At 72.4% G+C, this 57671-nt stretch carries 48 protein-coding genes (1 of these 48 running past the window's edge); 12 read left to right on the forward strand and 36 right to left on the reverse strand.

Annotated features, from left to right (window positions below):
* Positions 1-262 precede the first annotated feature (262 nt).
* Positions 263-1708 (forward strand): aldehyde dehydrogenase family protein, encoded by a 1446-nt coding sequence (locus ABTZ99_RS14440; protein WP_499611556.1) that lies wholly within the window; start codon positions 263-265, stop codon positions 1706-1708.
* Here ABTZ99_RS14440 and ABTZ99_RS14445 read toward each other — a convergent pair.
* Positions 1698-2264 carry a TetR/AcrR family transcriptional regulator gene (locus ABTZ99_RS14445; protein ID WP_498783475.1) on the reverse strand — a complete coding sequence of 189 codons (567 nt, stop codon included), beginning with the start codon at positions 2262-2264 and terminating at the stop codon, positions 1698-1700. The genes ABTZ99_RS14440 and ABTZ99_RS14445 overlap by 11 nt on opposite strands.
* A gap of 78 nt (positions 2265-2342) precedes the next feature.
* Between ABTZ99_RS14445 and ABTZ99_RS14450 the strand changes: the two genes are divergently transcribed.
* A complete protein-coding gene (locus ABTZ99_RS14450; protein WP_498783473.1) occupies positions 2343-3134 on the forward strand; it encodes an SDR family NAD(P)-dependent oxidoreductase in 792 nt (263 codons plus the stop codon).
* Positions 3131-4468, forward strand: a complete 1338-nt coding sequence (locus ABTZ99_RS14455) for a cytochrome P450 (protein ID WP_498783471.1) — start codon at positions 3131-3133, stop codon at positions 4466-4468. Before ABTZ99_RS14450 ends, ABTZ99_RS14455 begins: the two co-directional genes overlap by 4 nt.
* On the opposite strand, the gene ABTZ99_RS14460 is transcribed toward ABTZ99_RS14455, so the two are convergent.
* The 5 genes from ABTZ99_RS14460 to guaB all read right to left on the reverse strand — a co-directional run bounded on the left by ABTZ99_RS14460 (position 4449) and on the right by guaB (position 11327).
* A complete protein-coding gene (locus tag ABTZ99_RS14460; protein WP_499611562.1) occupies positions 4449-5738 on the reverse strand; it encodes an FAD-dependent monooxygenase in 1290 nt (429 codons plus the stop codon). The genes ABTZ99_RS14455 and ABTZ99_RS14460 overlap by 20 nt on opposite strands.
* Positions 5739-5793: 55 nt before the next feature.
* Entirely contained in the window at positions 5794-6753 is a 960-nt protein-coding gene (locus tag ABTZ99_RS14465) for an MBL fold metallo-hydrolase (protein ID WP_499611564.1), read from the reverse strand.
* 19 nt (positions 6754-6772) lie between these two features.
* Positions 6773-8491 carry an FAD-dependent oxidoreductase gene (locus ABTZ99_RS14470; RefSeq protein ID WP_499611567.1) on the reverse strand — a complete coding sequence of 573 codons (1719 nt, stop codon included), beginning with the start codon at positions 8489-8491 and terminating at the stop codon, positions 6773-6775.
* A gap of 110 nt (positions 8492-8601) precedes the next feature.
* The gene (locus tag ABTZ99_RS14475; RefSeq protein WP_230572404.1) at positions 8602-9735 is read right to left on the reverse strand and encodes a GuaB3 family IMP dehydrogenase-related protein; all 1134 of its coding nucleotides are present in this window, start codon (positions 9733-9735) and stop codon (positions 8602-8604) included.
* Positions 9736-9815: 80 nt separating this feature from the next.
* The gene (gene guaB / locus ABTZ99_RS14480) at positions 9816-11327 is read right to left on the reverse strand and encodes an IMP dehydrogenase (protein ID WP_498783463.1); all 1512 of its coding nucleotides are present in this window, start codon (positions 11325-11327) and stop codon (positions 9816-9818) included.
* 66 nt (positions 11328-11393) lie between these two features.
* Between guaB and ABTZ99_RS14485 the strand changes: the two genes are divergently transcribed.
* Positions 11394-11843 (forward strand): DUF5319 domain-containing protein, encoded by a 450-nt coding sequence (locus ABTZ99_RS14485; RefSeq protein ID WP_123745329.1) that lies wholly within the window; start codon positions 11394-11396, stop codon positions 11841-11843.
* A 63-nt stretch (positions 11844-11906) separates the two neighbouring features.
* Here ABTZ99_RS14485 and ABTZ99_RS14490 read toward each other — a convergent pair whose 3' ends face one another.
* The 5 genes from ABTZ99_RS14490 to ABTZ99_RS14510 form a co-directional block, all read right to left on the reverse strand.
* Positions 11907-12830: an anti-sigma-D factor RsdA gene (locus ABTZ99_RS14490; RefSeq protein ID WP_498783461.1), complete on the reverse strand. Its 924-nt coding sequence runs from the start codon at positions 12828-12830 to the stop codon at positions 11907-11909.
* A complete protein-coding gene (locus ABTZ99_RS14495; protein ID WP_158844722.1) occupies positions 12831-13403 on the reverse strand; it encodes a sigma-70 family RNA polymerase sigma factor in 573 nt (190 codons plus the stop codon).
* A gap of 451 nt (positions 13404-13854) precedes the next feature.
* Complete coding sequence (locus ABTZ99_RS14500) at positions 13855-14451, reverse strand: response regulator transcription factor (RefSeq protein WP_015805222.1); 597 nt, start codon at positions 14449-14451, stop codon at positions 13855-13857.
* A gap of 80 nt (positions 14452-14531) precedes the next feature.
* Entirely contained in the window at positions 14532-15470 is a 939-nt protein-coding gene (locus ABTZ99_RS14505) for a hypothetical protein (protein ID WP_499611572.1), read from the reverse strand.
* Positions 15471-15739: 269 nt separating this feature from the next.
* Positions 15740-16747 carry a MerR family transcriptional regulator gene (locus ABTZ99_RS14510; protein ID WP_499611692.1) on the reverse strand — a complete coding sequence of 336 codons (1008 nt, stop codon included), beginning with the start codon at positions 16745-16747 and terminating at the stop codon, positions 15740-15742.
* A gap of 189 nt (positions 16748-16936) precedes the next feature.
* Between ABTZ99_RS14510 and ABTZ99_RS14515 the strand changes: the two genes are divergently transcribed.
* Complete coding sequence (locus tag ABTZ99_RS14515) at positions 16937-17233, forward strand: WhiB family transcriptional regulator (protein WP_033428626.1); 297 nt, start codon at positions 16937-16939, stop codon at positions 17231-17233.
* Positions 17234-17311: 78 nt separating this feature from the next.
* Here ABTZ99_RS14515 and groL read toward each other — a convergent pair whose 3' ends face one another.
* Positions 17312-18934: a chaperonin GroEL gene (gene groL, locus ABTZ99_RS14520; protein ID WP_499611575.1), complete on the reverse strand. Its 1623-nt coding sequence runs from the start codon at positions 18932-18934 to the stop codon at positions 17312-17314.
* 81 nt (positions 18935-19015) lie between these two features.
* On the reverse strand, positions 19016-19309 hold the full coding sequence (gene groES / locus ABTZ99_RS14525; protein ID WP_015105192.1) for a co-chaperone GroES: 294 nt from the start codon (positions 19307-19309) through the stop codon (positions 19016-19018).
* A 225-nt stretch (positions 19310-19534) separates the two neighbouring features.
* On the opposite strand from groES, the gene ABTZ99_RS14530 reads away from it, so the two are divergent.
* On the forward strand, positions 19535-21052 hold the full coding sequence (locus ABTZ99_RS14530; protein ID WP_498783455.1) for an alkaline phosphatase D family protein: 1518 nt from the start codon (positions 19535-19537) through the stop codon (positions 21050-21052).
* Here ABTZ99_RS14530 and ABTZ99_RS14535 read toward each other — a convergent pair whose 3' ends face one another.
* Positions 21053-21913 carry an NAD(P)-dependent oxidoreductase gene (locus ABTZ99_RS14535; RefSeq protein WP_498783453.1) on the reverse strand — a complete coding sequence of 287 codons (861 nt, stop codon included), beginning with the start codon at positions 21911-21913 and terminating at the stop codon, positions 21053-21055.
* A gap of 106 nt (positions 21914-22019) precedes the next feature.
* On the opposite strand from ABTZ99_RS14535, the gene ABTZ99_RS14540 reads away from it, so the two are divergent.
* Positions 22020-25004 carry an AfsR/SARP family transcriptional regulator gene (locus ABTZ99_RS14540; RefSeq protein WP_498783451.1) on the forward strand — a complete coding sequence of 995 codons (2985 nt, stop codon included), beginning with the start codon at positions 22020-22022 and terminating at the stop codon, positions 25002-25004.
* A 20-nt stretch (positions 25005-25024) separates the two neighbouring features.
* Here the strand turns inward: ABTZ99_RS14540 and tsaD are convergent, their stop codons facing one another.
* The 3 genes from tsaD to tsaB are packed head-to-tail and all read right to left on the reverse strand — an operon-like array spanning position 25025 to position 27211.
* On the reverse strand, positions 25025-26077 hold the full coding sequence (tsaD, locus tag ABTZ99_RS14545) for a tRNA (adenosine(37)-N6)-threonylcarbamoyltransferase complex transferase subunit TsaD (RefSeq protein WP_499611579.1): 1053 nt from the start codon (positions 26075-26077) through the stop codon (positions 25025-25027).
* A complete protein-coding gene (rimI, locus tag ABTZ99_RS14550) occupies positions 26070-26528 on the reverse strand; it encodes a ribosomal protein S18-alanine N-acetyltransferase (protein ID WP_498783447.1) in 459 nt (152 codons plus the stop codon). The genes tsaD and rimI overlap by 8 nt, the downstream gene beginning before the upstream one ends.
* Positions 26525-27211 (reverse strand): tRNA (adenosine(37)-N6)-threonylcarbamoyltransferase complex dimerization subunit type 1 TsaB, encoded by a 687-nt coding sequence (gene tsaB / locus ABTZ99_RS14555; protein WP_498783445.1) that lies wholly within the window; start codon positions 27209-27211, stop codon positions 26525-26527. The genes rimI and tsaB overlap by 4 nt, the downstream gene beginning before the upstream one ends.
* 71 nt (positions 27212-27282) lie before the next feature.
* Here tsaB and ABTZ99_RS14560 point away from each other — a divergent pair, with 71 nt between their 5' ends.
* The 4 genes from ABTZ99_RS14560 to ABTZ99_RS14575 are packed head-to-tail and all read left to right on the forward strand — an operon-like array spanning position 27283 to position 30590.
* Positions 27283-27654 (forward strand): MerR family transcriptional regulator, encoded by a 372-nt coding sequence (locus ABTZ99_RS14560; RefSeq protein WP_498783443.1) that lies wholly within the window; start codon positions 27283-27285, stop codon positions 27652-27654.
* Positions 27642-27947 carry a thioredoxin family protein gene (locus ABTZ99_RS14565; RefSeq protein ID WP_498783441.1) on the forward strand — a complete coding sequence of 102 codons (306 nt, stop codon included), beginning with the start codon at positions 27642-27644 and terminating at the stop codon, positions 27945-27947. The genes ABTZ99_RS14560 and ABTZ99_RS14565 overlap by 13 nt, the downstream gene beginning before the upstream one ends.
* 34 nt (positions 27948-27981) lie before the next feature.
* Positions 27982-29379, forward strand: a complete 1398-nt coding sequence (locus ABTZ99_RS14570; RefSeq protein ID WP_498783516.1) for an acyl-CoA synthetase — start codon at positions 27982-27984, stop codon at positions 29377-29379.
* Entirely contained in the window at positions 29376-30590 is a 1215-nt protein-coding gene (locus ABTZ99_RS14575) for a carboxyl transferase domain-containing protein (protein WP_498783439.1), read from the forward strand. The genes ABTZ99_RS14570 and ABTZ99_RS14575 overlap by 4 nt, the downstream gene beginning before the upstream one ends.
* A 683-nt stretch (positions 30591-31273) precedes the next feature.
* Here ABTZ99_RS14575 and tsaE read toward each other — a convergent pair.
* From tsaE to glmS, 5 genes are all read right to left on the reverse strand, one after another.
* Positions 31274-31732, reverse strand: a complete 459-nt coding sequence (gene tsaE / locus ABTZ99_RS14580; protein ID WP_498786013.1) for a tRNA (adenosine(37)-N6)-threonylcarbamoyltransferase complex ATPase subunit type 1 TsaE — start codon at positions 31730-31732, stop codon at positions 31274-31276.
* Entirely contained in the window at positions 31729-32832 is a 1104-nt protein-coding gene (locus ABTZ99_RS14585; RefSeq protein ID WP_498786015.1) for an alpha/beta fold hydrolase, read from the reverse strand. The genes tsaE and ABTZ99_RS14585 overlap by 4 nt, the downstream gene beginning before the upstream one ends.
* On the reverse strand, positions 32829-33941 hold the full coding sequence (gene alr, locus ABTZ99_RS14590) for an alanine racemase (RefSeq protein ID WP_499611584.1): 1113 nt from the start codon (positions 33939-33941) through the stop codon (positions 32829-32831). Before alr ends, ABTZ99_RS14585 begins: the two co-directional genes overlap by 4 nt.
* A gap of 165 nt (positions 33942-34106) precedes the next feature.
* Positions 34107-35501, reverse strand: a complete 1395-nt coding sequence (locus ABTZ99_RS14595) for an NAD(P)H-hydrate dehydratase (RefSeq protein WP_498786018.1) — start codon at positions 35499-35501, stop codon at positions 34107-34109.
* A gap of 15 nt (positions 35502-35516) precedes the next feature.
* Entirely contained in the window at positions 35517-37379 is a 1863-nt protein-coding gene (gene glmS, locus ABTZ99_RS14600) for a glutamine--fructose-6-phosphate transaminase (isomerizing) (RefSeq protein WP_498786020.1), read from the reverse strand.
* A gap of 134 nt (positions 37380-37513) precedes the next feature.
* Here glmS and ABTZ99_RS14605 point away from each other — a divergent pair, with 134 nt between their 5' ends.
* A complete protein-coding gene (locus tag ABTZ99_RS14605) occupies positions 37514-38338 on the forward strand; it encodes a dienelactone hydrolase family protein (RefSeq protein WP_499611587.1) in 825 nt (274 codons plus the stop codon).
* Positions 38339-38363: 25 nt separating this feature from the next.
* On the opposite strand, the gene ABTZ99_RS14610 is transcribed toward ABTZ99_RS14605, so the two are convergent.
* The 14 genes from ABTZ99_RS14610 to eccCa form a co-directional block, all read right to left on the reverse strand.
* Positions 38364-38879, reverse strand: a complete 516-nt coding sequence (locus ABTZ99_RS14610; RefSeq protein WP_498786024.1) for a hypothetical protein — start codon at positions 38877-38879, stop codon at positions 38364-38366.
* Between the two features lie 24 nt (positions 38880-38903).
* On the reverse strand, positions 38904-41810 hold the full coding sequence (locus tag ABTZ99_RS14615; protein ID WP_499611590.1) for a hypothetical protein: 2907 nt from the start codon (positions 41808-41810) through the stop codon (positions 38904-38906).
* The gene (locus tag ABTZ99_RS14620) at positions 41810-42118 is read right to left on the reverse strand and encodes a type VII secretion target (RefSeq protein ID WP_230566521.1); all 309 of its coding nucleotides are present in this window, start codon (positions 42116-42118) and stop codon (positions 41810-41812) included. Before ABTZ99_RS14620 ends, ABTZ99_RS14615 begins: the two co-directional genes overlap by 1 nt.
* Positions 42119-42245: 127 nt before the next feature.
* Positions 42246-42737: a hypothetical protein gene (locus ABTZ99_RS14625; protein ID WP_499611592.1), complete on the reverse strand. Its 492-nt coding sequence runs from the start codon at positions 42735-42737 to the stop codon at positions 42246-42248.
* 25 nt (positions 42738-42762) lie between these two features.
* Positions 42763-44097 (reverse strand): phosphoglucosamine mutase, encoded by a 1335-nt coding sequence (gene glmM / locus ABTZ99_RS14630; protein ID WP_498786049.1) that lies wholly within the window; start codon positions 44095-44097, stop codon positions 42763-42765.
* Positions 44098-44212: 115 nt separating this feature from the next.
* Positions 44213-44830 carry a 30S ribosomal protein S9 gene (rpsI, locus tag ABTZ99_RS14635; protein WP_498786031.1) on the reverse strand — a complete coding sequence of 206 codons (618 nt, stop codon included), beginning with the start codon at positions 44828-44830 and terminating at the stop codon, positions 44213-44215.
* On the reverse strand, positions 44827-45270 hold the full coding sequence (gene rplM / locus ABTZ99_RS14640; protein ID WP_033436749.1) for a 50S ribosomal protein L13: 444 nt from the start codon (positions 45268-45270) through the stop codon (positions 44827-44829). Before rplM ends, rpsI begins: the two co-directional genes overlap by 4 nt.
* A gap of 291 nt (positions 45271-45561) precedes the next feature.
* Positions 45562-45858 carry a WXG100 family type VII secretion target gene (locus tag ABTZ99_RS14645; RefSeq protein ID WP_498786033.1) on the reverse strand — a complete coding sequence of 99 codons (297 nt, stop codon included), beginning with the start codon at positions 45856-45858 and terminating at the stop codon, positions 45562-45564.
* Positions 45859-45934: 76 nt separating this feature from the next.
* The gene (locus ABTZ99_RS14650; RefSeq protein ID WP_053718448.1) at positions 45935-46246 is read right to left on the reverse strand and encodes a WXG100 family type VII secretion target; all 312 of its coding nucleotides are present in this window, start codon (positions 46244-46246) and stop codon (positions 45935-45937) included.
* Between the two features lie 146 nt (positions 46247-46392).
* A complete protein-coding gene (locus ABTZ99_RS14655; protein WP_498786035.1) occupies positions 46393-46815 on the reverse strand; it encodes a hypothetical protein in 423 nt (140 codons plus the stop codon).
* 16 nt (positions 46816-46831) lie between these two features.
* A complete protein-coding gene (locus tag ABTZ99_RS14660; RefSeq protein ID WP_498786037.1) occupies positions 46832-48652 on the reverse strand; it encodes a type VII secretion-associated protein in 1821 nt (606 codons plus the stop codon).
* 105 nt (positions 48653-48757) lie between these two features.
* The gene (locus ABTZ99_RS14665; RefSeq protein WP_499611597.1) at positions 48758-51553 is read right to left on the reverse strand and encodes an AfsR/SARP family transcriptional regulator; all 2796 of its coding nucleotides are present in this window, start codon (positions 51551-51553) and stop codon (positions 48758-48760) included.
* A gap of 531 nt (positions 51554-52084) precedes the next feature.
* Positions 52085-54832: an AfsR/SARP family transcriptional regulator gene (locus ABTZ99_RS14670; protein WP_499611599.1), complete on the reverse strand. Its 2748-nt coding sequence runs from the start codon at positions 54830-54832 to the stop codon at positions 52085-52087.
* A 235-nt stretch (positions 54833-55067) separates the two neighbouring features.
* On the reverse strand, positions 55068-57671 hold the 3' portion of the coding sequence (eccCa, locus tag ABTZ99_RS14675) for a type VII secretion protein EccCa (RefSeq protein ID WP_498786043.1). It continues 1401 nt past the right edge of the window; only the last 2604 of its 4005 coding nucleotides appear in the window; its start codon lies beyond the right edge, outside the window; its stop codon occupies positions 55068-55070.

Below are 57671 nucleotides of genomic sequence, written 5' to 3' on the forward strand. Positions count from 1 at the left end.
GTCCGCCAAGCCTGCCCGGCTTCGACCAGCCTATGGCACCCGAACCCATGTCAAATCGGGCCTAGGTGCGGATGTGCGGGTCCGTTGTGGGCGGGTGGGGTCGGGTGGTCTCGGCGCGCCGTCGGGCTGAGCGGTTGGGGGCGGCGGTACCACCGGGGTCCGTCGGGCTCGCCGGAGGCTTCCGGGCCGTCGGGGGTGGCGTCCGGGCGGAGTTCGAAGATCAATAGGTCCAACTGCGCGAGTCGGGCATACGGTGTTCGGCATGGACGCGTTTACGCCGCAGCCACGGCCTTGTTGGATTGCCGGACACGCCGAGCAGGGCGTTTCCGCCCTCACTGTCCATCACCCGTTCGATGGAACAGAGGTGGCCTCGGTCGCGGTGCCGGGGCCGGAGCAGGTGGAGCGGGCCGTTGCCGCCGCGGCGGCGGTGGCGAAGGAGTTCAGGCGGACGCCGGCGCACGTGCGGGCGGCTGCGCTGTTGCAGGTGTCCCGGGCTTTGGAGGAGCGGGCGGAGGAGATCGCGGAGACCATCACGGCGGAGAACGGCAAGCCGTTGAAGTGGGCGAACGTCGAGGTGAAGCGGGCGGTCAACACGTTTCGGTTCGCGGCGGAGGAGGCGAGGCGCTTCACCGGTGACTTGCAGCGGTTGGACACGGATGCCACTGGTGAAGGGCGGTTGGCGGTTGTTCGACGGGTGCCGCGTGGGCCCGTGTTGGCGGTGGCGCCGTTCAACTTCCCGTTGAACCTCGTGGCGCACAAGGTGGCGCCGGCGTTGGCGGTGGGGGCGCCGGTGATCGTGAAGCCGGCTTCGGCGACGCCGTTGTCGGCGTTGTTGTTGGGTGAGTTGTTGGCGGAGACCAGCTTGCCGGAGGGCGCTTTCTCCGTGCTGCCGGTGCGTGGTTCGGACATGAAGGCCTTGGTGACGGACGAGCGGTTGCCCGTCATTTCGTTCACCGGGTCGACGGAGGTCGGGTGGTCGTTGGCGGATTCGGCGCCGCGCAAGCACGTGGTGATGGAGTTGGGGTCGAACTCGGCGGCCATCGTGTGCGCGGATTGGGATGACCTGGAATTCGCGGCCGGGCGGATCGCGACGTTCGGGAACTACCAGGCGGGGCAGTCGTGCATCGCGGTGCAGCGGGTTCTGGTGCACCGGGACGTGGCCGGCGAGTTCGTGCCGAAGTTGGTGGAGGCGGTTCGGGGGTTGAAGACCGGGGATCCGCACGACCCCGAGGTGGAGGTCGGGCCGCTCATCGACGAGGACAACGCCCGGCGGGTCGCGGAGTGGGTCGAGGAGGCCGTGGCGGGTGGCGCGGTGCTGCACGTCGGCGGTGGGCGGTCGGGCACGTCGGTCGAGCCCGCGGTGGTGCAGGACGTGCCCGTGGACGCGAAGTTGTGGCACCAGGAGGTGTTCGGGCCCGTGCTGGCCGTGGCGGTGGTGGACTCGGTGGAGGAGGCGTTCGAGCAGGCCAACGCGACGGAGTACGGGCTCCAGGCCGGTGTGTTCACCAAGGACGTGACGGTGGCGTTCGAGGCGGCGGCGGAGTTGGAGGTCGGCGGGGTGATCATCGGCGACGTGCCGTCCTACCGGGCCGACCAGATGCCGTACGGCGGGGTGAAGGGGTCGGGCACCGGGCGGGAAGGCGTCCGGTCGGCGATGGTGGACTTCACCGAGGAACGCACGATGGTGCTCACCGGCATCACTCTCTGAGCGCGCCCTTGGCGAGCATCAGCAGGCCGTTGACCAGGTCGTCCGTGCCGGAGCCGGTGGCGAGGGCGCGGAGCTTGAGGCCCATCACCATGCCGACGACGGCACTGGCGACCTGGTCGGCGTCCTTCACGCCGATGGACGCCAGGACGGTCTCGGCGAGCTTGTCGTAGGCGGCGAAGCACTCGGCGGCCGCGGCCCGGAGCTCCGGGTCGCGGCCGGCGTGCAGGTAGAGCTCGTACGGGGCGATGCGCTCGCTGTCGGTGCCCGTGGCCTCGGCGACCTGGCCGACGATGTCGACGACCTGGTCGAGGTCGGCGCACTGGGTGTCGTTGCGGGTGGCCAGTTCGCCGAAGCGCCTGGTCTCCTCGGTGACGAAGTGCCGCAGGCTCTCCCGCAGCAGGTCCTGCTGGGTGGCGAAGTGGTAGGTGACGGAGCCGAGCGAGACGCCCGCCTCGTGCGCGATGCGCCGGTTGGTCACGCCGGCGACGCCGTCGTCACCGATGATCCGCAGCACGGCCGCGATGATCCGCTGCCTCGTCTCGGCCGGTCTCGTCATGTCGTTCATTGTCCGCCATGGGACGGATCGGCGGATCCGCGATACTGTTCGTTCGAACGAACAGTATCGGGAGGGCGCATGCGGGTCTCGGGATCGACCGTGTTGTTGACCGGCGCGACGGGTGGGATCGGGCACTCGATCGCCCGTGCGCTGGCCGGTCGTGGCGCGAAGGTGGTCTTGACCGGGCGGAAGGTGGCCGAGCTGGAGCGGCTCGCCGACGAGGTCGGGGGACGCGCGGTGGCGGCCGACCTGACCGAGGAGGGGGCGGTCGAGCGGTTGCTGGCCGAGGCGGGGGCGGTGGACGTGCTCGTCGCCAACGCGGCGCTGCCCGCCGGTGGTGCGCTGGTCGACTTCACGTCCGAGCAGGTGAAGCGGGCGTTGGCGGTGAACCTGGAGGCGCCGATCGCGCTGGCGCACGGGTTGGCGCCGTCGATGGTGGCGGCCGGGCGTGGGCACTTGGTGCTCATCGGGTCGTTGGCGGGCAAGGTGGCGTCGGCGTACGCGTCCCTGTACAACGCGACGAAGTTCGGGCTGCGCGGTTTCGCGCTGGGGCTGCGGGAGGACCTGCGCGGCAGCGGGGTCGGCGTGTCGATCGTGCAGCCCGGGTTCGTGCGGGACGCCGGGATGTTCGCCGACACGGGCGCGAAGCCCCCGGCGGGGATGCGGACGGTGTCGCCGCGACAGGTCGCGGACGCGGTGGTGCGGGCGGTCGAGGAGGACCGGGCGGAGGTGAACGTGGCGCCGGTGGAGCTGCGGGCGGCGAGCCTGCTCGGCGGCGCGTTCCCGGCGTTCTCGGCGGGGTTGCAGAGGCGGATCTCGAACGACGAGGTCATGCGGCGGGTCGGCACGGCCAACCGGGGGAAGCGATGACGGCCGCGGTGATCCCGCACCCGAAGTGGCGGGTGCCGTTCCTGGGTGACGTGCTCGGCACGAACCGGCGGACGCCGGTGCAGGACACCATGCGGATGGGGCGCGAGCTCGGCCCCATCTTCACGCGGCGGTTCCTGGACCAGGAGATCGTGTTCGTGGGCGGGGCGGCGCTGGCGGCGGACCTGGCCGACGAGACGCGGTTCGCCAAGCACCTGGCGCTGGGCGTGGAGGCGTTGCGGGACGTCGGCGGGGACGGGCTGTTCACCGCCTACAACGAGGAGCCGAACTGGAAGGCGGCGCACGAGGTGCTGCTGCCCGCGTTCACGCAGAGCGCCATGCGCGCCTACCACCCGACGATGGTGGACGTGACCGCGCAGCTGGTCGCGAAGTGGGACCGGGGTGGTGCCGTCGACGTTTCCGGCGACATGACGAAGCTGACGTTGGAGACGATCGGGCGGGTCGGGTTCGGGTACTCGTTCGAGTCGTTCTCGCGGTCCGAGACCCACCCGTTCGTGAGGGCGATGATCGGGTCGTTGCGGTACGCGCAGCGCAAGAACTTCGTGGTGCCGTTGCTGCGCCGGGTGTTCGGGCGCGAGGCGGAGGAGCGCTACCAGCGCGATCTCGCCTACCTGGCGCGGGTCGTGGACGAGGTGGTGCGGTCGCGGCGCGGGTCGGGCGGGTCCGACCTGCTCGGGCTGATGCTGTCGTCCGGCGAGCTGGACGAGGTGAACATCCGCAACCAGGTGATCACGTTCCTGATCGCCGGGCACGAGACGACGTCCGGCGCGCTGTCGTTCGCGCTGTACTACCTGTCGCGGCACCCCGAGGTGGTGGAGAAGGCCCGCGCGGAGATCGACGCGGTGTGGGGCTCGGCGGAGGTGCCGGAGTTCGAGCAGGTCACGAAGCTGCGGTACGTGCGGCGGGTGTTGGACGAGGCGTTGCGGCTGTGGCCGACGGCGCCGGGGTTCGCGCGGGAGGCCCGTGCGGACACCGTGCTCGGCGGGCGGTACCCGATGCGGGCGGGCCAGTGGGCGCTCGTGCTGCTGCCGCTGGTGCACCGCGACCCGTCGGTGTGGGCGTCGCCGGAGGCGTTCGACCCGGACCGGTTCGCGCCGGCGGAGGTGAAGGCGCGGCCCGCGCACGCCTACAAGCCGTTCGGGACGGGCGAACGGGCGTGCATCGGGCGGCAGTTCGCGGTGCACGAGGCGACGTTGGCGCTGGCCACGGTGTTGCGGCGGTACGAGCTGGTCACGTCCGCCGACTACGAGCTGCGGGTGGCGGAGATGCTGACGTTGAAGCCGGACGGGTTCACCGTCACGCCTCGGCGGAGGTGAAGCCCTTGGCCCGGCGCAGCGCCCGGTCGAGGTCGGTCCCGGTGGCGGCGGTGTGGCCGTCGGGGCGGATCAGGGCGTCGCCCTCGACGGTGAAGCCGGGGCCGTAGCGGTGGCTGTCCGGGCGGAGCGCGCCGTCGCCGTTGGTGGTGAGGGGCGAGTCGCGGTAGGCGAAGGGCTCGAAGAGCTTGCCGGAGTCGATCTGGTCGGTGAGGGCGTGCTCCAGGACGTGGCGGCGGTGGGCGCGTTCGGCCGGGGTGCGCGGCACGAGGAAGCGCATGGTCGCGCCGGTGACGCGGAGGTTCTCGTCGGCGGCCGCGGCACGTTCCCGGTCGTAGGACTCCAGCAGGTGCGGGCCCGCCTCGCCGGCGCGGTCGAGGGCGATCTTCCAGGCGGCGTTGTCGGCGTCGCAGATCCCGGAGTTGAGGCCGCGCGCGCCGAACGGGCTCATCACGTGCGCGGCGTCGCCCGCGAGGAGGATCCGGCCGACGCGGAGGCGGGCGGCCCGGCGCTGGTGGAAGCGGTAGGTGGACTGCCAGAGGACCTCGTACGGGCGGTCGCCGGTGATCGCCCGGACGTGGTCGGGCGTGAGCTCGAAGCCCTCGGGGACCTGCCAGTCGATGCGGTGGACGCCGTCGGGTTGGGGGTGGACGAGCACCTGGCGGCCGGGGTGCCACGGCGGGTCGAAGTAGAAGCGGCGCTCCGGCTCGGGGTGGCCCAGGTCGACCCGGATGTCGGCGATGACGAACCGGTCGTCGAACGAGTGGCCCTCGAACGGGATGCCGAGCAGGTCGCGGACGGTGGAGTGGGCGCCGTCGGCGGCCACGCAGTGCGTGCCCTCGAAGGTGCGGTCGCCGGTGTGGACGGTGACCGTGCCGGTCTGCCGGACGTGCACGGCTCGCTGCCCGTACTGGAGGTCGATGAGGGGTTCTGCCAGGGCTTTCGCGTGCAGGATGTGCTCGACGGTGGTTTGCGGGGTGTTGACGAACGGCGGGAAGCCTGCGTCGCGCGGCAGTTCGACGGTGAGCACCTCGCGGTCGCGGAAGTAGGTCCGGCCGCGGTACCAGGTGACGCCGGCGTCCACGACGGCCTGGCCCACGCCGACGCGTTCGAGGATGTTCAGCACGTCCCGGTGCACGCAGATGGAGCGGCTGCCGATGGCCTCGCGGCGCGCGGAGGCCTCCAGGACGGTCGTCGGCACGCCGGCTCGGGCCAGCAGCAGCGCGGCGGTCAACCCCACCGGGCCCGCGCCGACCACCAGCACAGGCAGCACCGGCGTCACCTCAGCACCGGCGGCAGATGCCACGGGTGTCACCGCGGGTCCGGGTTCATCGCAGCGCCTCCCACACCTCGCGGTCCCGTTCGGCGGTCCAGATCCGGGGCCAGTCGACGCCGTCGCGCTCGTCCCAGTACCGCTGCACGTTGAACGGCATGCAGTGCTCGAAGATCGGCCACCGGCCGTAGCGCGGCGCCAGGGCGGCGTGCGCGGCCTCGAACGCGTCCTTCACCGTGCCGCCGCTGAGGTGCACGGTCCCGACCGTGCGGCGGAGCTCGTCCAGGAAGTGCCTCGACTGGGCGATGGCCGCGTCGACCTCGGTCCGGTCGCGGGCGGGCGCGCCGCGACCGCCGACGAGTTGCTCGGCGCCCAGCGCGGCGACCCGGTCCAACGTCGACGTGGCCCACTCGTCGTGGAACGCGTCGCCGGTGTAGAGCGCGGCCTGCGACTCGACCAGGTCGCCGGCGAACAGGATGCGCTGGTGCGGCAGCCAGGCCACGACGTCGCCCGCGGTGTGGCCGCGTCCGCAGAAGCGCAGCTCCACCTCGCCCCGGTCGCCGCCGAGCGGGATGGTGAGGCGGTCGGAGAACGTGACGGTGGGCCAGGTGAGGCCGGGGATGGTCTCGGGTTCCTCGAACAGCCGCGGCATCCGGCCGTACTCGCTGAGCCAGTCCTCGCGGCCGCGTTCGGCGATCAACGCCCTGGTGCTCTCGTGCGCGATGATCTCGGCGGCGTCGAACGCGCTCGCGCCGAGCGTGCGGACCGCGTGGTAGTGGGTCAGGACGAGGTGGCGGACGGGTTTGTCGGTGCGCTCGCGGAGCCGGTCGAGCCAGCGCCGGGCGGCCGTCGGCGTGGCCCTGGCCTCGACGCAGACCAGGAAGTCCTCGCCCTCGATCGCGCCGACGTTCGGGTCGCCCTCGGCGGTGAGGGCGTAGACGCCGTCGGCGAGCTCGACGAACCGCTCTTCCTTGGGGGTGAGGTCGGCGCTGGACGCGAACGGCTTCGTTGCCACACAACCCACCATAGGGCGATCAGGTCGACTTGACCTCCACGATCGGCAGCCGCAGCGCACCGGGCGCCCCGGCCGGGACGGCGGGGTTCTTCGGCGCCACCGGGGCGATCCGCCGGTAGCCGGCGGACTGGTCGGGGCGCTGGTCCGGCTCGCCCTTGTTCGGCCACACCGAGAACGCCCGCTCGGCCTGCGCGGTGATGGTCAACGACGGGTTCACGCCCAGGTTCGCCGAGATCGCCGAGCCGTCCACGACCGACAGGCCCGGGTAGCCGTAGACCCGGTGGTAGGGGTCGATGACGCCGCCTGCCGGGTCCGAGCCGATCGGGCAGCCGCCGATGAAGTGCGCGGTCAGGGGGATGTTGAACAGCTCGCCCCACGTGCCGCCCGCGATGCCGTCGATGTGCTCGGCCGCCCTCAGGTTGGCCTCGTGGCCCGCCTTGATGAAGGTCGGGTTCGGCTGCCCGTGCCCCTGCTTCGAGGTGAGCTTGCGGCCGAACAGGCCCTTCTTGGTGAACGTGGTGATGGAGTTGTCGAGGCTCTGCATCACCAGCAGGATCACCGTCCGCTCGCTCCACCGGTGCACCGACATGAGCCGGGCCAGCCGCAGCGGGTGGCGCACCGCCTGGGACAGGAACTGCAGGATGCGCGGGGTGGACTTCGCGCCGTCCGTGGCCAGCGTCTGGAGCAGGCCCATGGCGTTGCTGCCCTTGCCGTAGCGCACCGGCTCGATGTGGGTCTGCTCGTCCGGGTGGATGGAGGACGTGATCGCCACGCCCTGGCTGAAGTTGCGCTTTTCGTCCACCGTGTAGCGGGCCGCGCCGATGATCGACTCGGAGTTCGTCCTGGTCAGCTCGCCGAGCTTGGCCGAGAGCTTCGGCAGCGTCCCCTCGGCCTTCATCCGGTGCAGCAGCTGCTGGGTGCCCCACGTGCCGGCGGCCAGCACGACCTGGCCCGCGGTGATCGTCCGCCTGCCCTTGCGCAGCTTGCCGCCCGTGCGCCGGGTGCCGATCGCCCACGTGCCGTCGGGCGCCTGGCGCAGGTCGGTGACGGTGGTCAGCGGCAGCACCCGCGCGCCGTTGCGCTCGGCCAAGTAGAGGTAGTTCTTGACCAGGGTGTTCTTCGCGCCGACCCGGCAGCCGGACATGCACGCGCCGCACTGCGTGCAGCCGGTCCGGCTCGGGCCCGCGCCGCCGAAGTACGGGTCCTCGGCCGGCTTGCCGGGTTCGCCGAAGAACACGCCGACCGGCGTCGGGTGGTAGGTGTCGGCCACGCCAAGGTCCTCGGCGACCCGCCGCATCACCACGTCCGACGGCGTGGTGGTCGGGTTCTCCACCACGCCCAGCATCCGGCTCGCCTGGTCGTAGAACGGGGCGAGCTCGGCCTCCCAGTCGGTGATGTGCGCCCACTGCCGGTCCGCGTAGAACGGCTTGAGCGGCCGGTACAGGGTGTTGGCGTACACCAGCGACCCGCCGCCGACGCCCGAGCCGGCCAGGATCATCACGCTGCGCAGGGCGTGGATGCGCTGGATGCCGTAGCAGCCCAGCGCGGGCGCCCACAGGTATCGCCGCAGGTCCCACGACGTCTCGGCGAACTCGTCGTCGGCGAACCGGCGGCCGGCCTCGATGACGGCCACCCGGTAGCCCTTCTCGGTGAGCCGGAGCGCGGCGACGCTGCCGCCGAAGCCCGACCCCACCACCACGACGTCGTAGTCGGTGTTGTTACCGGCGAGTTCACCCATGGCTGGGAGATTAGGCGTAACTCGCGGTAACAGGCTAGTGCTCGATCGATCCAGGCACCTCAGGGCGTGAAAAAGCCCCCGCCTGGAGCAGGGGCTTCTTCGAGCTTCTCCTAGCCGCGGATGGTCAGGCCGACCTTCTGGAACTCCTTGAGGTCCGAGTAGCCGGTCTTCGCCATCGCCCGCCGCAGCGAGCCGAACAGGTTCGTCACGCCACGCGGGTCCACCGACGGGCCGAACAGCAGCGTGCGCAGGTCGACGACCTGGTCCACGCCGGTCGACACGTGGCTGCGCGGCACCGAGGGGTGCGCCGACGCGGCCGTCCAGTACAGGCCCTGGCCCGGCGCCTCGGACGCCGCCGCCAGCGGCTCGCCCAGCATCACCGCGTCCGCGCCGCACGCGATCGACTTCGCGATGTCGCCGCTGGTCAGCACGCCACCGTCGGCGATCACGTGCACGTACCGGCCACCGGTCTCGTCCAGGTAGTCCCGGCGGGCCGCGGCGGCGTCGGAGATGGCCGTCGCCATCGGCACGCCGATGCCGAGCACCGAGTCCGTCGTGGTCACGCCCGGCGTGTAGCCGTAGCCGACGATCACGCCGGCCGCGCCCGTGCGCATCAGGTGCATCGCGGTCCGGTAGTCGCCGACGCCGCCCGCGATCACCGGGATGTCGAGGTCCGCGATGAACGACTTCAGGTTCAGCGGCTCACCGTCGCGCGAGACGTGCTCGGCCGAGATGATCGTGCCCTGCACGACCAGGATCTCGACGCCCGCCGCCAGCAGGTCCGGCGTGAGCTCGGCCGCGCGCTGCGGGCTGACCCGCACCGCCACCGTGACGCCCGACTCCCGCACCTGCTTGATCGCCTCGGCGATCAGGTCCATCCGCACGGGCTCGGCGTGCAGCTCTTGGAGCACCCGCACCGGAGCGGCCGGGTCGTCGGTGTCCTCCACCGCCTGCACCAGCCGGAACAGGGCCTCCTCCACGTCACCGTGGCGGGCCCACAGGCCCTCCGCGTTGAGGACGCCCATGCCGCCCAGCTCGCCGATCGCGACCGCCGTGCCCGGCGACACGATCGCGTCGGTCGGGTGGGTGATCAGCGGGATCTCGAACCGGTAGGCGTCGATCTGCCACGCCGTCGAGACGTCCTTCGAGGATCGGGTCCTGCGGGACGGGATGATCTCGAGGTCGTCCAGCTCGTAGGCCCGCCTCGCGGTCCGGCCCATGCCGATCTCGACCAGATCGCGCACCTTTGTCGTCCTTCCGTGGAGCTGATGGTCCCCGGGGGAAGCCGGCGGAACCTGCGAACACTAGCCCAAGGCGATCCGATTCAGCGGGTCGTGTAGTTCGGCGCCTCGACGGTCATGGTGATGTCGTGCGGGTGGCTCTCCTTCAACCCGGCCGCCGTGATCCGCACCAGCTGCTTGCGCTGCAGGTCGGCGACGGTCTTCGAGCCGGTGTAGCCCATGGCCGCGCGCAGGCCGCCCACCAGCTGGTGCACCACCGTGGACAGCGGGCCGCGGAACGGCGTGCGACCCTCGATGCCCTCGGGCACCAGCTTGTCCTCGGACAGCACGTCGTCCTGGAAGTAGCGGTCCTTGGAGTACGACTTGGCCTCGCCGCGGCCCTGGAGCGCGGCCAGCGAGCCCATGCCGCGGTAGGTCTTGAACTGCTTGCCGTTGACCAGCACCAGCTCGCCCGGCGACTCGGCCGTGCCCGCGAGCAGGCTGCCGAGCATGACCGCGCTCGCGCCCGCCGCGATCGCCTTGGCGATGTCGCCGGAGTACTGGATGCCGCCGTCGCCGATCACCGGCACGCCCGCCGGCCCGCACGCCAGGCTCGCCTCGTAGATGGCGGTGATCTGCGGCACACCGACGCCCGCGACCACGCGCGTGGTGCAGATCGAGCCGGGGCCGACGCCGACCTTCACGCCGTCCGCGCCCGCGTCCACCAGCGCCTGGGCGCCCGCGCGGGTGGCGACGTTGCCGCCGACCACGTCGACCTCGTCACCCAGCTCCTTCTTCACCTTGGCGACCATCTCCAGCACGTTGCGCTGGTGGCCGTGCGCGGTGTCGACCATGATCACGTCGACGCCCGCGTCGGCCAGCGCCATCGCCCGCGCGAAGCTGTCGTCGCCGACGCCGATCGCGGCGGCGCACAGCAGCCGGCCGTCCGGGTCCTTCGAGGCGTTGGGGTACTGCTCGGTCTTGACGAAGTCCTTGACCGTGATCAGGCCGCGCAGCTTGCCGTCGCCGTCCACGATCGGCAGCTTCTCGATCTTGTGCCGGCGCAGCAGGCCGAGCGCGGCCTCCGCCGACACGCCCACCTGGGCGGTGACCAGCGGGCCCTTCGTCATCACCTCGCTGACCTTGCGCGAGTGGTCGACCTCGAAGCGCATGTCGCGGTTGGTGATGATGCCGACGAGCTTGCCGTTCTCGTCGGTCACCGGCACGCCGGAGATCCGGTAGCGCGCGCACAGCTCGTCGACGTGGCGGATCGTGTCGTCCGGGGTGCACGTCACCGGGTCGCTGACCATGCCGGCCTCGGACCGCTTCACGGTCTCCACCTGGCGCGCCTGCTCCTCCATGGAGAGGTTGCGGTGCAGCACGCCGATGCCGCCCTGGCGGGCCATCGAGATGGCCATCCGGCCCTCGGTCACGGTGTCCATCGCCGCCGAGGCCAGCGGCACGCGCAACGTGATGTTGCGCGAGAGCTTGGTGCTGGTGTCCACGCCGCTCGGCACGATTTCCGACTCGGCGGGCAGCAGCAGTACGTCGTCGAAGGTCAGTCCCAGCATGGCGAACTTGGGCGGGACTCCGTCAGCGTTGAGCTCGCTGGTCATGGCGGCTGGCTTGCCTTCCGTCGTGCGGCGATCCCGCCGCCGCGGATCGGGTGCCACGCAGCGGCGATGGGTTCAGGTCATGGTATCTGGACGTGGCCGGGGGTCCGCCCGGTACCGTGCGGGGTCGTGCCGCACGACGCGTTGCCACCAGACCCGTTCGCGGGCGACCCGGAGGACCCGGCCCGGGCCCTCGGCGAGCCCGACCACGACCACGACCACCCGCCGATGGACGACGCCGAGCGGGCCGAGCTGGTCGGCGACCTCAGCGACCTCGCGGTGTACCAGGCGCTGCTCGAACCCCGTGGTGTCAGGGGAATCGTGGTCGACTGCGGCGAGTGCCAGGAGCCGCACTACCACGACTGGGCGCTGCTGCGGTCGAGCCTGGAGCAGCTGCTGGCCGACGGCCGGATGCGCCCGCACGAGCCCGCGTACGACCCCGACCCGGCGGCCTACGTCAGCTGGGAGTACTGCCGCGGTTACGCGGACGGGGTCACCGCGACCGAGAGCGCCCGCTGACGATGTGACGAAGCCCGCCCCTCATCCGGGGGCGGGCTTCGTCACACGCGCGTGCTCAGGGGGTCAGTTCCCGGCCGTGGTCTCGCTGTCCGTGCCGCCGGGCGTCTGCGTCTCGCCCCTGGTCTGGCCGTTGGTCGGCTCGCCCGAGGTGGGCGGCGGCGGCTGGGCCGTGCCGTCCGTGGTCGGGACCGTCGCCGTGGTCGTCGTGGGCGCGGTCGTCGTGATCGAATCCGGCGTCGTCGTCAGCGTCGGTGACGGCAGGCTGGGCTGGGTCGTGGGCAGCACCGGCGTCGTGGACGGTCCGACGGTGGTCGGCGTGTTCGGCGACGGCGTGGTGCTGGTCAGCTCCTCCAGCAGCGACTCGTGCTTCTGCGCGAGGTCGTCCTTGCCGTCGTCCGGCGAGACCGACGGCAGGCTCTCGCCCGCCTTGAGCAGCGCGTCGCGGGCCTCGCTGTACCGGCCGTCGCGCAGGGCCGCGCGAGCGGTGTCGAGGTCGGTGCGCACGGCGACGGCGGCTTCCACCGACCGCGCGTGCTCGGAGTACAGGACCCGGGTCAGCCCCCAGAGCGCGTCGCCCGGCTCGGCGTCCCGCGCGACCAGGCTCATCCCGGTGAACGCGATCGCCAGCACGGCGGCGGCCGCGGCGAGGGGGATGAGGAGGCGCTGCCTGGCCCTCGGCTGGGTGCGGGCGGCGGCGATCGTGGCCACCGCCGTGTCGGTGTCGACCAGCTCACCCATGGGTGGGCGGTCGACCTCGCGCCGCCAGGCGAGCAGCAGCGCGTTCAGTTCGTCGTCGACGAGCGAGTCCGGCTGGTCGCCGTCGCGCCCGCCCAGCACGTCGAGCAGCGCGTCATCAGCCCGGATGCCCGCGAGGTCGTCCCCCGGCTCGGCCGCGGTGTCCTCGGTCAGGGTGTCATCAGACTGCGGCGGTCTCTCATCTCGTCCGCGCACGACTTCTCCGTTGCCCTTCTCGTGCTGGTCAGCCACTCAGACCACCTCCTCCGCTGCCAACGTCTTGCGAAGGCGGGCCAGGGCGCGGTGTTGCGCCACCCGAACCGCGCCCGGCGTCGAGCCGACCGCGTCGGCGGTCTCTTCGGCCGACAGGCCGACGACCACGCGAAGCAGCAGGATCTCCCGCTGCTTCTCCGGAAGGACCTTGAGGAGCAGGGCCATCCGCTCCGACAGCTCGCCCTGCATGGCGCGCTGCTCGGGACCGGCCTCCGTCTCGGGGGCGTCGGGCACCTCCGGGACCGGTTCCGACCGGTTCCGGGCTGCGGAGCGATGCGCGTCGGCCACCTTGTGCGCGGCGATCCCGTAGACGAACGCCAAGAACGGCCGACCCTGGTCGCGATAGCTGGGCAGGGCCGTCAGCACCGCGAGACACACCTCCTGGGCCACGTCGTCCGCCGAAGCGAAAGACCTCTCCTGCCTTCCGACTCTGGCGCGGCAGTACCGCACCACGAGGGGTCGGATGGATGCCAGGAGCCGCTCGATCGCGTGGCGGTCGCCATCGACGGCTGCGCCCACTTCGGCGTCCAGTCCGTCCCCCAAGTTGGTCATCGCAGACAACTGCCCTGGTGTTACGCGTAGGCGTACCGACAAAGAACAGCACGGGACGATCGACGTCGCCCGTACTGGTGATGCTCACCGTACCGGTCGTCCGGCCGAATGTTCCGCAATGGGGTCCAGATGGGGTCTTTCGACCTCACCTGACCAGCCGACACGCCGGAGGCACGCGACGGGCCTGGGACGCCCGGAACCGGCGGTGCGGGACAGCTCGGTGATCCGCGGCGGCCCGTGGGGCCGGCGGCCTCACAGCGTCCTTGTTGGAGGCACGGCGGCCTCACAGCGTCCCTGTTGGGTGCACGGCGGCCTCACAGCGCGCTGTGGACGCACGGCGGCCCGGCGACGCCTGATGACGTCGCCGGGCCGTGGCTGGAGGAAGTAGTGCCGGTGCGACTCGCCGGACGAGTCCGACGAGGCCGCGCCCCGAGCCCTTGAGTCCCGTGCGCTAGGACACGAGGCCGCGCCGGAAGCCGTGCGCGACGGCCTGGGCGCGGTCGCGCACGCCGAGCTTGCGGAACAAGCGCCGGGCGTGCGTCTTCACCGTGTCCTCGGACAGGTAGAGCTCACGCCCGATCTGCCCGTTGCTCTTGCCCTGGCTCATCCCGCGCAGCACCTGGAGCTCGCGCTCGGTGAGCTGGACGCCCGGATCCGACGGCTGGCGCGGCGCGGGCACGCTCGTGCTCGCGAGCGTGTGCGCCAGCGCGGCGACCAGCTCGGGGCGCGAGGCGTCCCAGCGCAGGTAGCCGCGGGCTCCGCCGGCGATCGCGGCGGCGATGCTGCCCGCGTCGTCCGGTGCGCCGAAGACGATGACGTTTGCCTGCGGGTTGGCCGAGACGAGTCGTCGGGTCGCTTCGACCCCGGTCGGGACGGCGCGCTGGGTGCCAACCAGTACGACGTCGACCGGCTGCCGAGAGAACCGAGCCAACAACTCGTCACCGTGCGCTACGCAGTCGATGCGGCTAACCCCTGGGACAGCCGACATCACGCGGGTGAGACCCTCCCGCACACTGCGCCGGTCGTCGCAAATAAGGACCGTGGTCACGGGGACTCCTTCCTGCAGCCGAGTGACGTTCCACATCCCCTATCGGACGCTAGAGGCCGAACCTTGACACGATCCGGTGCTTAATCCGTCAAGAAGTTCGTCTCAGCGTCTGCGTTCGGGGGTTCCCCGGAACGGAGCAGCGATGTCGGGATCCACGGCGAGAGGTCCGCGAGCCGTCGGCCCGACGGGTCGGCTCTGCGCAACACGCAGCTCAGAGCGTTTTCGGCGCGTTCCTTCACGTTTTCCGCGCCCGCAAAAGTGCGGTCTGCCAGGGCGTTTGCCAGGACAAGCGCCGTCGGCCAGATCAACGAGAAAAGCCCTCGACGGTCAGTGTGATTTAGGTCACACAGTAGCACTTCCACCCCGCGATCGACGCTTTCGGGTGTCCCCCACACCACCAATGCCGCACCGAGGACGAGGTCGGACTTGAGGATGTGTCGCGTTGCGCCGGCCTCGCGGGCGGTCGCGGCGGCCACCTCGGCCGGGTGGACCGCCTGCTCGGCGTGACCGCCGGCCAAGGCGATCTCGGCGGCCAGCCACTGGTGGCGCACCCGGCTGCGCCACCCGCGCGGCTCGACCCGGGCGTGCAGCCGCCGTGCTTCTTCGAGCCGGCCGGTGCCGACCGCGTCGGCGGCGAGCCCGAGGAGCGCGTCCGCCCGCGCACCGGCCGGGTCCACGTCGTCGGGGTCCACGTCGTCATGGTCTCGGTCATCAGGGTCCCGGTCGTCGCGGTCCCGGTCGTCGCCTTCGGGCACCATCGCCAGCGCCCGCCCGTCCAGCACCCGTGCCGCCGCGTGGCCACCCAACTGCCGCCGGTGCGACGCGAGCGTGGACGCCGCCAACGACCCGAACAACCCACCGCGCCCGATCAGCTCACCGAGCACCGACGCCGCCGCCGCGTAGTGCCCCTGACCACCGAGCACGACCGCCGCCAACCACCGCTCTTCCGGCCCGCCCCGCAACGCCGCCCACACGTCGGCCTCGGGCCGATCCCCGAACGCCGCCTCCCGCACCCCCACCGCTCCACCCACCTCACTCGCGTGCCCAACGTCCGGAACGACCGTGCCCTACGTCCAGAACACCCGAGTTGAACGCTCAGGACCAGCGGGGGGCGCCCCGTGACGGCAGTTGTCCACAGGCAGCGCGCGGACGCGTCGGATTGTCGGACCTTCGTGGCAGGGTAAAAGCAGGGGGTCCCTCTGGCGGGGACCCCTGCGGAGCAGGAGCCAGGAGCAGGGCCGGTCGAGTGCGGGGCGAGGGCGGCCGGGTCCGAGGCGGGGTGGGCGGGTCAGCAGACGGCGCGTTCGATGGCGTCCGCGGCGGTGGCGAGGTCGTTGATCCGTTCGGCTGGTTGTGGCACGACGCCGCGTTCCCAGCCCGGTCCCCCGGCGAACACGCGGACCTGTTGGCGGGTCCTCGGCAGAGCCGTCACCACACCCGGATCGGCGTAGCGCGGCAGCTGCGCCCACAGCACGACGGCCGCCGGTGCGGTGCGGCGGACGGCCGAGGCCAGGGCGTCCATCGGCAGCGCGGCGCCCAACTGCCGCACGCCGACGCCGCGCTGCGCCAACACCGCCGCCAACGGGTACAGCGGCAGGTTGTGCCGTTCGTCCGGCATGCACGCCAGCAGCACGGGACGGTGGTTGCGCGGGCCGGCCACGACCGGGGTCGCGCGGACCACGGCGGCCAGCACGCACTCCTCCACCAGGTGCGACACCTCGACCCCCGCGCCGGAGTGCTCCCACCTCGCCGCGATCGCGGCCATCACCGGCCGCACCACCTCGTCCCACGTCGTGATCACGCCGTCCGCCTCGATCGCGTCGGCCAGCAGCGTCTGCACCGCCGCCGAGTCCATCGCCAACGCCGCCCGCCCCACCCCGCGCGCCCGCCGGTTCGCCGCCTGCAGCTTCAGGCCGCGCCCACCGGTCGGCGCCGAACCGCCGTCGAGCTCACCCCCGGTGAGCGACGCGGGCACGGCCGCCAGCGGCGCGCGGACCGGGCTGGCGAGGGCGTACTTGGCGGCCTCGGCGGACGAAGCGCCGCGCAGCAGGGCCCGCTGCATCAGCTCCAACCGGGCCACGTCGAGTGGCGCGTACTTCCGGTGTCGCCCGGTTGTGTGATCACTGGGTCCGAGGCCGTACCGGCGGTCCCAGGTGCGCAGCGTGGCCGGCGCGACGCCGAGCCTGCGGGCCACGGCGGCCACCGAGAGGGTCACGGAATGCGCGGGATCTTCTTCCGCCGCACCGGTTTCCTGGCCGGTTTCCGGCACGGTCCCGGCGTGGTCGGGGGGCGTCATCACGCTGACATCGTCCGTTCACCTGACGTCACCGGCAACTCCGGCACGGGCGCTCATCGATCACCCATCGTATGAATTGCCGGCAAAAGCCCCCGCACCCCCTTGAACAAGTTTTGGCGCGGTTCTACGGTGGATCATCGTTAAGCCGAATGGAGCAGTTCTCGTCCATGGGCCAAGGAGGCGGTCTCGATGGCGGACACCCGAAGGCTTCCCGGTCCCAACGCGGATCTGTGGGACTGGCAGATGCGCGGCTCGTGCCGCGGGATGGACAGCGCGTTCTTCTTCCACCCGGACGGGGAGCGCGGACCGGCGCGGGCTCGGCGGGAGGCGCGGGCGAAGGCCGTGTGCCTGTCGTGCCCGGTGCTGGAGATGTGCAGGCGGCACGCCCTGGCGGTCCAGGAGCCCTACGGGATCTGGGGCGGCCTGTCGGAGTCCGAGCGGGACAGCATCATCAAGGCGCGCAAGCGGCAGTTGACGCCCGCCTGACGCCGAACGCGCGGGAGGGACGACACCTCGTGGGTGCCGCCCCTCCCGTTCGCGCGATTCCCGACCGATAACGCCTGGTCAGTGACCGTGGCCGTGGCCGTGGCCCTGAGCAGCGGCGGCGGGCTCCTCTTCCTTCTTCTCCACGACGGCGCTCTCCGTGGTGAGCACCATGCGGGCGATGGAAGCGGCGTTGGTGACCGCGGAGCGCGTCACCTTCACCGGGTCGATGATCCCGGCCTCGAGCAGGTCGCCGTAGACCAGGGTGGCGGCGTTGAGGCCGAAGCCCCAGTCCTGCTCGCGCACCTTGTTCACCACGACGGCGCCTTCGAGGCCCGCGTTCGCGGCGATCCAGAACAGCGCCGAGCCCAGGGCCTCGCGGACGATCGCGACACCGGTCGCCTCGTCACCGGACAGGCCGAGCCCGCCGTCGAGCACCTTGGCCGCGTGCACCAGGGCCGAGCCGCCGCCGGGCACGATGCCCTCCTCGACCGCGGCCTTGGTCGCCGACACCGCGTCCTCGATGCGGTGCTTGCGCTCCTTCAGCTCGGTCTCGGTGGCCGCGCCGACCTTGATCACCGCGATGCCGCCGGACAGCTTGGCCAGCCGCTCCTGCAGCTTCTCGCGGTCCCAGTCGGAGTCCGTGGCCTCGATCTCGCGGCGCAGCTGCTCCGCGCGACCGGCCAGGTCGGCCTTGGCGCCGCCGCCGTCGACGATGGTCGTGTTGTCCTTGGACACGACGACCCGACGGGCGGTGCCCAGCACGTCGAGGTTGGCCTCGGACAGCTTGAGGCCGACCTCGGCCGCGATGACCTGCGCGCCGGTGACGACGGCCAGGTCGTCCAGGAACGCCTTGCGGCGGTCGCCGAAGTACGGCGCCTTGACCGCGACCACGCGCAGCGTCTTGCGCAGGGCGTTGACCACCAGGGTGGACAGCGCCTCGCCCTCGACGTCCTCGGCGATGATCACCAGCGGCTTGCCGGCCTCGGCGACCTTCTCCAGGATCGGCAGCAGGTCGGCCAGGGCCGAGATCTTCTCCCGGTGCAGCAGGATGCGGGCGTCCTCGAACACCGTCTCCTGGGCCTCGAGGTCGGTGGCGAAGTGCGCCGACACGTAGCCCTTGTCGAACTGCACGCCCTCGGTGATCTGGAGCTCGGTGGCCATCGAGGAGGACTCCTCGACGGTGATCACACCGTCCTCGCCGACCTTCTCGATGGCTTCGCCGAGCAGGGCGCCGATGGACTCGTCACGGGACGAGACGGTGCCGACCTGGGCGATGTTGTCGCGGCCCTTGACCGGGGTGGCCTTGGCCTTGAGGGCGTCCACGACGGCCTCGGCCGCGGCCTGGATGCCGACGCCGAGCGACATCGGGTTCGCGCCGGCGGCCACGTTGCGCAGACCGACCCGGACCATGGCCTGGGCCAGCACGGTCGCGGTCGTCGTGCCGTCGCCCGCCACGTCGTTGGTCTTGGTGGCGACGCTCTTGGCGAGCTGCGCGCCGAGGTTCTCGAACGCGTCGTCCAGCTCGATCTCGCGGGCGATGGTCACGCCGTCGTTGGTGACGGTGGGCCCGCCGAACTTCTTGTCCAGGACGACGTGCCTGCCGCGCGGGCCGAGGGTGACCTTGACCGTGTCCGCGAGCTTGTTCACGCCGCGCTCGAGTGCCCGACGAGCGTCCTCGTCGAAGCTGATCTGCTTGGGCATTGCCTACGCCTCTCTTGATGCGAAACGCCCCGGGAGCCCCGGTGAGGGGTTCGCCGGGGCGTCTTGCGTGTCAGCCGAGCGTCAGTTGATGACGGCCAGCACGTCGCGGGCGGAGAGGATGAGGTACTCCTCGCCGTTGTACTTGACCTCGGTGCCGCCGTACTTGGAGTAGATGACGACGTCGCCGACAGCCACGTCCACCGGGACGCGGTTGCCCTTGTCGTCGATCCGGCCGGGGCCCACCGCGATGACCTTGCCCTCCTGGGGCTTCTCCTTCGCGGTGTCCGGGATCACGAGGCCGGAAGCGGTCGTGGTCTCGGCCTCACTGGCCTGGACGACGATCTTGTCCTCGAGCGGCTTGATGTTCACGCTCACCGGGCTGACCTCCACGGTCGTCGAAAGCGTTGGCAGGTTGCGTTACGGCTCCTGCCACCCCGCCGTCGCGGGGGTCGGGGCGGTTGCTGGTGCCGTGCATCTAGCACTCTACCCACGCGAGTGCCAACGCTTCAACGACCCCCCGCTACCGGCCGGGTGAAGTCGTCCACTCGTGTAACACCGCCGTTCACCTGGTCGCCAACCTGGTCGGCAACGGTGTCGGGCATGACTGCGGTGACCCGACGTTCCCTGCTCATCGGCGGTGTGGCCGGTGTGGCGCTCGCCACCACCGGCGCGGGCTTCCCCAAGCTCGACGACCCCTTCACCCTCGGCGTCGCCTCCGGCGACCCCCGTCCCGACGGCGTGGTGCTGTGGACGCGCCTCGCGCCGCGGCCGCTCGCCGAGGACGGTCTCGGCGGCATGCCCGACCGGGTCGTCCCGGTGCACTGGGAGCTGGCCGAGGACGAGCGGTTCCAGCGCGTGGTGCGGCGCGGCGTGCAGCCCGCCCGGCCCGAGCTCGGGCACAGCGTGCACGTGGAGCCGTTCGGCCTGCGGCCCGGCCGCGAGTACTTCTACCGGTTCCGCGTCGACGGCCACCTGTCCCCCGTCGGCCGCACCCGCACCACGCCCGAGCCGTGGGTCCTCGGGCAGGACCTGACCATGTGCTTCGCGTCGTGCGCGCACTTCGGCGAGGGCTACTTCACCGCGTACCGGCGGCTGGCCGAGGATCACCCGGACGTGGTGCTGCACCTGGGCGACTACCAGTACGAGTACGCGGCCAAGGCGGCGGACGTGCGGCCGGTGCTCGGGCCGGAGACGCGCACGCTGGGCGACTACCGGCTGCGGCACGCGCAGTACAAGACGGACGCCGACCTCCAGCTCGCGCACTCCGTGGCGCCCTGGCTGGTGGTGTGGGACGACCACGAGATCGAGAACAACTGGGCCGACGACGTGCCCGAGCAGCCCGACCCGGCCTTCGCCGCACGGCGGGCGGCGGCGTTCCAGGCGTACTACGAGAACATGCCGCTGCGGCGCGGGGCGCGGCCCAACGGCACCGACCTGCAGCTCTACCGGCGGGCCCAGTGGGGCGGGTTGGTCAACTTCCACATGCTCGACACCCGGCAGTACCGCGACGACCAGGCGTGCGGCGACGGGTGGAAGACCTGCGCGGACGCCGGGCTGCCGACCCGTTCGATCACCGGCGCCGAGCAGGAGGAGTGGCTGCTCGACGGGTTCCGCCGGTCCCGGTCGCGGTGGGACGTGCTGGGCCAGCAGGTGTTCTTCGCCGAGCGCGACCGCAAGGACGGGCCGGAGAAGGAGGTCTCCATGGACGGGTGGGACGGCTACCTGGCCTCCCGCGACCGGGTGACGCGCGGGTGGGTCGACGCGGGCGTGCGCAACGCGGTCGTGCTGACCGGCGACGTGCACGCGCACTACGCGGCGGACGTGAAGCTGGACTGGCACGACCCGGCGTCGTCGCCGACCGTGGGCACCGAGCTGGTGTGCTCGTCGGTGACCTCCGGCGGCGACGGCAACGACACCGTCGACCAGGTGCAGCTGCGGCTGAACCCGCACATCAAGCTGCACAGCAGGCGGCGCGGGTACGTGCGGACGAAGTTCACCGCGCGGGAGATGCGGGCGGACTTCCGCACGCTGCCGTACGTGCGCACGGCCGGGGCCGGGGCCACGACGCTCAAGTCGTTCGTCGTCGAGGACCGCAACCCCGGCCTGAACCCCGTGTGATCAGCCCCGGATGACGTTGATCAGGGCGGTGAAGCTGTCCTTGGCGTGCCCCGCCGCGATGGCGCGGTCGTAGAGGGACTTCACCGCCCCGGGCAGCGTGGAATCGATCCCGGCGGCCTCGCTCGCGCCCGCCACGTGCGCCGCGGTGGCGCCCATCATGGCCGTGTTGGCGAGGTCACCGGGGTGCTCGCCGGAGTCGACGTGCCGCGCGATGCCCGACACGTACATCGACAGCGTGGAGACGTTGTCGCTGAGGTAGGGCGCGTACCGCTCGGCCGTGACGCCCGCCGACTTCACCAGGGCGATGCCGTGCAGCATCGCGGCCAGCGAGGTGAGGAAGACGTCCAGCTGCGCCTGGTAGAGCAGCTGGGCCAGGGTGTGGTCCTCGCCCATGTAGTCGGGCCTGCCGAGCACGGCGAGCGTGTCGGCGTGCCGGTCGAAGACCTCGCGCGGTCCGCTGTAGAAGACGTACGCGTCGGGGTGGCCGACCATCTCCGCGTTCGCCATGATGCCGCCGACCAGCAGCTCCGCGCCGCGTTCGGCGAGCCAGGCGGCGGCCTTGAGGGTCTTGTCCGGCGTCTCGGAGCTGAGGTTGACCACGACGCGGCCGGCGAGGTCGACGCCGTCGAGGATCTCGTACATCGCCGCGTAGTCGGTGAGGCTGAGGACCAGCAGCCGGTTCGCGGCCACGGCGTCGGCGGCGGTGGCGGCCCGGACGGCGCCCTTGGCGACGACGGCGTCGGCCCGGGACGGGGTGCGGTTCCAGACCGTGGTCGGGTGGCCGGCGTCGAGGAACCGGGTGACCATGGCCTGGCCCATCGGGCCCAGGCCGATCAGGGTCAACGGGGTCTTGGCAGTCATGTGTTCTTCACTCCTTCGTGTGACTTCCACGGTGGCCGGTGGCGCGCACGGATCGCTGCGGGTCCGCTGGGGGTCCCCTGCGGGTGCTCCGGTTACCGTCCGGGGCGTGAGATTCGGGGTGTTGGGGCCGCTCGGGGTGTGGACGGCGGGCGGTGAGGCGGTCCGGGTGCCCGAGGCCAAGGTCCGGTTGCTGCTGGCGGACCTCCTCGCGCACGAGGGGCGGCCCGTGTCGGCGGACCGGTTGGCGTTCGACCTGTGGGGCGACGAGCCGCCCGGCAACCCGGTGAACACGTTGCAGACCAAGGTCTCGCAGCTGCGGCGGGCGCTGGAGGCGGCCGAGCCGGGCGGGCGGGAGCTGGTCGCGCACGGTCCGGCCGGGTACGCGGTGCGCGTCGATCCGTCCACTTTGGACGTCCTGCGGTTCCGGGAGCTGGTGGCCCGCGGGCGGTTCGGCGAGGCGTTGGCGTTGTGGCGCGGCGAGCCGCTGGCGGAGCTGGCGGACGCGCCGTTCCTGGCGCCGGTCCTCGCGCGGTGGGCCGAGGAGCGGTTGGCCGCGCTGGAGGAGTTCGCCGAGTCGGCTCCGGGCGAGGTGGACCTGGCGGCCGAGGTGGCGCGGCACCCGTTGCGCGAACGCTTGCGCGGGCTGCACATGCGCGCCCTCTACCGGGCCGGTCGGCAGGTCGAGGCGTTGGAGAGCTACGCGCAGCTGCGCCGGTCGTTGGCCGAGGAGCAGGGGCTGGAGCCGGGTCCCGAGTTGGCCGAGCTGCACCGGGCGATCCTCGACCACGACCTCGCGCCGGCCGCGCGGACGAACCTGCCGGTGCCCGTGACGGAGCTGGTCGGCCGGGACCGGGCGGTGCGGGACCTGTGCGGGTTGCCCCGTGACGCCCGGTTGGTCACGCTCACCGGTCCCGGCGGCGTCGGCAAGACGAGCCTGGCCCTGGAGGTCGCGCGGCAGGTGTCGGTCGCGGACGGGGTGTGGCTGGTCGAGCTGGCGGGCGTCGGCCGGGCCGAGCAGGTGGTGAGCGCGGTGGCCGACGTGCTCGGCGTGCGCGAGGACGCGTCGGGGACGGCGCTGGTGGAGGCGTTGCGCGGGCGCGAGGTGCTGCTCGTGCTGGACAACTGCGAGCGGCTGGTCGAGCCGGTCGCCGCGCTGGTCTCCCGGCTGCTGCGGGCCGTGCCGGAGCTGCGCGTGCTCGCCACCAGCCAGGAACCGCTCGGGCTGGCGTTCGAGACGGTGTGGGCCGTGCCGCCGTTGGACCTCTCGGACGCGGTCACGCTGTTCGCGGCACGCGCTGCCGCCGCCGCGCCCGGTTTCACGGTGACGCCGGACAACGCGCCGGTGGTGGAGGCGATCTGCCGACGGCTCGACGGGTTGCCGCTGGCGGTGGAGCTGGCCGCCACGCGCGTGCGCGGGTTGGGCGTGACGGCCCTGCTCGACCGGCTGGACGACCGGTTCCGGGTGCTGGCCGGCGGGCACCGGGACGCGCCTGCCCGGCAGCGGACGTTGCGCGCGATGATCGACTGGAGCTGGGACCTGCTCGGTGACGCCGAGCGGACCGTGCTGCGGCGGCTGTCCGTGCACGTGGACGGGTGCGCGTTGGACGCCGCCGAGGCGGTCTGCGCGGGTGGCGGCGTGGCGGCCGACGAGGTGGCGGACGTGCTGGCCAGGCTGGTCGACCGGTCGCTCGTGGTCGCGCCCGAGCACACCGGTGAGCCGCGGTTCCGGCTGTTGGAGTCGGTCGCCGACTACGGGCGGGAACGGCTGCGCGAGGCGGGCGAGTTCGACCGGGTGCGGGCCCGGCACGCGGCGTTCTACCTGGCGTTGGCCGAACGGGCGGACCCCCGGTTGCGCGAGGCCGGGCAGCTGGCGTGGTTGGACCGGCTGGACGCGGACACCGCGAACCTGCGCGCCGCGCACGACGCGTTGGGGCCGGCGGACGGCGTTCGGCTGACGTCCGCGCTGACCTGGTACTGGTTCCTGCGCGGGCGGCTGCGGGAGGGTCGGCGGCTGATGACCTCGACCGACCCGGTGACGATGGCGTGGCGGGCCGGGTTCGGGGTGCTGCTGGGTGAGGCCGCGGAACCGTCGGCGATCTCGGGGACGGCGGAGATCGCGGACCCGCGACAGCGGGCGCGGGCCCGGTGGTTCCTGGGGTACGTGCTGTCGACCGTGGGCGACATGCCGTCCGCCGAGGAGTTGACCGAGCAGGCGCTGGAGGCGTTCGAGGAGCTGGGTGACGAGTGGGGTGTGGCGGCGGCGCACAGCGACCGGGTCAGCCAGGCGCTCGCCCGGGGTTCGGTGGACCAGGCGCGGGCGTCGGCTTCACGGTGTGCGGAGCTGTTCACGTCGTCGGGTGAGCGGTGGGGGCAGCTGAAGGCGTCGTTCGGGTTGGGGATGCTCGCGCAGCTGTCGGGCGACTACGAGCGGGCGGAGGCCGTGCACCGGGACGGGCTGCGGGTGGCGGAAGAGCTGCGGTCGTGGCCGGAGGTGTCGTACAAGCTGTCCTGGCTCGGACGGGTCGCGTTGACCGTCGGTGACTACGCGAAGGCGCGTGAGCTGCACGAACAGGCTCGTCGGACGGCGGCGGAGCACGGGTTCTCGCCGGGTGAGGTGTACGCGGAGACCGGGTTGGCGCTGGGCGCGCGCCGGGAGGGGCGGCTGGACGCGGCGGAGGCGCACTGGGAGCGGCTGCGGTCGTGGCACCGGCAGGTCGGGTTCGAGGCGGGTGCGACGTTGGTGCTGGCGGAGCTGGGGTTCGTGGCCGAGCTGCGCGGTGACGCGGCGCGGGCGGCGCGGCTGCAGTCGGAGGGGTTGGCGCTGGCGCGGCAGGTGGGCGACCCGCGGGCGATCGCGCTGGCGTTGGAGGGGGTGGCGGGCGCGCGGGCGTTGGCGGGTGACGCGGTCGGGGCGGCCCGGCTGCTGGGTGCGGCGACGGCGGCGCGGGCGTCCGTGGGCGTGCCGCTGCCGGCGGGCGAACGCGGTGACGTGGACCGCATCACCGCCACCGCGCGTGCCGCCCTGGGCGCGGACGCCTTCGACGCGGCCTTCGCCGCCGGCCACGCCGAAGGCCTCGGCATCGGGACCTGACGGTTCGACTCGCGCGCAGGTCAGAGGATCTGGATGGTGCCCACCGGGAGGCCGGGGGTGGTGGAGAGGTCGAGGGTGGAGGGCTTCGCGCCGGCGGCCACCAGGTGGGCGCCGAGGGCGGCGATCATCGCGCCGTTGTCGGTGCACAGCCGGGGGCGCGGGACGCGCAGCTCGATGCCCGCCTCGGCGCAGCGCTCGGCCGCGAGGCCCGACAGTCGGGAGTTCGCCGCCACGCCGCCGGAGATCACCAAGGTGTCCACGGCCAGGTCCTTGCACGCCCGGATCGCCTTGGCGGTCAGCACGTCGGCCACCGCCTCCTGGAACGACGCGGCGACGTCGGCCAGCGGGATCTCCTCGCCCGCGCGTTCCTGCTTCTCGACCCACCGGGCGACGGAGGTCTTCAGGCCGGAGAACGAGAAGTCGTACTTCGAGTCACGCGGCCCGGTCAGCCCGCGCGGGAACGCGATCGCGCAGCCGTTGCCCTGCTTGGCGAGCTTGTCGATCGGCGGACCGCCGGGGTAGGGCAGGTCGAGCAGCCGGGCCACCTTGTCGTAGGCCTCGCCCGCCGCGTCGTCCACGGTCGACCCGATCTCGGTGATCTTCTCCGCCAGGCCCTCGATCAGCAGCAGCTGCGAGTGGCCGCCCGACACCAGCAGCGCCACGCACCGCTTCGGCAGCGGGCCGTGCTGGAGGGTGTCCGCGGCGACGTGCCCCGCGAGGTGGTTGACGCCGTAGAGCGGCTTGTCCAACGCCGCCGCGTACGCCTTCGCCGCCGACACGCCGACCAGCAGGGCGCCCGCGAGCCCGGGACCGGCGGTGACCGCGATGGAGTGCACGTCGCGCAGCTCGATCCCGGCCGTCTCCACGGCACGGCGCATGGTCGGGACCATCGCCTCCAGGTGCGCGCGGGACGCGACCTCGGGCACGACGCCGCCGAAGCGGGCGTGCTCCTCGACGCTGGAGGCGACCTCGTCGGCGAGCAGTTCCATCGACCCGTCCGGGCCGAGCCGGACGATGCCGACGCCGGTCTCGTCGCACGAGCTCTCGATACCGAGGATGAGCCGGTCAGTCACGGTTCGCGGGCCTTCCCATCGTGTACGCGTCGGCGCCCGACGGCTGGTAGTAGCGGCGGCGCACGCCCAGGTGCTCGAAACCGTGCGCCAGGTAGAGGCCGATCGCCGGCGCGTTGTCCGTGCGGACTTCCAGGAACACCGGCAGACCCCGCTCGTCGGCCTGGGCGAGCAGGGCGCGCAGCAGGGTCTTGCCCACGCCGCCGCCCTGGTAGTCGGGCACGACGGCGATGGTGTGCACGCTGGACTCGAAGTCGGTCAGGCCCAGCCCCGCGTAGCCGATCAGCGTCTCGCCGACGTACGCGCCGACGTAGAAGTTGCCGTTGTCGAGCTCGCTGCGGAAGGCGTTCGCGCTCCACGGGTCGTCGCCCGGGAACAGCTGCTCCTCGATCTGCGCGCACCGCACGGCGTCCTGCCTGCGCAGCGGTGCGATCGTGACGGTGCCGGAGCTCACGCCTTGGTCACCCGCTTGCGCCCGACCGGCTCCACGGCGTCGGGACGCCGCAGGTAGAGGGGGGTGAGCGCGGCGGGACGCGCGCCGGCCAGCAGCTCGTCGGCCGCCGCCGCGACCAGGGACACCGGTGACGGGTGGCGCGCCGCGACCACCGGGAGCCCGATCACGTCGGCGTACAGCTCCGCGCCCTCGCCGGCGGCCTCGACCACGGCGGGCAGCACCGCGGCGAGCTTCGCGACCACGTCGGCGGGCCGGTCGACGTGCGGCCCGTCGGTGCGCCGGCCGGCCGCGTCGTAGGCCGCCCAGTACACCTCCTTGCGACGCGCGTCGGTGGCCACGAGCAGCGGTTTGCCGGTGGCGGCGTCCAGCGCGACGGCGTCCGGCGTCGGCACGGGGTAGACGGGCCGGTTGAGCGCCTGGCCGAGGGCGGCGGCGGTGACCAGGCCGACGCGCAGGCCGGTGAACGGCCCCGGTCCCGAGCCGCACACGATCGCGTCGAGGTCGGAGAGCCGGTGACCGGCCTCCTCCAGCGCCGCTTGCAGGTGCGGGGTGAGCAGCTCACCGTGCGCCTTCGCGTTCACCGTCACCCGCTGGGCGAGCAGCCGGGGAGGCGATCCGGGCGTCAGTTCGACGACACCGGCCGTGACGGCGGGGGTCGCGGTGTCCAAGGCGAGCACTAGCACAACTGACAAGGGTATCGGGTGGCGTGCACCACACTTGTGTTGACGTCCACGTCAAGGCGGAGGATCTACGCGTGCGCATCGGAGAACTGGCACGGCGGAGCGGCACGACCACCCGCGCGCTGCGCTACTACGAGTCCCTTGGCCTGCTGACGGCGCGCCGCGCGGCGAACGGCCAGCGGGAGTACGACGAGGACGACCTGAAGCTGGTGCACGAGATCCGGTCGCTCGCCGACATCGGGTTCGCCTTGGAGGACACCCGGCCGTTCGTGCAGTGCCTGCGCGACGGCCACACCACCGGCGACGCCTGCGCGGCGTCCGTCGAGGTGTACCGGCGCAAGGTGGCCGAGCTGGACGACTGCATCACGCGGCTGCAGGCCGTGCGGGACCAGGTGCGCGCGCAACTGCGGGAAGCCGAGCAGAGGAGCAGGCCGTGCGGACGTTGACCGACGACGAGTTCACCGGGGCCGTGGCCGCCGGGAACGTGCTGGTGGAGTTCGGCGCCGACTGGTGCGGGCCGTGCCGGATGCTGGAACCGGTGCTGGACGAGATCGACCGGGAGCGCGGCGACCTGACCGTGGTGAAGGTGGACATGGACGCGAGCCCGCGCACGGCGCGCGACCAGCGGATCATGTCCGCGCCCACGCTCCAGCTCTACCAGGACGGCCGGTTGGTGGCACAGACCGTGGGCGCTCGGCCGAAGATCCACCTGATGGCGTGGCTCGAACCACACTTGTGATGCGGGTGAGGGCCGGGAACATCACTGTATGGAGATGCTGCTGCCGGCCCTGGCCTCGCCGCCGTCCAAGATCGCCCTCCGGTTCCCCGACCGGGAGCTGACGTACGAGCAGTTGGCGCGCGAGGCGCGGGCGGTCGCGGCCGGGTTGGCGGGCAGGCGGCGGGTCGCCGTGTGGGCCCGGTCGACGCCCGAGACCTGCGTGGTGGTCGTCGGCGCACTGCTGGCGGGGGTGCCGGTCGTGCCGCTCAACCCCAAGATCGGGGAACGGGAGCTCGCGCACATCCTCGCCGACAGCGCGCCGGACCTCGTGATCGACGACGAGCTGCCGTCCGGACCGGTGGTCGACCTGCCGGAGCCGGACGGCGAGGCGCCCGCGCTGATCGTCTACACGAGCGGCACGACAGGTCCACCCAAAGGCGTGGTGCTGCCGAGGCGTGCGTTGGCGACGAACCTCGACGCGCTGGCGGCGGCGTGGGCGTGGACCGAGGACGACGTCGTGGTGCACGGCCTGCCGCTGTTCCACGTGCACGGGCTCGGCGTCGGGGTGATCGGGCCGTTGCGGCGCGGCGGGACGGTGCGCCACCTCGGGTCGTTCAGCGTGGCGAAGGCCGCCGAGGCGTTGGGCGACGGCGGCACGATGCTGTTCGGCGTGCCGACCATGTACCACCGGATCGCGGCCGAGCCCGAGCACGCCGAGGCGTTCGGGAAGGCCCGGTTGCTGGTGTCCGGTTCGGCCGCGCTGCCCGCGTCGGTGCACGAGCGCATCGAGCGGCTGACCGGCCGGCGGGTGGTCGAGCGGTACGGGATGACCGAGACGTTGATGAACACCAGCGTGCGGGCGGACGGCGACCGGCGGCCCGGCACGGTGGGGTTGCCGTTGGACGGGGTCGAGCTGCGGGTCGTGGGCGGTGAGCCCGGCGGCGGGTCGGGTGGTCAGTCGGGTGATCAAGCGGGTGGTCAAGCGGGTGGTCACGCAAGTGATGAGCCGGGCGAGATCGAGGTGCGCGGGCCGAACCTGTTCCTGGAGTACCTGAACCGGCCGGACGCCACGCGCGAGGCGTTCCGCGACGGTTGGTTCCGCACCGGTGATTTGGCCGTGGTCGAGCCGGACGGGTACGTGCGGATCGTCGGCCGGCGCGCCACGGACCTGATCAAGAGCGGTGGCTACAAGATCGGTGCGGGCGAGATCGAGAACGCGCTGCTGGAGCACCCGTCGGTGGCCGAGGTGGCGGTGACGGGCGAGCCGGACGACGACCTGGGTGAGCGAGTGGTGGCGTGGGTCGTGGCGAACGGCGAGCCGCCCGCTCCGGAGGTGTTGAGCGATCACGTGGCCCGGCTGCTGTCGCCGCACAAGCGGCCGAGGGTGGTCCGGTACGTGGACGCGCTGCCGCGCAACGACATGGGCAAGGTGCTGAAGCGGGAGCTGCGGTGAACCCCCTCGGCTGGCCGGGCTACGAGGCCCAGCTCGACCGGGCGCGGGAACGGTCCGGTGGCGTCGAGTCGGTGTCGTGGCGACGGCGGCCGCGCTCGGTGGAGATCACCTTCGACTTCCGGTTCCTCGGTGGTTCGATCGGCACGGCCGCCGGCGCGTTGATCGAGGAGGCGTTCACCGAGGCGCGGCAGGCGTGGCTGCCCGTGGTGTCCCGGATCGCCACCGGTGGGAGCCGGATGCAGGAGGGGATGCTGTCGTTGCGGCAGCTCCAGCGCGTGGCGCGGCTGTGCGCCGTGCACCGGGAGGCCGGTCTGCCGCACGTGTCCGTGCTGCGCGACCCGACCACCGGTGGGCTGTGGGCGTCGCTCGGCGCGGGGGCGGACGTCGTGATCGGGGTGTCCGGCGCGCAGGTGGGGTTCGCGGGCAGCCGGGTGCGCCCGTCGGACGACCCCGCTTACACGGCGGAGGGCCAGTTCGCGGCGGGCACGGTCGATCTCGTGGTGGAGCCCGAGGACGTCGACGCGACCGTGGCCAAGATCCTCTCCCTGATCACGCGCGGTGACGCCGTGCCTGCCGAGGTGCCGCGCGCTCTTGGTGCTCAAGAGCTGCCCGTGGACGGGTGGAGCGCGGTGCTTCGGGCGCGCGCGGCGGACCGTCCCCGTGCTGCGGCTTACCTCGACGACTACTTCGACTCCCGGATGCCGATCAGCGGCGATCGGGCGGGTGGCGTGGACGCCGGGATGCTGTGCGGCATCGGGCGGCGGGGCGAGCGGGCGATCGCGTTCGCCGCGCAGACCGGCACGGCCAACACCCCGGCCGGTTTCCGCACCGCGGCTCGGCTCGTGCGGCTCGCTTCGCGGTTCGCGCTCCCTGTGCTGACTTTGGTGGACACTCCGGGCGCGGCCAACGACGCGGCGGCCGAACGGGCCGGCGTCGGCGCGGCGATCGCGGAACTGTTCGCCGCCGTTGCGGAAACGCGGGTGCCGATCACGACTTTGGTCATCGGGGAAGGCGGTTCCGGTGGGGCGTTGGCGCTGTCGTCGCCGGAGCACACGTGGATCACGCCGGACGCCTATTTCTCGGTCATCGCGCCGGAACTGGCTGCGGCGATCCTGAAGCGCGACGACGTGCAAACGCTTGCCGACGACTTGCGGTTGCGGCCACAGGACTTGGTGGAGCTCGGGGTGGTGCGCGGCATCTCGGAACGTTGAGCACCGGGTTGGTGGGTCGCCGAGCCTTAAAAGCATTAAAGATTAAAAGCGTCCTCGCCGGACGGGCAGATCAGCAGGATGACCCCTGGTACGGCGGTCAAGCGCCGGGTCCGTCGTGGGTCCGGGCTCCGTGTCATCCCACCGACCTCCCTCCGGGCTACCACACGTATCAAGGGGGCAGCCATCAGCGCACCACCGGGCAAAGGACGCACAGCCCCCTTGACACGCGCGGTAGGGCAAAGCCAGGTCGGCGGGATGACACGAACCCCTCGCTTGGGAAAGCGAAAGCCGACACCCGGCCCATAGCGACACCGCTCCACACGACCAGCGCCGGACCCGCCGCTCCCGTCCACTGACCGGGTTCCTCTCTCAAAGGAGGGCTTCGTGTCATCCCGCCGACCTGGCAGAGCCCTACCGCACGTGTCAAGGGGGCACATCCCCACCCAACAGGAAACACTAGGCCGGAACCGCCCCCTTGACGCGTGTGGTAGCCCGGAGGGAGGTCGGTGGGATGACACGAAACCCGGACCCACAACGGACCCGCAACACCACCACCCAACCAAGAGTCATCCTGCTGATCTGCCCGTCCGGCGAGGACATGCTTTTAAGGCTCTTGATCTCTTGGGCCGGCCCTCGAACGCAATAAAATCCTGGGAGAGCTGAGGAGAGCCAAGGAGAGCTGATCAGACGGGAAGTTCGCGGTCGGCCCAAGCACCGTGTGGGTGAAGGTGCGCGATGCGCACGTCGTCGTCCCGGCGTTCCAGCCTGATCAACAAGTGGTCCTCGGACAGTCGCTCCGCCGCGCCCTCGCCCCACTCCACCGCCACCACGGCGTCCACCAAGTCCGTGTCCAGGTCGAGGTCGTCCAACTCGTCCAGGTGACCCCCGAGCCGGTAAGCGTCCACGTGCACCAACGGCACGCCGCGACCATCGGGAGCGGGGTCGTGGACGCGGGCGATCACGAAGGTCGGCGAGCTGACCCGGCCCGTCACGCCGAGGCCGTCGGCGAGGCCGCGCACCAAGGCGGTCTTGCCCGCGCCCAACGGCCCGGACAGCAGCACCAGGTCACCACCTCGCACGAGACCACCCAGCTTGCGCCCGAACTCCTCGGTGTCCTGCACCTCGGGGAGCGTCACGCTCACGCTCGTCGCCACCACCGTCGCCTGCTTTCCGACCGTTCGGCGGCACTGCGCCGAACCAATCCGACCAGGTGCCCGGTGACCAGGTCGGGTTGTTCCAACATGAGCATGTGGCCCGCCCCGGACACGCGGACCAGTTCGCCGTGCGGCATCTCCTCGGCCATCCGCTCGGCGTGCGAGAACGGCGTCAGCTTGTCCGCGTCGCCGCTGATGACGAGCACCTCGCAGTGCCGGAGACCGGCCAGCGCCTTGTAGCGGTTGTGGGTGCCGAGGGTTTCCAGGAACTCGGTGAGCACCTGCACCGTGGCACCGTTGATCATCTGCTCCATCAGGTCGACCAACGACGGGCTGACCTTGCCGTTGCCGAACGCCAGCGCGCGGATCCCGCTCCACGTCAGCGTGGACGCCCTGCGCCTGACCCACTCGACCAGGCCCGGCTGCAGGCCCGCGAGCCTGCCGACGCCCAGCGTCACGGGGTTGTAGCGGGACAGCACGGACTTCGGCAGTCCCGCGCCGCCGACCGCGCCCGCCGCCGTGCCGACGAGCGCCACGCCGCGCACCCGGTCGGCGAACAGCTCGGGCCGCTGCTCGGCCAACGCCATGATCGTCATGCCGCCCATGGAGTGGCCGACCAGCACCAGCGGGCCGTCGGGGGCCATCGAGCGGATCACCGCGTCGAGGTCCTTGGCGCACTGGTCGATCGTGCTGCCCTCGACCGTGGACCGACCGGAACGGCCGTGGCTGCGCTGGTCGTACAGGATCTGGCGCACGCGTGGCTCGGCGAGCGTGGCCAGGTCACGGCGCTGGAAGTGCCAGCAGCGGCGGTCGAGGGCGAAGCCGTGCACGAGGACGACGGTGACGTCGGGCTTCCCGCCGTCCTCCGGGTCGACCTCCTCGACCGACAGCGGCACGCCGTCGTCGGCCGCGACGGTGGACTCGCGGGTCGGGGTGAGGCGGCCGAGCGGTTCGTCGGCGAGCGGGTCGTCGGCCTGGCGGTCGTTCGAGACCTTCTTCTGGTTCGCGGCCACGCCCACCGCGACACCGGTCGCGGCGGCGCCGAGGATGCCGCCGGCCCAGCCGACGGCCTTCCACACCGTGTTCACGGGCGTGTCCCGACATACGTCCGGGTGACGCGCGGCCGGTACATGCCGGTGACGATCTCGTAGTCGATGGTGCCGGTGGTGTCGGCCCACTCGCGGGCGGTCGGCTCGCCCTTGGCGCCGGATCCGAACAGCACGACCTCGTCCCCCTCCGCCACCGCGTCGTCGCCGCAGTCGACCACGACCTGGTCCATGCAGACGCGGCCGACGATCGGGCGACGGCGTCCGGCCAGCCAGACGTCCATCCGGTTCGACAGGCTGCGCGGCACGCCGTCGCCGTAACCGACCGGCACCAGGGCCAGGTTCGTTTCCTTCACCGCGGTCCAGCTCAGACCGTAGGACACCGATTCACCGGCGGGGATGCGCTTGGCCAGCGCGACCGCGGACCGGAACGTCATCACGGGGCGCAGGTCGGCGGGCACGGGCACCGGGTTGAGGCCGTAGATCGCGATGCCCGGGCGGACCAGGTCCAGGTGGAGGTCGGGGCGGGTGATGAGGGCCGCGGAGTTGGCGATGTGGCGGCGCGGGTCGAGGCCGGCGGCGAGCGCTTCGCGGTAGGCGTCGTCGAAGCGCTCGGCCTGGGCGTCGGTGCCGCGGTGGCCGATCTCGTCGGCGACGGCCAGGTGTGACCAGATCGAGTGAACTTCGACGTTGTGGGTCTTGGCGGCGCGTTCGACCAGCTCGGACCAGTGGGTGGCCGGGCAGCCGTTGCGGGACAGGCCGGTGTCGATCTTGAGGTGGACGCGGGCGGTCTTGCCCGCCTTGTCGGCCGCCGCCGAGATCTCCTCCAGCTGGGTGAGGGAGGAGGCGGACAGGTCGACGTCCTGCTCGATGCCGGGCGAGTAGTCGGTGCCGTGGGGGTCGAGCCAGGCCAGGATCGGCACGGTGAGCCCGGCCGCGCGCAGCGCCAGGGCTTCGGCCAGGGAGCAGGAGCCGAGCCACGTCGCGCCCGCCTCGACCGCCGCTCTGGCCACCTCCGCGGCGCCGTGCCCGTACCCGTCGGCCTTGACGACGGCCATCGTGTCGGCGTGGGGCGCGAGGGCGTCGAGGTGGGCGACGTTGTGCCGGAGGTTGTCGAGGTCGATCACGACCTCAGCGCGAGGAGCAGCCATAACGCCGTTCATGGTGACACAGCCCCGACCGCCGCGAACGCGCGAGTCGAACCTCCGGGCCCCGCGTGTCGAACACCCGGGTCCCCCGAATTCCACGCTCGGGACGGGACGCCGGCGTCGCGAGCGTCGATTTCACGGGTCCTGCACGTTCGACACGCGCGGTGGTCAGGTGGGGCGGATGGTGCGGATGGCGTCGGGGATGGCGTGCAGCAGTGAGGTGGCGGGGATCGGGGCACCGGCGGCGGCCAGGTCGGCGGCCAGGACGTGGACCTTGGCGGCGCAGCCCGCCGCCAGCACCGGGTCGAGGCCGGCGGCCAGGAGGGAGCCCAGCAGGCCCGACAGGACGTCGCCGGAACCCGCCGTCGCGGCCCACGACGAACGGGCGCGGTTGACCAGGACGCGGCCGTCGGGGCCGGCGATCACGGTGGCGTGACCCTTCAGCAGCACGACCGCGTTGTACCGCTCCGCCGCCTTCCGCGCGGCCGTCACGCGGTCGTCGCCGACGGGCCCGGCCAGCCGCTCGTACTCGCGGTCGTGCGGCGTCAGGACCAGCGGGGTGTCGGGGTCGCGGGCGTCCCACAGGTCCGGGTTGTTGGCCAGCATGGTGATCGCGTCGGCGTCCGCGCACACGGGCACGCCGGCCTCCAGGACCGTCCGCAGGACCGCCTCAGCGCCCAACCCGGTGCCCAGACCCGGCCCGACGACCCACGCCTGCACCCGGCCCGCGTCCGTGATCGACCCCGTGCACACGGCCTCCGGCCACCGCGCCCGAACGCCCTCGACCGCCGCACCGGCATACCTGACCAGGCCGGACGTCGACAGCAGCGCCGCACCGGTGGCCAGCACCGCCGCCCCGGGGTACGTCGCCGAACCGGCCGCGACCCCCGTCACGCCCTGCGTGTACTTGTCGTCCTCCGGCCCCGGCACCGGCCACGCCCCGCCGACGTCGGCGACGTCCAGCTCGACCAGGTCCGGCCCGTGCAGCTCGCCGCCCAGCCCGATGTCGACCAGCCGCACGTCACCGCAGTCGGCCAGCGCGTGCACCGGCTTGAGGCAGCCGAACGTCACGGTCGTGTGCGCGCGCACGGCGGGCCCGGAGATCGCGCCCGTGTCGGGGTCCACGCCGCTGGGCAGGTCGACCGACAGCACGGGGGCGTCCAGGTGCGCGACGTGCTCGGCCGCGTCCGGGCGCAGCGGGCCGCGGGCCGAGAGGCCCACGATGCCGTCGATCACCAGGTCGACGTCGCGCAGTTCCGGGACCACCCGGCCGCCGACGCGGCGGAACGCGGCCAAGCCCTCGGCGTGCACACGATCAGGTGTCAGCAGGACGGCGGACACGGCCACGCCGCGCTTGCGGAGGTAGTAGCCCGCCCACAGCGCGTCGCCACCGTTGTTGCCCGCGCCGACGAGCAGCCCGACCCGCCGCTTGCCCGCCAGCAGCTCCGCCGCGACGACCGCGACGCCGAACGCCGCCCGGCGCATCAGCGAGCCCGGCGGCACGACCGCCATGACCCGTTCTTCCGCCGCCCTGACCCGATCCGTCGTCCACAGACCCCGCATGGGGCCAAGCCTGCCCTACTCGACCGTGACGGACTTGGCGAGGTTGCGCGGCTTGTCCACGTCGTAGCCGCGGCTGCGGGCGATCTCCGCGGCCAGCACCTGCAACGGCACCGTGGAGATCAACGGCTGCAGCAGCGTCGGCACCGCCGGGATCTCGATCAGGTGATCCGCGAACGGCCGCACCGTCTCGTCGCCCTCTTCGGCGATCACGATCGTGCGCGCACCCCGTGCCTGGATCTCCGAGATGTTCGACACCAGCTTCGAGTGCAGCACCGCCCGGCCCTTGGGCGAGGGCATGACCACGACCACCGGCAGGCCCTCCTCGATCAGCGCGATCGGGCCGTGCTTCAGCTCGCCCGCCGCGAAGCCCTCGGCGTGCATGTAGGCCAGTTCCTTGAGCTTCAGCGCGCCTTCGAGCGCCACCGGGTAGCCGACGTGCCTGCCGAGGAACAGCACGGCCTTCGAGTCGGCCAGCTCGCGGCCGAGCGCGCGGACCTGGTCGATGGTGCCCAGCACCTTCTGCACCGCGTCCGCCATGGCCTCCAGCTGGTGGAACTCCTGGGCCACCTCGTCGGGGTACTTCGTGCCGCGCGCCTGCGCCAGGGCCAGACCGACCAGGTAGTTCGCCGCGATCTGGGCGAGGAACGCCTTGGTCGACGCGACACCGATCTCCGGGCCCGCGTGCGTGTAGAGCACGGCGTCGGACTCGCGCGGGATCTGCGCGCCGTTGGTGTTGCAGACCGCCAGCACGCGAGCCTTCTGCGACCGCGCGTGACGGACGGCCTCCAACGTGTCGGCGGTTTCACCTGACTGGGAGACGGCGACGACGAGCGTGTCGCGGTCCAGCACGGGGTCGCGGTAGCGGAACTCGCTGGCCAGCTCGACCTCGACGGGCAGCCGCGTCCAGTGCTCGATGGCGTACTTGGCGACCAGGCCGGAGTGGTAGGCCGAGCCGCAGGCGACGACGAAGACCTTGTCCACGTCCCGCAGGTCCTGGTCGGAGAGGCGCTGCTCGTCGAGCACGACCCGGCCGTCGCGGAAGTGGCCGCGCAGCGTGTTGGCCAGCGCTTCCGGCTGCTCCTCGATCTCCTTGAGCATGAAGTACTCGTGGCCGCCCTTCTCGGCGGCCGAGAGGTCCCAGTTGACCGTGAACGGCTTGGCCTGCGCGTCGGCGCCGTCGAAGTCGGTGACGCGGTAGCCGTCGCGGTCGATCACGACGAGCTGGTCCTGGCCCAGCTCCACGGCCTCGCGGGTGTGCTCGATGAACGCGGACACGTCGCTCGCGACGAACGTCTCCCCCTCGCCGACGCCCACCACCAGCGGCGACGACCGGCGGGCCGCGACGACCACGTCCGGGTGGTCGGCGTGCGTGACGACGAGCGTGAACGCGCCTTCGAGGCGGCGGACCACCGTGCGGACGCTCGCCACCAGGTCGCCCTTGGTGTCGCCCTCGTCGTACGCGCGGGCGATGAGGTGCGCGGTGGTCTCGGTGTCGGTGTCGCTGGCCATCTCGACGCCGACGGCCTCGAGCTCGGCGCGCAGGGCGGCGAAGTTCTCGATGATGCCGTTGTGGACGACGGCGACGCGGCCCGTGACGTCGCAGTGCGGGTGGGAGTTGCGGTCGATCGGCGCGCCGTGGGTGGCCCAGCGGGTGTGGCCCATGCCCGCGGTGCCGGTGAAGGCGTCGCGGCCGACCTCGTCCAGCCGTGCCTCCAGGTTCGTCAGGCGGCCGGCCTTGCGCTCGACGGCCAGCCCGCCGTCACCGTCGAGGACGGCGACGCCCGCCGAGTCGTAGCCCCGGTACTCCAGCCGCCGCAGCCCGTCGAGCACGACGTCCAGCGCCGACCTGTGTCCCACATATCCCACGATTCCGCACACGAGGCACAGCGTAACTAGACCAGGGCCGTCGTCCGAAAGGGCCACTTCACCGCGTTTGCGCAGGTCACACCGTCGATTGGTGTAGACCAATCGGAACGTGCGCGCCGTCACCTCGATCGACTACCGTTCGCGGGGTGAGCGGCTACTCGGCGAAGCAGGTGCTCGACCAGCTCAGCAGGCCCGGTGAGCACCCCGTGCTGCGCGGCGACCTCGCGCTGGTCGGGCTTCCGGGCGTGGTCTACACGCCCTCGGTCGGGCTGGGACTGCCCGCGGTGGCCTTCGGGCACGGCTGGTTGCAGCCGGTCAACCGCTACCGGGCGCTGCTGCGGCACCTGGCGTCCTGGGGTTTCGTGGCCGCCGCGCCGGGCACGCAGCGCGGGCCGCTGATGTCGTCGCGGCTGATGGCCGGGAACCTGCGCACGGCGCTCGACGTGTGCACCGGCGTGCGGCTGGGCGACGGCGGGATCAGCGTGGACGCGTCACGGCTGGCGGTCGCCGGTCACTCCATGGGTGGCGGCGCGGCGGTGCTCGCGGCGGCGGACGACCCGCGCGTGCGGGCGGTCGTGACGTTGGCCGCGTCCGAGACCCGGCCGTCGGCGCTGGACGCGGCCCGGCGGGTCGCCGTGCCCGGGTTGCACCTGGCCGGCGGGGAGGACCGCATCGCCCCGCCGGTCGGGCACGCGGAGGCGATCGCGGAGGCGTGGCAGGGGCCGGTGCAGCTGCGGTCGTTGCCGAAGGCCAGCCACCTGGGGTTCGCCGAGGGGCGGCACTGGAGCGAGCTGCTGCTCGACGGCAAGGGCGAGCGGGCGGCGCAGAAGCTGGCCAGGGCGCTGATGACGGCGTTCCTGCTGCGGACGCTCAAGGGCGAGAAGAAGTGGGACGCGTTGCTGGACGGCGACGTGAAGGGCGCCGTGCTGACCTTCCAGCGCGGACCGCTGGACCGGCTGCCAACGCGATGAGCTCCGCCGGAGCGGGGCTCATCGGTCACGTCAACCAGCTCTGACCACCGAAGTCGTCGTCATCGTCCACCTGCCGCGCGGGACGGCGCGGCGGCGCGGGCGGCCGGGCCGGCTGCACCGGCGGCGGCGGGGGAACCGGCGGGCCGCTCGGGGTGCGCCCCCACGGGTTGCGGTTCGCGGGCTCCGGGCCGCGCAGGAACGAGTCGCCGGGCGCCTGGGCCGCCGCGTTCGCGGCACGCGCCCGTTCCAGCGCGGCCAGCTCGTCGGCGATCTCGTCCGGCGCCGCGTCGTCGTCGGCCGGGCCGAAGGCGTACTCCTTCGGCTTGTTCCGGTTCGCCGCCGCCTCGCGCTTGGCCTCCGCCATCTCGCGCAGGCGGGCGACCAGCTTCTTCTCCTTCTCGACGAACTTCTGGTGGCTCTCCTTGGTCGCCTTGTCCGATTCCTCGAACTTGCGCGCGGCCAACTCCATCCGTGCCGAGTGCTCGGACTTGATGCCTTCGAGCCGTCGCTTGACGGTCTCCAGCGAGTCGAAGTCAGACACCAACCCTCCCCCCGTCCGAGCCGATCACCGGCGGTCTTCGCCCAGCAGGCCGCCCAGGCGCTGCATGCTCACGTCGTCGTCGTCGAACAACGACCCGGTGGTGCGCCACTGGCCGGAACTGCTGCTGCGCTCGGTGTCACCGCCACCCTGCTGCTGGCCACCGCCCGCCATGCCTCCGCCCATCATCCCGCCGCCCATCATGCCCCCGCCCGCGGGGGAGCCGGCGGGCTGGCCCGTGGCGCCCTCCTGCATGGTCGGCAGGGTCGCCGAACCGGGCTGGGCCGCGTGGGAGGCGTTGGTGTCGGCGAGACCGCCCTGGTCCGAGGAGGGCGGCGGGCTGCTCCACGGGTTGTCGTGGCTGCCGCTCGGACCGCCGAGCACGGAGTCCGCGCCGTTGAAGCCCGATCCGCCACCGAGGACCGACGCGCCGGAGGTCGAGGTGGTGCCGGCGGAGTCCGCGGCCGGCGACGGGAAGCCCGCGCCGAAGTTCTGGCCGGGGTTCTGGCCGCCGCCCTGGCCGAAGCCCTGATCGAACGACGGGCCGGGCGCAGGCTGGGTGAAGACGGGCTCGGTGAAGCCGCCCGGCACGGCCGAGGGAGCGGTGAAGCCCGGCGCCGACGGCGGCCCGGTGAAGCCGGGCTGGGCGGCCGGGGGTTCGGTGAAGCCGGGCTGGGCCGCGACGGGCTCGGTGAAGCCGGGGCCGCCACCGCCGAAACCGGGACCACCACCGACGCCCGCGGGCGACCCGCCCTCGGCAGGCATCGGACCGAAGTCCGCCGGACCGCCGAAACCAGGCGCGCCACCACCGACGCCGACACCCGCGGGCGACCCGCCCTCGGCAGGCATCGGGCCGAAGTCGGCCGGACCGCCGAACGACCCGCCACCGAACGACCCGCCACCGACCGCCGCGCCGCCGAACGACGCGCCGTCCGCGCCGACCTGGGCGGTGCCGACCATCGACTCCGCGATCGCGGGTTCCGCCCGACCCAGGTCACCCGGCAGGTCTTCCGGCCGGGAGCCCGCGGGCTCGTCCTCGCCGAACTCGACGCCGTACTGCTCGGGCGAGCCGTCGCCGTTGTCGACCGAGAGGTTGATCTCACCGGTCAGCGGGTCGACCTCGGCCGTGATCGCGAGGCCGTCCAGCTCGATCAGCGCCTTGCCGTCCGCGCCCGCCTGCACCGGCGTGACGTCGCCGGGCGCGCCGGTGCCGCCCGCGCCGACCGGGGCGCCGGGGGTCGCGCCGCCCGCCGCCACCGGCGTGGCGCCGCTCAGCGCGCTCGCCAGGGCCGCGCCGCCGTTCTGGCCCATCAGGGCCTTCGCCGCGTCCGGGTTCGCGCTGAAGTCGACCTGGTAGCTCTTCGGCTCGCTGGTCGGCGTGTCGACGGTGATCAGCACCTGGCCCTGCGCGTCCGGCTCGGTGATCTTGATCTCGCTGTCGCCGCTCTTGATGGTGACGGTCTCCGGCGCTTCCTCGTCCGACTTGAGGCCGTCGGGCTTGCCGTCGCCGTCGAGGTCCGTGTCCGGCTTGCCGTCGCCGTCGAGATCGGTGTCCGGCTTGCCGTCGCCGTCCAGGTCGCCGGGCACGTCGGGCTTGCCGTCGCCGTCCTTGTCGAGCGGGTTCTCCACCTTCGGGATCTCCGGCGTGCCGCCACCGCCAGGGGTGCCACCGCCGCCACCGGGCGTGCCGCCGCCACCGCCGGGGGTGCCGCCACCGCCGCCGGGCTGGTCGGACCCGCCCGTGCCCGGCTTGTCACCCGGCTTGTCGGCGGGCTGCTCCTCCTTGGCCGGCTCGAACGGCTTGGTGTTGAACGCGTCGATCTGCTTGCCCAGTTCTTCCCAGGCCTTGTCGACCGATTCCTTGGTGGTCTTGCAGATGTTGTCGAACAGTTCCCACTTGCCGTTGACGTCGTTGTGGAAGGTGCCCTGGAGCCACTCGCGCGACTTCTTCCGGACCTCTTCCTTCCACACGTCCTCGTCGCACGCCTCGTCGTTGATCTCGAAGTTCACGAAGCCGGCCACGCGGCGCAGCAGTGCCTCGTCGTCGCTGGTCGCGCCCTGCACGACCTGCTCGACCTGCGCCGGGCTCACGCCCGCGATGTCGTAAGGGCTCTGGACGCCTTCCAGGATCGTCCGCGCCTTGGCGTTCACCAGACCGGACACCGTGTGGCACGCGGCCCGCGTGACCTCCGCGATGTGGTCGATGGCGTCGGCGTGCGTGGACGCCTTCTTCGACATGTCCGAGACGAACTGGCGGGAGTTGTCCGCCGCGGTGCCGGTCCAGTTCGCCCAGACCTTGCCCATCGACCGCTCGGCGTCCGCCTGCCGGTTGCGGGTGTCGGTGGCGACCTGGCGCAGCTCGACGATGTCGATGTCGATCTTGTGGAAGTCGATGTCGCGCTGCTCGTCGTAGCGCTTGCGCAGGTTGTCGACCGAGGTGTCGACCTTGGTGCCGACGCCGATGATGCTCTTGGCCTTCTCATAGGCCGGCAGGAAGTTCTCGAAGTACTTCAGCCCCGGCGCGCCCGCGTCGAGCAGCTCGTTGGAGTTCGCCACGCCCGCGCCGCCGTCGGACGCGCGCTGCTCGGACGCGGCCAGCGCGTCCTGCCCCGCCTGCTTCTTCTCGTTGTGCTCCTGGGTCTTCTGAGCACCTTCGTCGTAGGACTTCTTGGCCTGGTCGTACGCGTTGTTCAGCCGGTCTTCCGAGCTGTCCGACCACGGCATCGAGTTGGAGAACGACTGGCCGAAGCCGTCGCCCCACGACACGTCGTAGTCGTCGAGGTACTCTTCGAGCTCGTCGTTGTGCGTGCCGCCGAGGATGTTCCCCTCGGCGTCGGCGACGTAGTACGCCTCGAGCAGCGCCTTCTTCTGATCGTGCGGGACCGAGGGGTCGTCGACGATCTTCTTGACTTCTTCCCAGGACGGAGTCGCCATCACTTGTTCCCGGTGTTGTTGAACGTGTCGGCGTTGCCCTGGTCGGACCAGTCGTAGCCGTTGGCCGATTCGCGGAGCTTGTCGGCGACGCCGCGCATGGCGGTCGCGTGCGCCGTGATCGCCTCGGCGATCTTCGGCAGGCCGGCGAGGTAGCGGGAGCCGCCCGCGGTGTGCTCGCGGCCGAAGTCCTTGGCCGTGACCGCGCTGGACGTGACCTTGGTCTTGTACTCCTCGATGTCACCCGCGACGCCTTGGATGGTCGTCGCGGAAGCCATCAACTCGCCCGCGTTCGCCTGGTAACCCGACATGCGCTGGTGCCTCCCCTTCGTCCCCGTTCAGACGCGACGGTGCCGTTCCGGGTTCCGACCAAGGATCGCAGCCCGGGTGGGCGGACTCGCCCGGATCGGCGAAGTCCATTGCCTTCGCGAACCTGCCTCAGCCCTGCGGTGGCGGCGTGCCGTCCGACGGCGGGCCGGGCGGGTAGGGGCCCTGCGGCGGCTGGCCGTGCGGCGGCTGGCCCGGGCCGGGTTGGCCGTGGCCCGGCTGTCCCGGCTGCCCGTACGGCGGCTGACCCGGCCCGGGTTGGCCGTAGCCCGGTTGCCCCGGCGGCTGACCCGGTCCGGGCTGGCCATAACCCGGCTGACCGGGCCCCGGCTGGCCGTAACCAGGCTGGCCCGGCCCCGGCTGGCCGTAGCCGGGCTGTCCCGGTGGCGGGCCGTAGCCCGGTTGTCCCTGGCCGTAGCCCTGGGGTGGGCCGTAGCCCGGCTGCCCCTGGGGCGGGCCGTAGCCGGGTGGCGGGTAGCCGCCGGGTTGGTGCGGGTGGCCGGGTTGCCGGCTGCGCTTCTTCGTGGTGACCACGATCAGGACCACCACCCCGACGACGAGCACCAGGAAGATGATGATCAGCTCGATCGGTCCGATGTTCATCACCGGCACACCCCCGCGTCTTCGGTCAGTGCACCGAGGAAACCACACCGGCGAGCCGCTGCGCGGCGGACTCCGCGAGCTCGGGCGTGGCCGCCTCGACCATGACCCGCACCAGCTGCTCGGTGCCGGACGGGCGCAGCAGCACCCGGCCCGTGTCGCCGAGCTCGGCCGTCACGGCGGCGACCGCCTCGCTGACGGCCGCGTCCTTCGCCACCGCCGCCTTGTCGCCCACGACCACGTTGATCAGCACCTGCGGCAGCCGGTGCATCACGCCCGCGAGCTCGGCCAGCGGCTTGCCGGTCTCCGCCATCCGCGACATCAGCCGCAACGCGGTCAGCAGGCCGTCGCCGGTGGTGGCGTGCGCCGGGAGGATCACGTGCCCGGACTGCTCGCCGCCGAGCGCGAACCCGCCCGCGCGCAGCTCCTCCAGCACGTAGCGGTCGCCGACGGCGGTGGTCTTGAGGGTGATGCCGTGCTCGCGCATCGCCAGGTGCAGGCCGAGGTTGCTCATCACGGTCGCGACCAGCGTGTCGTCGGTCAGCTCGCCGGCTTCCTTCATGCCGAGCGCCAGCACCGCCATGACCTGGTCGCCGTCGAGGTCGTTGCCGTCGGCGTCGACCGCGACGCAGCGGTCCGCGTCACCGTCGTGGGCGATGCCCAGGTCGGCGCCGTGCTCGACCACGGCGGCACGCAGCTTCGCGACGTGGTTGGAGCCGCAGTCGTCGTTGATGTTCAGCCCGTCGGGCGCGGTGTGGATCTCCACGACCTCGGCGCCCGCGCGGCGGTAGGCGTCCGGGGCGGCCACGGACGCGGCGCCGTTCGCGCAGTCCACGACGACCTTCAGCCCATCCAGGCGGTGCGGCGTCACCTTCAGCAGGTGCTGCACGTACTGGCCCTCGGCGTCCTCGATGTCGCGGACGCGGCCGATTCCCGCGCCGGTCGGCCGGTGGTCTCGCTCACCCAGCTTCTGCTCGATCTCGTCCTCGACCGCGTCGGGCAGCTTGTGCCCGCCCGCGGCGAACAGCTTGATGCCGTTGTCGGGCATCGGGTTGTGCGAGGCGGAGATCATCACGCCGACATCGGCGCCGAGCGCCGACACCAGGTAGGCGACCGCCGGTGTCGGCAGGACGCCCGCGCGCAGCACGTCCGCGCCCGCCGATGTGAGGCCGGCCACCACGGCCGCCTCCAACATCTCGCCGCTGGCCCGCGGGTCGCGGCCGACGACCGCGACCGGCCGGTGCGAGCGGTCGTGCTCGGCCAGCACCCGTGCCGCCGAGGCGGCGATGGACAGCGCGAGTTCAGGGGTCAGGTCCGCGTTGGCGAGACCGCGTACGCCGTCAGTGCCGAACAGCCGAGCCATGATCGCCGTGACCTCCATGCACACAGGACGATGGGGAGAAAAACACTGCGGGAGCAGCAGTTCGACGAAGAACTGACTGCTCCCGCAGGATGGTGCTCGCTCGACCCGGGAAAGGTCAGCGCTTGCTGTACTGAGGCGCCTTGCGGGCCTTCTTGAGGCCGTACTTCTTCCGCTCCTTGACCCGGGGGTCACGGGTGAGGAAGCCGGCCTTCTTCAGCACCGGGCGGTCCTCGGAGTCGACGGCGACCAGCGCACGCGCGATCGCGAGGCGCAGCGCACCGGCCTGGCCGGTGGTGCCGCCGCCACGCAGGGTCGCGATGACGTCGAACGTCTCCGGCTTCTCGGTCGTGACCAGGGGCTCACGGATGAGCTGCTGGTGCACCTTGTTCGGGAAGTAGTCGTCCATCGACTTCCCGTTCAGGGTGAACTTGCCGGTGCCGGGCAGGAGCCGCACGCGGACGATGGCCTGCTTGCGCCGGCCGACCGTCTGCGCGAGGTGGTGCGCGCCCGCGTTGAGGGTGTGCCGCACGACGGGCGTGCCCTCGACCTCGGCGTCCTCGGTCTCCGGGGTCTCGGCTTCGGCGGCTTCCGCCTCCGGGGCCTCTGCCTCGGTGGTCTCCGCCTCGGCGGCTTCCGCCTCCGGGGCCTCTGCCTCGGTGGCCTCCGCCTCGACGGCGTCGAGCTCGGCCTCAGGGGTCGTCACGTCGATGTCCTCGGTCTGGTGCTCGGTCACTGGGCGACCTTCTTGATCTCGAACGGCTGCGGCTGCTGCGCAGCGTGCGGGTGGTTCGGGCCCGTGTAGACCTTGAGCTTGCCCGCGATCGCGCGGCCGAGGCGGTTCTTGGGCAGCATGCCCTTGATCGCCTTCTCGACCAGCCGGTCGGCGCGGGTGTCCAGCACCTCGCCGAACGAGCGCTGGCTCAGGCCGCCCGGAAAACCGGAGTGCCGGTACACGAACTCCTGATCACGCTTCTTGCCGGTCAACGCCACCTTGTCCGCGTTGATGACGATGACGAAGTCACCGGTGTCAACGTGTGGGGCGTAAGTCGGCTTGTGCTTGCCGCGCAGCAGCGTCGCGGCCTGGGTGGCGAGCCGACCGAGCACCACGTCCTGGGCGTCGATCACGTGCCAGGTTCGGGTCACCTCGCCGGGCTTCGGGCTGTACGTGCGCACGGGTCTACCTCGTCGTCACTTGCGTCTGGGGTCATTGCGGCGGCTGCTCAGGCCAGAGACCCCAGGTGGGCAGAGGACCAGAACACGAGGTACGCATAGTGCGCACCAGTTACCGCACAACAACGTAGGAAGATACCGGTTGGGGTCGGCGCGGGTCAAAACGACCCCTCCGAAACCCCTCCGGACCGGCCTCGACCGACCCGGACCGCACCCTGGCGAACCGGCCGAAACACGTACGCGGGCCCCGGATCCTCGAGGATCCCGGGGCCCGCGGGGGGTCGTGCGGCCGGATCAGGCCCAGCGGCCCTGGTTCTTGGCCTCAGCGGCCTGGTACGCGTCGGTCGCGGACTGGACGGCCGTGCCGATCTGGGCCAGCACCTGCTGGAGACCCGCGGCGGACTCGTCCCACGCGCGCTGCGCCTCCTGGTAGCTCGCCGACGCGCCACCGTCCCACTGCGCGATGACGGGCGAGAGGCGGGCCTTCAGGTTGTCCAGCTCGGACTGGATCTTGCCGGCCTGGCTGCTGATGTCGCCTGCCGCGCTGCTCAGCTGCCCGAAGTCAACCTTGATGTTGTTGGCGTCGACCATGATCTCCCCTTGGAAGTGAAGTCAGAAAGAAGAAGGAAAGCGAAAGGAACGGAAACGCGACCTGAATTCGGATGGATCAGCCGCCGAGCCGGTTGGTGATGGCCGACATCTCCTGCGCCTGCTCCTCTTCCTGCTGGATGTAGGTCGCCGCGCTGCCGTCCATCTGCTCGGCGATGTCCATCAGGGCCTTCTGCAGCTTGTCGGCGTCCTCGCGGAAGCGCTCCATCAGCTTGTTGAAGGCGATGGCCGCGCCACCCTGCCACGCGCTGGACAGGCCGTCGATCGTGTTGCCGAGCTGACCCAACACGCCCTGGACGTTGCCGTTGGTGCTGACGATGTCCTTCGCCGCGCCGACGAGCTCTTCATGTCCGGTGGAGTAACCAGCCATTGGGTGCGACCCCCTTGGTCGAAGTGATCAGGCGTTCTTGGTTCGTACGCCTCTTACGACGCAGACCTTGCCATGCCCGGTTCCACGTTGTCGCGACTTCTCCGGAAGTAGTTGCGGTTGTAAACGCGACGGGCCCGGCAACGGGGTCAGTAGAGGATTCGCGCTTGCGAAAAGTCCTCGTCATCGCCCCTTTCGGGGGGAAGTTGGCCGCTCGGGCCCGCCACCGCGCGGGAACCGAGCGCCGGGCGCGGGGGAACTGCATTTGCATTCGCGTCCGTTTGCTCTCGCGATTTCTCCGGCGTGAGCAGTTCCTGGGCGGGTGGCAGCTCCGGCACCGGCAGGCCGCGGTGGTGGCGGAAGCCGGTGGCGACCCGCTGCACGTCCGGCGACGTGGGCGCGTGCCGGTCGGGCTGGACCTGCCGGGCCTTGGCCTGCTCGGCGAGCCGCTGGTTCCGGTCGCGCTGGGCCGCGTTCTTCGCGCCCGCGGCGTCCGCCGCGCGCCGGCCCCTGGTCACGGCGGCGTCGAGGTCCGAGCGGAACCGGGCGAAGGCCTCCGGGATGCCGGTCATCACATTCCCCACAAAGTCAGCTGGTCACGGTCAGCGTGCGGACGACCTGCTCGCACGCGGGGCGGACCCGGTCGTGCCCGTCCTGCGGGTACTGGCACCCCACGCTGACCTGCACGTCGTCCTGGAACAGCACGTACCAGTCGATGACGGCCGACTCCACCACTTCCCGGTAGTAAACGACATCCTTGGTGGCGAAGTCGGCGGAAGCGTCGAAATCGGACACGTTCGCCCGCTGGTCGTACTGCTCGCGCAACTCGGTCTCGGCCCGCGCCGGGTCCTGGGTGGCGTTGTAGTTGAGCCGCCGCTCCTCCACCGCGATGACGTCCCGGTTCGACTCGGGCGCCTCGGGCTTGAGCAGCACCTTGCGGGTCTCGACCTGGCCGCCGGTCTGCTGCCACCCGCCCGGCACGGTGAAGCTGTAGTCGTACTGCGCGATGATCTTGCCCTCGGTGGCGCCGGACGTGGTGGTGGAGGACGAGGTGGGCGTGGTCGGGTCGCCGGTCGTGGCGTCGCCCCGGCTCAGCACGTACGCCGTGGACGCGGCGACGGCGGCGACCACGACGACGGCGGCGACCACGAGCAGCGGCACGCGGCTGCGGCGCGGCGGGGCCGGCGCGGGCACGGGCGTGGGGGCCGACGGCGGGAAGTACGGCGGCTGGGGGAAGCCGGCGGGCGGCGACGGCGTGATCCGCCGGGTGATCTTGCGGGTCCGGTCGTCGGTGATCTTGTGCGTGACGTCGCCCGCGCCGGCGGGCAGCGCGCCGGTGCGCAGCGGGTCCACGCTCACCGCTCTCAGCGCGCCGCGGGCCACCACGGTCTCCGGCTGGTCGATGCTCGTCGGCACCACGCCGGACTGCTCCAGCACCAGGCGGGCCACCAGCGGGATGCGGCTGGACCCGCCGACCAGGAACACGCCGGCGAGGCCGCGCGGGTCGAGCCCGGCGTCGCGCACGGCGGTCACGACCAGCGCGGCCGCCCTGGTCAGCGGCGCGCTGATCAGGCGTTCCAGGTCGGTGCGGGTGACGTGGGCGTCGGGGAACGGCGGCGGCATCGGCACGTCGGTGTAGGCGTGCCGGGACAGGGTCTCCTTCGCGCCGCGCACGTCCTGGCGCAGCACCCGGCGCTTGCGGCGGTCGGACAGCTCGCGGCCCTCCACGAGCTGCCGCCACGCGTCCGGGTCGCCGGGCGAGACCAGCGAGCCGACGTGCTCCAGCAGCGCCTGGTCGACGTCCGCGCCGCCGAAGCCGGGGTCGCCCTTCGTCGCCAGCACGCGGAACGCGCCGCCCTGGCGGGCCACCACGCTGGCGTCGACCGTGCCGCCACCGAGGTCGAGCACGGCCAGCGCCGCGCCGTCCGCGATGGCGTGGGTCGCCGAGTGGAACACCGCCGCCGCGACCGGCTCGGGCACCAGCCGCAGCTCCTGGCCGAGCCCCCGTGCCGCCTGCAGGAGCACCCTGGTGCGGATCGCGCCCCAGTCGGCCGGGTGGGTGAGCACGAGCAGGTCGACCCGGGCGCCGCCGGCCACGCGCCGCGCCTCGTCCACCGCCCTGGTCAGCACGGCCCGCACGACGTCGACCACCGGCAGCACGCTGTCGCCGAGCAGCAGCTCGCCCTCGTCGACGCGGCGCTTGGGGTGCGGCTCGTAGCGGGACGGGTCCACCGCGGCCTGGCGTTCGGCCTCCTGGCCGACGAACAGCGTGCCGTCGGCCGCGGCGAACACCGCGGAGGGCACGATCGGCTGGCCGTCGACCACGACGACCTGCGGTTCCCGGCCGTGCAGGGACATCGCGACGCAGGTGCTGGACGTGCCGAAGTCCACCGCCACGTGCAAGCTCATCCGTCATCCCCCTCGTCGGCCGGGGCGGGCCTGCATATGCATACCTCACCGGACCGACGGTCCGCCGCCGGGTCGCCGAGCCGAGACCCGATGGCCGGCCGGAGGTCAGCCGCCGTGCCCCGTCCGGGCCCTCAGCTCCGCCGCACGGGGGCTGCCGAGCCGTTCGTACAGGTCGATCGCCCGCCACCGGTGCTCGACGGCCGCCGCCCGGTCGCCGCGCCGGTCGAACACGTCCGCCATGCCGGCCAGGGCGTCGGCGTGCTCCCACGGGATCGTCGCCTGGTCCAGGGTGCCGAGCGTGCGGCGGAAGTAGTCCAGCGCCTCGTCCAGCCGGCCCTCCTTGCGGTGGATCTCCGCCACCACGTTCGCCGCCTCGGCCGCGGCGGTGGCGTCGGCCAGCCGTTCCATGGCGGCCAACGCGCGCATGGCGCTGTCGAGCGCTTCGTCCTCCCGGCCCAGCGCGCTCAACGGCCGGGCGACCTCCATGAGCGCGGCGGCCTCGGTGTGCTCGTCGTCGACCGCCGCGCACGCCTCGATCGCCTCCCCGTAGCGCTCGATCGACTCCTCGTAGCGGCCCAGCCTCATCAACGACGACGCCGTGTTGCACAAGGTGAGCGAGAGGTGCTGCAGGAAGCCCCGCTCCCGCTGGATCCGGACGCCGCGCTCCCCGACCTCCAGCGCTTCCTCGTGCCGCCCGAGGTGGTCGAGGCAGGCGCAGATGTTGCCCAGCAGCACGGACGCCGGCGCGTGCTCGCCGCCCGCCTCCATCAGCGCGTGCGCCTCCCGGAACCGGGTCAGCGCCTCCTCGCTGCGCCCGCTGGCCCAGTAGCCGCCGGCCAGCCCGCTGACGATGCGCGCCCGGGCCCGGTCGTCGCCCAGCCTCACGGTCGCGTCGAGCGCGATCTCGTGGGTGGAGATCCAGTCCGAGACGTGACCGCCGTGGTAGTAGAAGCCCCACAGCAGGTACGGCAGCTGCCAGGTGTGATCGTCGAGCCCGGTGCGGGCGGCGTGGCGCACCGCGGCGGCGAGGTTCTCGCGCTCCGCCTCGAACCACTCCACGGCAGGTCCCGCGGTGTCGAACCCCGGCAGCTCCAGCGAGGCGTCGGTCGTGCGCACGGGCAGCCGCGGCCGGAGCGGGTAGAGCGCCTCGTCGCCCGCCTTCACCACCGCGAGGTAGTAGTCGAGCAGCCGGACGACCGCGGCGTCGTCCGGCTCGGCGGTGCCCTGCGCGTACTGGCGCACCAGGTCGTGCAGGCGGAACCGGCCCTGGCGCGGTTCCTCGACCAGGTTCACCTCGACCAGCGCGCCGAGCACCTCGTCCACCACCTGCGCGGGCAGGCCCGACAGCGCCGCGCCGGAGTAGCGGTCCACGTCCTCGCCGACGTGGTGGCCCAGCGCCCGGAACACGCGCCGCTGCACGTCGTCCAGCGTCCGGTAGGACACCGCGAACGCGGACGCGACGTCCCGGTCGTCCGCGGCGAACTCGCGCAGCCGCCGCCGCTCGTCCCGGATCCGGTCGATCAGGTACTCCGCGGACCAGGCGGCCCGGTGGTGCAGCCTGGCCGCGGCGAGCCGGATCGCCAGCGGGAGGTGGCCGCACAGCTCCACCAGCCGGGTCAGCGCGGCGGGGTCGAGCGTGCTGCGGCCCGCCACCTGCCGGAAGAGGTCGACGGCGGCCGGTCCGGGCAGCACCGGCAGCGACAGCGCGTGACTGCCGTCCAGCCCGACGAGCCTGCGCCTGCTGGTCACGATCACCAGGCAGCCGGGCGTCGACGGCAGCAGCGGCCGGACCTGGAGCGCGTCGAACGCGTTGTCCAGCACGACGACGGCGCGCAGCCCGGCCATCTCCGAGCGCCACAACGCCACCCGCTCGTCCAGCCCGACCGGCACGCGCTCGCGCGGCACGCCCAGCGAGTACAGCAGCACGGCGAGCGCGTCCAGCGGCTCGCGCGGCTCCCGGCCCTCGGTGTAGCCGTGCAGGTCGATGTAGAACCGGCCGTCGGGGTACCGGTCGGACAGCAGGTGCGCGGCGTGCACCGCGAACGCGGTCTTCCCCACGCCCGCCATCCCGTCCACCGCGCACACCAGTCCGCGTTCGGCGATCCGTTCGACCGCGGCCAGCTCGTCGGCCCGCCCGGTGAAGTCGGGCAGGTCGCGGGGCAGGTGGTCGCGCAGCCGCACGGCCGGCGGGCCGCCGTCGTCCTCGGTCAGCAGGGCCGCGTGCAGCGCCCGCAGCTCCGGTCCCGGTTCGACGCCCAGCTCGGCGGCGAGGACGGTCCTCATCTCCGCGTAGGCGGTCAACGCCTCGGCACGCCGGCCGGACGCCCGCAACGCGGCCATCAGCTGCGCCCCGAACCGCTCGCGCAGCGGGTGCTGCTTCGTCAGCGACCGCAGCTCGCCCACGAGACCGCCGCCGCGACCAGCCGCCAGCTCGGCGTCGAAGCGGCGCTCCAGCACGCCGAGGCGTTCCTCCAGCAGCGATTCGACCTCGTCGCGGTGCAGCGAGTCCGACGACACGTCGGACAGCGGCGTGCCGCGCCACAGCTCCAGCGCCTCGGTGAACCGGCCCCGCGCGGCCAGGTCGCGGAACTCGTGCAGGTCCAGCGCGTGCGGCGGCAGCTCCGCCAGATAGCCGCCGGTGGTCGTGCGCACCACGTTGGCCTCGCCGAGGGCTTGGCGCAGGCGTCGCACCACCATCTGCAACGTGGCCTTGGCGCGGTCCGGGTTGGGCGCTTCCCCGTTCCACAGCCGGTCGACCAGCTCGTCGGCCGTCACCGGCTGGTTGGCCCGCAGCAGCAGGACCGCCAGCAGCAGTCGGGCCCGGCCGGCGGGGATGGGCACCGGCTCGTCGCCGTGCCACACCTCGATCGGACCGAGGACGTTGAACCGCGACGCGGTCACGCCGGCTGTCCCGCCACGACCGGTGGGCGCGAGGGGCCGGTCGCGCTACGTGCGGAGGGCGCGGGAGCCGAAGGCGCGGCGAGCCCTGGAACCGTGAACCGAGCCGCCATACCCCTCCTTGACCGAGGCCAGTTTACAAACTCCGGCACGGGCCGCGAACTCCTCGTGACCGGGCGCGACCGCCGCCAGGAGAGCAGCTCGCGCGCCTCGTCCGGTCGGTAGCCGTACTGCCGGCGGGTCGCCGACGACTCGGTGGCCGCTGTCGACCGGCGCTGGGTGAGCCGGCAGTGAGGGGACTGTGAGGCTCTTCTTGCACAGTTGAGGCCGTTCACCGCCGCGACCCCCAGAGGGCGCGGGGCCGGAGGTGCGCACCAGGGGGGATCCGGTCCCGGTGGCAGGTGCACGTCGAGGGACGACGCGCCTGCCCGGCCCGCGCCGCGGTGACGACCGGGCCCGCGGGCTCCTCCGCTCTCCCCGCAGAGGAGCCCGCGGTGTCGGAGCGGCCGACGGGCCCCACGACGGCGGACCCGGTCACGGCAGGCCGGCCACTTTCGCCCGCAACGCCTCCGCCGTGCCGTGGCCGAGCTCGTCCAGGATGTCCAACGCCGCCTGCCACACCTCGCGCGCGGCGTCGTGGTCGCCCGCCAGCACGTGCGTGTCGCCGAGCCGTTGCAGCGTCGCGGCCTCCTCGTACCGGTCACCGCTCTCCCGGTACCGCGGCAGCGCCTCCCGGTAGCAGCGGACCGCCTCGTCCAGGTCGTGCAGGCGGTGGTGGACGTAGCCGAGGCTGTCCCACGTCGCCGCCTCCGCCAGCACGTCGTTGACCTCGCGGAACAGCGCCAGCGCGCGACCGCAGTCGGCCAGCGCCCGGTGCAGGTCCTCGCCGAGCATCGCGCGGGCCCAGCCGACGGCGTTGAGCGCGCGGGCCGTGCCCGCCCGGTCGCCCAGCTCCTCGAACAGCGCCAACGCCCGTTCCGCGTGGTGCAGGGCCTCGTGCAGCATGTTCCAGCCCTCGTACAGCCCGGCCAGGTGCCGGTGGATGTGCGCCCGGCTCTGCCGGTCGCCCAGCTCGCACGCCAGGTCGAGCGCGGCGGTGAGGTAGGACGCCGACTCGGCGAACCGCCGCAGCGTGATCAGGATCCGGCCGAGGGCCCGGTTGGTCGAGGCGAGCGCGACCCGGTCGCCCAGCCGCCGTGCCGCGGCCAACGCGATCTCCAGGCACCGCGCCTGCTCGTGCCAGAACGCCCGCAGCCGGGCGAACGCCGTGGTCGTCCACGCCAACTGCCAGGCGTGGGTGTCGAAACCGTGCGCCGCGGCGTGCCCCACCGCGGCGAACAGCGACGCCTGCTCCAGGCCGAACCAGGCCAGCGCGTCGGCCCGCTCGGTCAGCTCCGTGACCACCGCGCCGCGGGCGGGCTCGGCGATCGGCACCTCCTCGCGCTGCGAGTACAGCAGCCGGTCGGCCGTGTTCGCGGTGTGCAGGTAGTGGTCGAGCAACCGCCGCAGGGCTTCGCGCGGCCCGCCCTGGTCCTCGTGCACCGCGACCAGGTCCCGCGCGAACGCGTGCACCAGGTCGTGCAGCGTGAAGCGGCCCGGCACCGGCTCCGCGATCAGGTGCAGCCTGCTCAGCTCGCCCAGGTTCTGGCGGGCGGCGCGCAGCGGCACGCCCGCCAGGCTGGCCGCCGCCGGGATCGACACCTCGGGCCCCGGGTGCACGCCCAGCAGCAGGAACATCCGGGCCGCGGCCGGGCTCAACCGCTCGTAGGACCAGGAGAACACCGTCTTGACGCTGGTCGTCGCCTCACCGGTGTCGAGCGCCTCCAGCCTGGTCCGCTCGTCGGCCAGCTCGCCGGCCAACGCCCGCAGCGCGAAGTCCGGGTGCGCCGCCGCACGTGCCGCGACCACCGACAACGCCAGCGGCAGCCCCGCGCAGTGCCCGATCAGCTCGCGCACCGCGGCCGGCTCCGCGCCGACCCGCTGCGCGCCGAGCTGCCGCACCAGCAGCGCGGTCGCCTCACCGTCGGTCAGCACGCCGAGCGGCAACGGCTGCGCGCCCTCGCGCACCACCAGCCCGTCGAGCTGGTTGCGGCTGGTCACCAGGGCCAGGCAGCGCGGGCCGCTCGGCAGCAGCGGTCGCACCTGCTCGCTGTCCGCCGCGTTGTCCAGCACCACCAGCACCCGGCGCTCGGCCAGCAGGCTGCGGTACAGGCCGACCTGCTCGTCCAACCCGGACGGCACCCGCTCCGGCGCCACGCCCAACGCGCCGAGGAACCCGCGCAACGCCTCGTCCGGGCTCACCGGCTCACCCGTCGGGTCGAAACCGCGCAGGTTCACGTAGAGCTGGCCGTCCGGGAAGCGGTGCGCGCTCTGGCTCGCCCAGTGCAGCGCCAACGCCGTCTTGCCCACGCCGGCCGCGCCGTTGATCGCCGCGATCACCACCCCGCCCGCGCCGCCGGCCGAGTCGAGCAGCGCCCACAGCGCGGCCAGCTCGCCGTCGCGCCCGACGAAGAACCGGGTGTGGATCGGGAGCTGCCGCGGCGTGCTCGAGGTGTCCCGGGCGTCCGGGCGCGCGGCGACCGGCGCGGCGGTGAGGATCCGCTGGTGCAGCTCCTGCAAGCGCGGGCCGGGGTCGACGCCGAGCTGCTCGGCCAGCAGCGCGCGCACCGACCGGTAGGCGGCCAGTGCCTCGGCCTGCCGGTCCGATCGGGAAAGCGCTTCCATCAGCTGGCCCCAGAACCGCTCGCGCAACGGGTGCTCACGGGTCAGCGACCGCAGCTCGGGCACCACCTCCGCGGGCCTGCCCGCCGCCAGGTCCACGTCGAGGCGCCGTTCCAGCGCGTCGAGGCGTTCTTCCAGCAGCGGCGCGACGTCCTCGGCGTGCAGGACGTCGGACGGCACGTCCGACAGCGGCGCGCCGCGCCACAGGCCCAGCGCCTCGGCCAGCCGGTCGCGGTCGACCAGCTCGCGGAACCGGTGCAGGTCGAGCGCGCCCGGCGGCACCTCCGCCGCATACCCGCCGGTGGCGGTGCGGACCACGTTCGCCGGGCCGAGCGACTGGCGCAGCCGGGTCACCACCATGTGCAACGTCGCCCTGGTGCGGCCCGGGTTCACCGACCGGCCGTCCCAGAGCCGGTCGACCAGGAGGTCCGTCGGCACCACGCTGCCCGCGCGCAGCAGCAGGCTGGCCAGCAGCACCCGCGCCTTGCCCGTCGGCAGCGCCACCTGCCTGCCGTCGTGCCAGACCTCGAGGGGCCCGAGCACCTTGAACTCAGTCTCCACGCCACCCCCTCCAGTGCGGGGCGCAGCATAAGGCAGCGCACCGACACTCCCCGGATACCCAGAGTCAACTTCCCACCACTGTCCCAGGGCGGGCCGGCGAATTACGGGCGGGCCGGAGGGGCGGGGCCGGAGCACCGGGAACGCGGAAGGCCCCGCCGGAGCGGGGCCTTCCCGTCGTTCGCGTCGCGAGGTCGCGTCGGTCGAGCCGCCGTCCGCGGAGCAGCGGCGACCCGACTCAGTCCGGGTCGATCCACGCCAGCTGGATGCGCTGCTGCCCCAGCTTGCGGGTGACCAGCGTGCCCCGGCCGGGAGGCTGCGGCGACGCCTTGAGGTTGCCCACGATCGCCCCTTCCTCCTTCGAGCCCGAACCCACCATGATCGGCGCCGAGATTTCCTTCAGCTTGCCCAGGATCGGGTCGTACATCGCCCGCGACGCGCCACCCATGCGCCGCACGGCGATGATGTGCAGACCGACGTCCTTCGCCTGCGGGATGAACTCCGCCAGCGGCTGCAGCGGGTTCTGCGAACCCTGCGGCGCGACGAGGTCGTAGTCGTCCACGACCACGAACAGCTCCGGGCCCTTCCACCAGGACCTGTTCTTCAACTGCTCCTGGGTGACGTCCGGGCCGGGCAGGCGGTTGGCCATCGAGCCGCGGACGTCCTTGATCATGTCCGTGAGCTGCGCCGAGGACACCGCGTAGGACAGCAGGTGGTCGGTCTCGATGTAGCCGAGCATGGTGCGCCGGTAGTCGACCAGCATGATCAGCGCCTCGGACGAGGTGTAGCTGGTCATGATGCCGCGCACGATGGTGCGCAGCAGGTTGGTCTTGCCCGCCTCGCCGTCGGCCAGCGCCATGAAGTGCGGGTCGGCGTCGAAGTCCAGGTACACCGGCGCCAGCTCGTCCTCGTTGACGCCGATCGGCACCAGGTGGCCCCGGTTCGGCCGCTGCTGCTGCACCTGGGCCATGAAGTCGTGGTAGGGCAGCAGGTCGGGCAGCAGGCGGACCTGCGGCGCGCGCTGGCCGCGCCACGCGGCGCTCACCTTGGCGATCATGTCCTGCACGCCCGCCGCCACGTTCTCCGCGTCCGACGAGGCGTCGATGCGCGGCAGCGCGGTCAGGAAGTGCAGCTTCTGCGGCGACAGACCGCGACCCGGACGGCCCGGCGGCACGTTGACCGCGACCTTCCGGTCCACCTCGGACTCGCTGACGTCACCGAGGCGCAGCTCGAACCGCGTGCCGAGCAGGTCCTTCATCGCGGGCCGGATCTCCGCCCACCGGTTCGCCGCCACGACCACGTGCACGCCGTAGGACAGACCCTGCGCGGCCAGCGCCTGGACCATCGGCTCCAGCGCCTCGAACTCCTGCCGGAAGTTCATCCAGCCGTCCACGATCAGGAACGCGTCGCCGAAGTCGTCGTCGCGGATCTCGCCGCGCCGCCTGCGGTTGCGGAACTCGACCATCGAGTCGATGCCCTGCGCGCGGAACCGCTGCTCGCGCTCGGTGATCAGGCCCGACAGCTCGGCCACCATCCGGCGCGCCTTGTCCACGTCCAACCGGCTGGCGAACCCACCGACGTGCGGCAGGTTCTCCAGCGACGCGAGCGTGCCGCCACCGAGGTCGAGGCAGTAGAACTGCACTTCCTGCGGGGTGTGCGTCAACGCCATGGACGTGATCAGCGTCCGCAGCATCATCGACTTGCCCGACTGCGGACCGCCGACGATCGCGCCGTGGCCCGCGGCGCCGGAGAAGTCCGCCCACAGCAGGTCGCGCCGCTGCTCGAACGGCTTGTCGACCACGCCGAGCGGCACCTGGAGCTTGCCGTTGGAGAAGAAGCCGGGCGCGGTCAGGCCGCGGTCCTCGGTCGCCTGCAACGGCGGCAGCAGCGTGTCCAGCGACGGCGGCTCGTTCAACGGCGGCAGCCACACCTCGTGCGCCGGCGGGCCCTGGCCCACCAGCCGCTCGACGATGACCTCGAGCTCCGAGGGCTCGTTGGAGTCCTCTTCCTTCTTCGCCTGCTTGACCGGCTCGATCGGCTTGACCGGCTCCTTGGGGATCTCGATGTAGTCCGGCACGAAGTAGCGCGGCCGCTTGTCGCTGGTCACCGGCGCCGACGGGCCCGCGACCTGCAACCCGGCGGGCCGGTACGGACCGGACACGTACAGCGCCTTGAACCGGGTCAGCGGCGAGCCCTGCACGCCCAGGTACCCCGAACCCGGGATGGGCGGCAGCTCGTAGGCGTCCGGCACGCCGATCGCGGCGCGCGACTCGGCGGCGGAGAACGTCTTCAGACCGATCCGGTAGGACAGGAACGTGTCCAGGCCGCGCAGCTTGCCCTCCTCCAGCCGCTGCGACGCCAGGAGCATGTGCATCTGCAGCGACCGGCCGACGCGGCCGATCTGGAGGAAGATGTCGATGAAGTCCGGCTTCGCCGTCAGCATCTCGGAGAACTCGTCGATGCAGATGAACAACGCCGGCAGCGGGTCGAGGTCGGCGCCGTTCTCCCGCGCCTTCTCGTAGTCCCACACGTTCTTGTAGTTGCCCTTGGCCAGCACTTCCTGGCGACGGGACACCTCGCCCGCGATCGCGTCCTTCATGCGGTCGACCAGCGTCAGGTCGCCCGCCAGGTTGGTGATCGTCGCGGCGACGTGCGGCGCCTTGTCCAGGCCGAGGAACGTCGCGCCACCCTTGAAGTCGACCAGGATCATGTTGAGCGAGGTCGACGAGTGCGTCGCCAGCATGCCCAGCACGAGCGTGCGCAGGAACTCGGACTTGCCGGAACCGGTGGCGCCGATGCACAGGCCGTGCGGGCCCATGCCCTCCATCGCCGCTTCCTTGAT

Source organism: Actinosynnema sp. NPDC002837 (genome assembly GCF_040295345.1).
Classification (GTDB): Bacteria; Actinomycetota; Actinomycetes; order Mycobacteriales; family Pseudonocardiaceae; genus Actinosynnema.

What these genes read in the sequence shown, in the direction of transcription:
- ABTZ99_RS14440 (WP_499611556.1), top strand. Translation starts at nt 263, where the DNA reads ATGGACGCGTTTACGCCGCAGCCACGGCCTTGTTGGATTGCCGGACAC.
- ABTZ99_RS14445 (WP_498783475.1), bottom strand. Translation starts at nt 2,264, where the DNA reads ATGACGAGACCGGCCGAGACGAGGCAGCGGATCATCGCGGCCGTGCTG.
- ABTZ99_RS14450 (WP_498783473.1), top strand. Translation starts at nt 2,343, where the DNA reads ATGCGGGTCTCGGGATCGACCGTGTTGTTGACCGGCGCGACGGGTGGG.
- ABTZ99_RS14455 (WP_498783471.1), top strand. Translation starts at nt 3,131, where the DNA reads ATGACGGCCGCGGTGATCCCGCACCCGAAGTGGCGGGTGCCGTTCCTG.
- ABTZ99_RS14470 (WP_499611567.1), bottom strand. Translation starts at nt 8,491, where the DNA reads ATGGGTGAACTCGCCGGTAACAACACCGACTACGACGTCGTGGTGGTG.
- guaB (WP_498783463.1), bottom strand. Translation starts at nt 11,327, where the DNA reads ATGACCAGCGAGCTCAACGCTGACGGAGTCCCGCCCAAGTTCGCCATG.
- ABTZ99_RS14485 (WP_123745329.1), top strand. Translation starts at nt 11,394, where the DNA reads ATGGGTTCAGGTCATGGTATCTGGACGTGGCCGGGGGTCCGCCCGGTA.
- ABTZ99_RS14495 (WP_158844722.1), bottom strand. Translation starts at nt 13,403, where the DNA reads ATGACCAACTTGGGGGACGGACTGGACGCCGAAGTGGGCGCAGCCGTC.
- ABTZ99_RS14510 (WP_499611692.1), bottom strand. Translation starts at nt 16,747, where the DNA reads ATGACGCCCCCCGACCACGCCGGGACCGTGCCGGAAACCGGCCAGGAA.
- ABTZ99_RS14515 (WP_033428626.1), top strand. Translation starts at nt 16,937, where the DNA reads ATGGCGGACACCCGAAGGCTTCCCGGTCCCAACGCGGATCTGTGGGAC.
- groL (WP_499611575.1), bottom strand. Translation starts at nt 18,934, where the DNA reads ATGCCCAAGCAGATCAGCTTCGACGAGGACGCTCGTCGGGCACTCGAG.
- ABTZ99_RS14530 (WP_498783455.1), top strand. Translation starts at nt 19,535, where the DNA reads ATGACTGCGGTGACCCGACGTTCCCTGCTCATCGGCGGTGTGGCCGGT.
- ABTZ99_RS14535 (WP_498783453.1), bottom strand. Translation starts at nt 21,913, where the DNA reads ATGACTGCCAAGACCCCGTTGACCCTGATCGGCCTGGGCCCGATGGGC.
- ABTZ99_RS14570 (WP_498783516.1), top strand. Translation starts at nt 27,982, where the DNA reads ATGCTGCTGCCGGCCCTGGCCTCGCCGCCGTCCAAGATCGCCCTCCGG.
- alr (WP_499611584.1), bottom strand. Translation starts at nt 33,941, where the DNA reads ATGGCTGCTCCTCGCGCTGAGGTCGTGATCGACCTCGACAACCTCCGG.
- ABTZ99_RS14595 (WP_498786018.1), bottom strand. Translation starts at nt 35,501, where the DNA reads ATGCGGGGTCTGTGGACGACGGATCGGGTCAGGGCGGCGGAAGAACGG.
- ABTZ99_RS14615 (WP_499611590.1), bottom strand. Translation starts at nt 41,810, where the DNA reads ATGGCGACTCCGTCCTGGGAAGAAGTCAAGAAGATCGTCGACGACCCC.
- ABTZ99_RS14620 (WP_230566521.1), bottom strand. Translation starts at nt 42,118, where the DNA reads ATGTCGGGTTACCAGGCGAACGCGGGCGAGTTGATGGCTTCCGCGACG.
- ABTZ99_RS14625 (WP_499611592.1), bottom strand. Translation starts at nt 42,737, where the DNA reads ATGAACATCGGACCGATCGAGCTGATCATCATCTTCCTGGTGCTCGTC.
- glmM (WP_498786049.1), bottom strand. Translation starts at nt 44,097, where the DNA reads ATGGCTCGGCTGTTCGGCACTGACGGCGTACGCGGTCTCGCCAACGCG.
- ABTZ99_RS14645 (WP_498786033.1), bottom strand. Translation starts at nt 45,858, where the DNA reads ATGGTCGACGCCAACAACATCAAGGTTGACTTCGGGCAGCTGAGCAGC.
- ABTZ99_RS14650 (WP_053718448.1), bottom strand. Translation starts at nt 46,246, where the DNA reads ATGGCTGGTTACTCCACCGGACATGAAGAGCTCGTCGGCGCGGCGAAG.
- ABTZ99_RS14655 (WP_498786035.1), bottom strand. Translation starts at nt 46,815, where the DNA reads ATGACCGGCATCCCGGAGGCCTTCGCCCGGTTCCGCTCGGACCTCGAC.
- ABTZ99_RS14660 (WP_498786037.1), bottom strand. Translation starts at nt 48,652, where the DNA reads ATGAGCTTGCACGTGGCGGTGGACTTCGGCACGTCCAGCACCTGCGTC.